General features: G+C 64.6%; 46 protein-coding genes (2 of these 46 cut by a window edge). 19 read left to right on the top strand and 27 right to left on the bottom strand.

The window, feature by feature from the left end; genetic code table 11:
• The 5 genes in view from bioD to bioB are tightly spaced (at most 2 nt apart) and all read right to left on the bottom strand, a layout consistent with a single transcriptional unit that may run on beyond the window.
• Positions 1-53 carry the 5' portion of a dethiobiotin synthase gene (gene bioD / locus ACXHGZ_RS00555; RefSeq protein ID WP_480461912.1) on the bottom strand. It extends 628 nt beyond the left edge of the window, so the window shows 53 of its 681 coding nt (coding positions 1-53); it begins with the start codon at positions 51-53; its stop codon lies beyond the left edge, outside the window.
• Between the two features lies 1 nt (position 54).
• A complete protein-coding gene (gene bioC, locus ACXHGZ_RS00550; protein WP_480461910.1) occupies positions 55-879 on the bottom strand; it encodes a malonyl-ACP O-methyltransferase BioC in 825 nt (274 codons plus the stop codon).
• A complete protein-coding gene (locus ACXHGZ_RS00545) occupies positions 872-1,603 on the bottom strand; it encodes an alpha/beta fold hydrolase (RefSeq protein ID WP_084856252.1) in 732 nt (243 codons plus the stop codon). Before ACXHGZ_RS00545 ends, bioC begins: the two co-directional genes overlap by 8 nt.
• Entirely contained in the window at positions 1,596-2,768 is a 1,173-nt protein-coding gene (bioF, locus tag ACXHGZ_RS00540; RefSeq protein WP_480461908.1) for an 8-amino-7-oxononanoate synthase, read from the bottom strand. Before bioF ends, ACXHGZ_RS00545 begins: the two co-directional genes overlap by 8 nt.
• A gap of 2 nt (positions 2,769-2,770) precedes the next feature.
• Positions 2,771-3,829: a biotin synthase BioB gene (gene bioB, locus ACXHGZ_RS00535; protein ID WP_224457690.1), complete on the bottom strand. Its 1,059-nt coding sequence runs from the start codon at positions 3,827-3,829 to the stop codon at positions 2,771-2,773.
• A gap of 89 nt (positions 3,830-3,918) precedes the next feature.
• On the opposite strand from bioB, the gene ACXHGZ_RS00530 reads away from it, so the two are divergent.
• The 4 genes from ACXHGZ_RS00530 (at position 3,919) to rarD (ending at position 7,550) form a co-directional block, all read left to right on the top strand.
• A complete protein-coding gene (locus ACXHGZ_RS00530) occupies positions 3,919-4,656 on the top strand; it encodes a ComFC family protein (RefSeq protein ID WP_480461906.1) in 738 nt (245 codons plus the stop codon).
• 123 nt (positions 4,657-4,779) lie between these two features.
• Positions 4,780-5,544 (top strand): TOBE domain-containing protein, encoded by a 765-nt coding sequence (locus ACXHGZ_RS00525; RefSeq protein ID WP_480461904.1) that lies wholly within the window; start codon positions 4,780-4,782, stop codon positions 5,542-5,544.
• 80 nt (positions 5,545-5,624) lie between these two features.
• On the top strand, positions 5,625-6,599 hold the full coding sequence (locus ACXHGZ_RS00520) for a serine/threonine protein kinase (RefSeq protein ID WP_480461902.1): 975 nt from the start codon (positions 5,625-5,627) through the stop codon (positions 6,597-6,599).
• A gap of 63 nt (positions 6,600-6,662) precedes the next feature.
• On the top strand, positions 6,663-7,550 hold the full coding sequence (gene rarD / locus ACXHGZ_RS00515; protein WP_480461901.1) for an EamA family transporter RarD: 888 nt from the start codon (positions 6,663-6,665) through the stop codon (positions 7,548-7,550).
• Between the two features lie 247 nt (positions 7,551-7,797).
• Here rarD and ACXHGZ_RS00510 read toward each other — a convergent pair whose 3' ends face one another.
• A complete protein-coding gene (locus tag ACXHGZ_RS00510) occupies positions 7,798-8,316 on the bottom strand; it encodes a glycine cleavage system transcriptional repressor (protein WP_084856265.1) in 519 nt (172 codons plus the stop codon).
• 463 nt (positions 8,317-8,779) lie between these two features.
• Here ACXHGZ_RS00510 and ACXHGZ_RS00505 point away from each other — a divergent pair, with 463 nt between their 5' ends.
• Complete coding sequence (locus tag ACXHGZ_RS00505; protein WP_224457686.1) at positions 8,780-10,957, top strand: malate synthase G; 2,178 nt, start codon at positions 8,780-8,782, stop codon at positions 10,955-10,957.
• Positions 10,958-11,161: 204 nt separating this feature from the next.
• Here ACXHGZ_RS00505 and ACXHGZ_RS00500 read toward each other — a convergent pair whose 3' ends face one another.
• The gene (locus ACXHGZ_RS00500; protein ID WP_253249327.1) at positions 11,162-11,614 is read right to left on the bottom strand and encodes a response regulator; all 453 of its coding nucleotides are present in this window, start codon (positions 11,612-11,614) and stop codon (positions 11,162-11,164) included.
• Positions 11,615-11,824: 210 nt separating this feature from the next.
• On the opposite strand from ACXHGZ_RS00500, the gene ACXHGZ_RS00495 reads away from it, so the two are divergent.
• From ACXHGZ_RS00495 to ACXHGZ_RS00470, 6 genes are all read left to right on the top strand, one after another.
• Positions 11,825-13,762: a DUF294 nucleotidyltransferase-like domain-containing protein gene (locus tag ACXHGZ_RS00495; RefSeq protein ID WP_480461900.1), complete on the top strand. Its 1,938-nt coding sequence runs from the start codon at positions 11,825-11,827 to the stop codon at positions 13,760-13,762.
• Positions 13,759-14,469 carry a 3'-5' exonuclease gene (locus ACXHGZ_RS00490; protein ID WP_480461899.1) on the top strand — a complete coding sequence of 237 codons (711 nt, stop codon included), beginning with the start codon at positions 13,759-13,761 and terminating at the stop codon, positions 14,467-14,469. The genes ACXHGZ_RS00495 and ACXHGZ_RS00490 overlap by 4 nt, the downstream gene beginning before the upstream one ends.
• A 118-nt stretch (positions 14,470-14,587) precedes the next feature.
• Positions 14,588-15,106 carry an RNA polymerase sigma factor gene (locus tag ACXHGZ_RS00485; RefSeq protein WP_480461898.1) on the top strand — a complete coding sequence of 173 codons (519 nt, stop codon included), beginning with the start codon at positions 14,588-14,590 and terminating at the stop codon, positions 15,104-15,106.
• Positions 15,103-16,059 carry a FecR domain-containing protein gene (locus tag ACXHGZ_RS00480; protein WP_480461896.1) on the top strand — a complete coding sequence of 319 codons (957 nt, stop codon included), beginning with the start codon at positions 15,103-15,105 and terminating at the stop codon, positions 16,057-16,059. Before ACXHGZ_RS00485 ends, ACXHGZ_RS00480 begins: the two co-directional genes overlap by 4 nt.
• Before the next feature lie 207 nt (positions 16,060-16,266).
• Positions 16,267-18,696 (top strand): TonB-dependent siderophore receptor, encoded by a 2,430-nt coding sequence (locus ACXHGZ_RS00475; RefSeq protein WP_480461894.1) that lies wholly within the window; start codon positions 16,267-16,269, stop codon positions 18,694-18,696.
• Between the two features lie 117 nt (positions 18,697-18,813).
• Positions 18,814-19,926: a PepSY-associated TM helix domain-containing protein gene (locus ACXHGZ_RS00470; RefSeq protein WP_480461893.1), complete on the top strand. Its 1,113-nt coding sequence runs from the start codon at positions 18,814-18,816 to the stop codon at positions 19,924-19,926.
• Positions 19,927-20,328: 402 nt separating this feature from the next.
• Here the strand turns inward: ACXHGZ_RS00470 and ACXHGZ_RS00465 are convergent, their stop codons facing one another.
• The 8 genes from ACXHGZ_RS00465 to glnE form a co-directional block, all read right to left on the bottom strand.
• Positions 20,329-21,771, bottom strand: coding sequence for a lipopolysaccharide kinase InaA family protein (locus ACXHGZ_RS00465; RefSeq protein ID WP_480461892.1), 1,443 nt, complete (start codon positions 21,769-21,771; stop codon positions 20,329-20,331).
• The gene (locus tag ACXHGZ_RS00460) at positions 21,771-22,523 is read right to left on the bottom strand and encodes a lipopolysaccharide kinase InaA family protein (RefSeq protein ID WP_480461890.1); all 753 of its coding nucleotides are present in this window, start codon (positions 22,521-22,523) and stop codon (positions 21,771-21,773) included. Before ACXHGZ_RS00460 ends, ACXHGZ_RS00465 begins: the two co-directional genes overlap by 1 nt.
• On the bottom strand, positions 22,520-23,263 hold the full coding sequence (locus tag ACXHGZ_RS00455) for a lipopolysaccharide kinase InaA family protein (protein WP_084856288.1): 744 nt from the start codon (positions 23,261-23,263) through the stop codon (positions 22,520-22,522). Before ACXHGZ_RS00455 ends, ACXHGZ_RS00460 begins: the two co-directional genes overlap by 4 nt.
• On the bottom strand, positions 23,263-24,069 hold the full coding sequence (gene rfaP, locus ACXHGZ_RS00450; RefSeq protein WP_480461889.1) for a lipopolysaccharide core heptose(I) kinase RfaP: 807 nt from the start codon (positions 24,067-24,069) through the stop codon (positions 23,263-23,265). The genes ACXHGZ_RS00455 and rfaP overlap by 1 nt, the downstream gene beginning before the upstream one ends.
• Positions 24,066-25,190 (bottom strand): glycosyltransferase family 4 protein, encoded by a 1,125-nt coding sequence (locus ACXHGZ_RS00445; RefSeq protein ID WP_084856292.1) that lies wholly within the window; start codon positions 25,188-25,190, stop codon positions 24,066-24,068. The genes rfaP and ACXHGZ_RS00445 overlap by 4 nt, the downstream gene beginning before the upstream one ends.
• Positions 25,190-26,248, bottom strand: coding sequence for a lipopolysaccharide heptosyltransferase I (waaC, locus tag ACXHGZ_RS00440; RefSeq protein WP_196154458.1), 1,059 nt, complete (start codon positions 26,246-26,248; stop codon positions 25,190-25,192). The genes ACXHGZ_RS00445 and waaC overlap by 1 nt, the downstream gene beginning before the upstream one ends.
• A complete protein-coding gene (waaF, locus tag ACXHGZ_RS00435) occupies positions 26,249-27,298 on the bottom strand; it encodes a lipopolysaccharide heptosyltransferase II (RefSeq protein ID WP_084856296.1) in 1,050 nt (349 codons plus the stop codon).
• Between the two features lie 194 nt (positions 27,299-27,492).
• Positions 27,493-30,426: a bifunctional [glutamate--ammonia ligase]-adenylyl-L-tyrosine phosphorylase/[glutamate--ammonia-ligase] adenylyltransferase gene (gene glnE / locus ACXHGZ_RS00430; protein ID WP_480461886.1), complete on the bottom strand. Its 2,934-nt coding sequence runs from the start codon at positions 30,424-30,426 to the stop codon at positions 27,493-27,495.
• A gap of 384 nt (positions 30,427-30,810) precedes the next feature.
• On the opposite strand from glnE, the gene aceE reads away from it, so the two are divergent.
• The 5 genes from aceE to ACXHGZ_RS00405 all read left to right on the top strand — a co-directional run bounded on the left by aceE (position 30,811) and on the right by ACXHGZ_RS00405 (position 39,523).
• Positions 30,811-33,456, top strand: a complete 2,646-nt coding sequence (gene aceE, locus ACXHGZ_RS00425) for a pyruvate dehydrogenase (acetyl-transferring), homodimeric type (protein WP_480461884.1) — start codon at positions 30,811-30,813, stop codon at positions 33,454-33,456.
• Positions 33,457-33,469: 13 nt separating this feature from the next.
• The gene (gene aceF / locus ACXHGZ_RS00420; protein WP_324816674.1) at positions 33,470-35,110 is read left to right on the top strand and encodes a dihydrolipoyllysine-residue acetyltransferase; all 1,641 of its coding nucleotides are present in this window, start codon (positions 33,470-33,472) and stop codon (positions 35,108-35,110) included.
• A 273-nt stretch (positions 35,111-35,383) separates the two neighbouring features.
• A complete protein-coding gene (locus tag ACXHGZ_RS00415; RefSeq protein WP_480461881.1) occupies positions 35,384-38,077 on the top strand; it encodes a putative bifunctional diguanylate cyclase/phosphodiesterase in 2,694 nt (897 codons plus the stop codon).
• 146 nt (positions 38,078-38,223) lie between these two features.
• Positions 38,224-38,889, top strand: a complete 666-nt coding sequence (gene msrA, locus ACXHGZ_RS00410; protein ID WP_084856306.1) for a peptide-methionine (S)-S-oxide reductase MsrA — start codon at positions 38,224-38,226, stop codon at positions 38,887-38,889.
• 10 nt (positions 38,890-38,899) lie between these two features.
• On the top strand, positions 38,900-39,523 hold the full coding sequence (locus ACXHGZ_RS00405; RefSeq protein ID WP_084856308.1) for a glutathione S-transferase: 624 nt from the start codon (positions 38,900-38,902) through the stop codon (positions 39,521-39,523).
• A 173-nt stretch (positions 39,524-39,696) separates the two neighbouring features.
• On the opposite strand, the gene creD is transcribed toward ACXHGZ_RS00405, so the two are convergent.
• From creD to creB, 3 genes are all read right to left on the bottom strand, one after another.
• Complete coding sequence (creD, locus tag ACXHGZ_RS00400) at positions 39,697-41,025, bottom strand: cell envelope integrity protein CreD (protein ID WP_480461878.1); 1,329 nt, start codon at positions 41,023-41,025, stop codon at positions 39,697-39,699.
• Positions 41,026-41,172: 147 nt separating this feature from the next.
• Complete coding sequence (gene creC / locus ACXHGZ_RS00395; protein ID WP_368829034.1) at positions 41,173-42,606, bottom strand: two-component system sensor histidine kinase CreC; 1,434 nt, start codon at positions 42,604-42,606, stop codon at positions 41,173-41,175.
• Positions 42,606-43,286 carry a two-component system response regulator CreB gene (creB, locus tag ACXHGZ_RS00390; protein WP_480461876.1) on the bottom strand — a complete coding sequence of 227 codons (681 nt, stop codon included), beginning with the start codon at positions 43,284-43,286 and terminating at the stop codon, positions 42,606-42,608. The genes creC and creB overlap by 1 nt, the downstream gene beginning before the upstream one ends.
• Before the next feature lie 418 nt (positions 43,287-43,704).
• Between creB and ACXHGZ_RS00385 the strand changes: the two genes are divergently transcribed.
• The gene (locus ACXHGZ_RS00385; RefSeq protein WP_480460242.1) at positions 43,705-44,676 is read left to right on the top strand and encodes an IS110 family RNA-guided transposase; all 972 of its coding nucleotides are present in this window, start codon (positions 43,705-43,707) and stop codon (positions 44,674-44,676) included.
• Between the two features lie 41 nt (positions 44,677-44,717).
• Here the strand turns inward: ACXHGZ_RS00385 and rloA2 are convergent, their stop codons facing one another.
• Entirely contained in the window at positions 44,718-45,218 is a 501-nt protein-coding gene (gene rloA2, locus ACXHGZ_RS00380) for a retropepsin-like aspartic peptidase RloA2 (protein WP_196154466.1), read from the bottom strand.
• Between the two features lie 182 nt (positions 45,219-45,400).
• On the opposite strand from rloA2, the gene yihG reads away from it, so the two are divergent.
• Together yihG and ACXHGZ_RS00370 are read left to right on the top strand one after the other, a co-directional pair.
• Entirely contained in the window at positions 45,401-46,288 is an 888-nt protein-coding gene (yihG, locus tag ACXHGZ_RS00375) for a 1-acylglycerol-3-phosphate O-acyltransferase, YihG family (RefSeq protein ID WP_480461873.1), read from the top strand.
• A gap of 216 nt (positions 46,289-46,504) precedes the next feature.
• On the top strand, positions 46,505-47,866 hold the full coding sequence (locus ACXHGZ_RS00370) for an APC family permease (protein WP_480461871.1): 1,362 nt from the start codon (positions 46,505-46,507) through the stop codon (positions 47,864-47,866).
• Between the two features lie 34 nt (positions 47,867-47,900).
• Here ACXHGZ_RS00370 and ACXHGZ_RS00365 read toward each other — a convergent pair whose 3' ends face one another.
• The 8 genes from ACXHGZ_RS00365 to ACXHGZ_RS00330 form a co-directional block, all read right to left on the bottom strand.
• Positions 47,901-48,479 (bottom strand): DUF2780 domain-containing protein, encoded by a 579-nt coding sequence (locus ACXHGZ_RS00365; protein ID WP_480461869.1) that lies wholly within the window; start codon positions 48,477-48,479, stop codon positions 47,901-47,903.
• A gap of 149 nt (positions 48,480-48,628) precedes the next feature.
• Positions 48,629-49,828, bottom strand: a complete 1,200-nt coding sequence (gene fdhA, locus ACXHGZ_RS00360) for a formaldehyde dehydrogenase, glutathione-independent (RefSeq protein WP_196143957.1) — start codon at positions 49,826-49,828, stop codon at positions 48,629-48,631.
• Positions 49,829-50,098: 270 nt separating this feature from the next.
• A complete protein-coding gene (gene purU, locus ACXHGZ_RS00355) occupies positions 50,099-50,956 on the bottom strand; it encodes a formyltetrahydrofolate deformylase (protein WP_084856331.1) in 858 nt (285 codons plus the stop codon).
• Positions 50,957-50,967: 11 nt separating this feature from the next.
• Positions 50,968-51,600 carry a sarcosine oxidase subunit gamma gene (locus ACXHGZ_RS00350; protein WP_084856332.1) on the bottom strand — a complete coding sequence of 211 codons (633 nt, stop codon included), beginning with the start codon at positions 51,598-51,600 and terminating at the stop codon, positions 50,968-50,970.
• A 192-nt stretch (positions 51,601-51,792) separates the two neighbouring features.
• Positions 51,793-54,810: a sarcosine oxidase subunit alpha gene (locus ACXHGZ_RS00345; RefSeq protein ID WP_480461866.1), complete on the bottom strand. Its 3,018-nt coding sequence runs from the start codon at positions 54,808-54,810 to the stop codon at positions 51,793-51,795.
• Positions 54,807-55,139: a sarcosine oxidase subunit delta gene (locus ACXHGZ_RS00340; protein ID WP_438307540.1), complete on the bottom strand. Its 333-nt coding sequence runs from the start codon at positions 55,137-55,139 to the stop codon at positions 54,807-54,809. The genes ACXHGZ_RS00345 and ACXHGZ_RS00340 overlap by 4 nt, the downstream gene beginning before the upstream one ends.
• A gap of 16 nt (positions 55,140-55,155) precedes the next feature.
• Positions 55,156-56,406 (bottom strand): sarcosine oxidase subunit beta family protein, encoded by a 1,251-nt coding sequence (locus ACXHGZ_RS00335; protein WP_043211104.1) that lies wholly within the window; start codon positions 56,404-56,406, stop codon positions 55,156-55,158.
• Positions 56,407-56,421: 15 nt separating this feature from the next.
• On the bottom strand, positions 56,422-57,671 hold the 3' portion of the coding sequence (locus tag ACXHGZ_RS00330; RefSeq protein WP_224457662.1) for a serine hydroxymethyltransferase. The gene runs 4 nt beyond the window's last position; the window shows 1,250 of its 1,254 coding nt (coding positions 5-1,254); its start codon lies beyond the right edge, outside the window; it ends in the stop codon at positions 56,422-56,424.

Genomic DNA, 57,671 nt, shown 5'->3' with positions numbered 1-57,671 from the left:
GTGGTCTTGCCGACGTCGGTGTCGGTACCGGCAATGAAATAGGCCTGGCCCATGTCACACCTCGCCTGCGAGCGGTTTGCGCAATACCCCATACACCACCTGATAGGTGGCCGGCAGGCCCTGCGGCTGGCGGAAGCTTTCATAGGCCTGCAACAAACCTTGCATGCGCGCCCGCCCGGTCAGCCCGGATGGCCGCCCCGGGTTGAGGTTGTGCGCGCCCAGGGCCTTGAGCTCATGGGTCAGGCTGCGTACATCGGGGTAATACAGCACATGGGGGCGCCGCTGCAGGCCAAGCACCTGCAAGCCGCTCTCGCCGCACAGTCGCTGGTAGTCGTCGAAGCGCCGGAAGCGGTTGACGTGCACCAGCCCGTCCACGGCCTGCCAACTGGCGCGCAGCTCATCGAGCGTGCCGACGCACAGGCTGCTGAACGCCAGCACACCGCCTGGCCGTAGCACACGCCAGGCCTCGCCCAGCACGCTGGCGAACTGGCTGCACCACTGCACCGCGAGGCTGGAGAACACCAGGTCGACACTTTCATCGCGCAGCGGCAACCGTTCAGCATCGCCGGCCACATGATGCTGGGCGCCACCCTGCTCACGGGCATGGCGCAACATGCCTTCGGCGATGTCCACCGCCACGCCGGCGCTCCCCTGGAAACGCTCGGCCAATGCTCGGCTGAAATGCCCTGTGCCGCTACCCAGGTCAAGCCAGCACGCAGGTTGCAGGCCTGCCGGCAACTGCTCGAGCAGGGACATACCTACCGCACGCTGCAAGGCCGCCACGCTGTCATAGCTGGCCGCTGCGCGGGAGAACGAGGCCGCGACCTGGCGCTTGTCCGGCAACGTGCCGGGCAGGGTCGGACGGGAAAGGTCAGTCATCGCCACTCTCATGCAGGAAACTCTTGATGCCCGCTGCCAGTTCCTGTGGGTATTCCAGCAGGAAGGCGTGGGAACTGTCTTCGACCAGGCCGACTTCCACGTCCGGCAACAGTTCGCTAAGGGCCTTGGCCGCTTCTGCCGGTACCAGCGCGTCGCTGCCGGCGAACAAATGCAGCTGAGGCCCGCCGTATTGCTCCAGGGCATTGCGGGTATCGAGCTTGGCCAGGACTTCGAGGCCTGTGGCCAGGTACAACGGGTCGGTGTCGGGCACGCCTATGCCCAATTGCCGCAACAAGGTGCGCGGCATCTGCGCGCCTTCGCTGCACAGGGTACGAAAGCGCTTGAGGGTCACCTGGGGGTGGCTGCGACAACCATCGAGGAAGGTGCCGAAGGTGTCCACCGCCATGCCATGGGCCCAATCCGGACGCTGGACGAAACTGGGGTTGCTGGCCAGTGTCAGCAGGCCGCAGCAATGGTCGCCGCGCTTGTGCGCCAGCGCGCTGGCGAGCATGCCGCCGAACGACCAGCCACCCAACCAGCTGTCGGTGGGCAGCGTGCGGTCGAGGCGCTCGACCCAGGCCTGGACATCGCCATCGGCGAGCTCCGGCAATGGCCGCAGTTCGACCTGCAAGCGCGGGTCCTGCGCGCGCAGGCTCGCGGCCAACGGTTCCAGCGAAGCAGTGCCCAGGCCCCAGCCCGGCAGAAGGATCAATCGGTTACGCATCGGCGGACTCCAGCAAGGGGTAACACTCGGCCAATGCATTCAACAATAGCTGGACCTGGGCCTCGCTGTGCGCTGCGCTCAGGGTCACGCGCAAACGCGCGCTGCCGGCAGGTACGGTCGGCGGGCGGATGGCGGTGACCAGCAGGCCCCGCTCGCGCAGCATGCGTGACAACTGCAGGGCGCGCGCGCTGTCACCGATCAGGATCGGCTGAATCGCGGTCGGGCTGTCCATCAGGTCCAGGCCAATCTGTTCAGCGCCCCGGCGGAACTGGCGGATCAGCGCCTCGAGGTGCTCGCGACGCCAGCGCTCGCGGCGCAGCAGCTCCAGGCTCTTGAGCGTGGCGCAGGCCAGCGCCGGCGGCTGGCTGGTGGTATAGATGTAGGGCCGGGCGAACTGCACCAACGCCTCGATCAGTTCTTCGCTACCGGCCACGAAGGCACCTGCGGTGCCGCAGGCCTTGCCAAGGGTGCCGATCAATACCGGTACGTCTTCCACGCCCAGGCCGAAGTGCTCGACGATACCGCCGCCATTGGCACCGAGCGTGCCCAGGCCATGGGCATCATCGACCATCAGCCAGGCATCGCGTGCGCGCGCGGCTCGTGCCAACGCCGGCAGGTTGGCCAGGTCGCCATCCATGCTGAACACGCCATCGGTGACCACCAGGGTATTGCCGGCGGCCTTGGCCAGGCGGCTGGCCAGGCTGGCCGCGTCGTTGTGCAGGTAGCGACTGAAGCGCGCACCGCTGAGCAGGCCACCATCGAGCAGCGAGGCATGGTTGAGACGGTCCTGCAGCACGGTATCGCCCTGCCCGACCAACGCCGTGATGGCGCCGAGGTTGGCCATGTAGCCCGTGGAGAACAGCAGCGCACGCGGGCGCCCGGTCAATTCGGCGAGGGCTTCTTCCACCTCATGGTGCGGGGTGCTGTGGCCGATCACCAAATGGGAGGCGCCGCCACCGACGCCCCAGCGTTCGGCGCCAGCCCGCCAGGCCGCGACCACCTCGGGGTGGTTGGCCAGCCCCAGGTAGTCGTTGCTGCAGAAGGCCAGCAGCGCCTGGCCGTCGACCACCACCTCTGGCCCCTGGGGGGTTTCCAGTAGCGGCCGCTGCCGATACAGGTCCGCAGTGCGCCGTTCGGCCAGGCGGGCCGCCAGGTCGAAGGCCATGGTCAGGCCGAAGCTGCGTCGTAGAACAGCTCGCTGCTGCGTTGCTCGACCAACGCCTGTTCGATGGCCGCCTGGTGCACTTCGTCGGCGTGCTCTTCACGGGCTTCTGGCTGGATACCAAGGCGGGCGAACAGCTGCATGTCCTTGTCGGCCTGGGGGTTGGCCGTGGTCAGCAGTTTCTCGCCATAGAAGATCGAGTTGGCACCGGCCATGAAGGCCAGGGCCTGCATCTGTTCGTTCATCTGTTCGCGGCCGGCGGAGAGGCGCACATGGGACTTGGGCATCAGGATGCGTGCCACCGCCAGCATGCGGATGAAATCGAACGGGTCGACATCCTCCTCGTCGGCCAACGGCGTACCGGCGACCTTGACCAGCATGTTGATCGGCACCGACTCCGGATGCTCCGGCAGGTTGGCCAACTGGATCAACAGGCCTGCGCGGTCATCGAGCGACTCGCCCATGCCGAGGATGCCGCCGGAGCAGATCTTCATCCCGGCGTCGCGCACGTAGGCCAGGGTCTGCAGGCGTTCGCCGTAGGTGCGGGTGGTGATGATGCTGCCGTAGAACTCCGGCGAGGTATCAAGGTTGTGGTTGTAGTAGTCCAAACCGGCCTCTGCCAGGGCCTTGGTCTGCTCCTGGTCGAGCTTGCCGAGGGTCATGCAGGTTTCCAGGCCCATGGCCTTGACCCCTTTGACCATCTCCAGCACGTAGGGCATGTCCTTGGCCGACGGGTGTTTCCAGGCAGCGCCCATGCAGAAGCGGGTAGAGCCGATGGCCTTGGCGCGGGCGGCTTCTTCCAGGACCTTCTGCACTTCCATCAGCTTCTGCTTTTCCAGCCCGGTGTTGTAGTGGCCGGACTGCGGACAATATTTGCAATCTTCCGGGCAGGCGCCGGTCTTGATCGACAGCAAGGTGGAAACCTGCACGCGGTTAGGGTCGAAATGCGCGCGGTGCACCGTCTGCGCCTGGAACAGCAGGTCGTTGAACGGCTGTTGGAACAGAGCCTTGACCTCGGCGAGGGTCCAGTCGTGACGTGTTGTTGCAGTTGTGCTGGCGCTCATCGGCGTTTCCTTGTTTAGGCTTTGACTGGCGCCGGGACAGGAAAGCCCACCAGCGCATCACGGATACGCCGCATACTCAGGGAAGGACCATGGACTGTCAACCGCTCATAAAACGCTTGGTTTACAAGTGTTCAAATATTGATCACAGCTGTTTGCTCTGCGATGAAACCAGCGCACAGCCTTACCCATTGTGCATGCACTGCGAACAGGCCCTGCCCTGGCTGGACGAGCACTGCACCCGTTGCGCCCTGCCCCTGCCGATGAGCGGCTTGACCTGCGCCCAGTGCAGCCGCGTATCACCGGCCTTCGAGCAGGTCGTGGCGCCGTGGCACTTCGGCTTTCCGGTCGATGCGTTGGTCAGCCGCTTCAAGCACCGCAGCCAGTGGCCGCTGGGCCGGCTGATGGCCTTGCTGCTGGGGCAGGCCCTGCTGCATCGCTACGGGGAGGGCATGGCAAAACCTGACCAGTTGTTGCCCGTGCCCCTGACACGGCGTCGACTGCGCCAGCGGGGCTTCAACCAGGCGGCTATGCTTGCCCGGTGGTTGTCCAGGCAGTTGGCGGTCCCGTGCAATGAAACGCTGCTGCAGCGCACTCGCGATACACCGGCCCAGCAAACCCTCGGTGCCCGGGCACGAAAGCGTAACCTGCGAATGGCCTTCGGCCTGGCGCCCGGGGCGCGGCTCGATGGGCTGCACCTGGCCATTGTCGATGACGTGCTGACCACCGGTGCAACTGCCCAGGCCATCGCGATGTTGCTGCGCAAGGCCGGGGCGCGGCGGGTCGATGTGTATTGCCTGGCGCGTACGCCCAGGCCGGGGCAGGGTTGAGCCTTTGGGGCTCAATTCCAGGGGATATGTGGCCTGTGAGATCGAGGCTGCCAAGGCTGACCTTGACTTGCCTGCAGGCGAGCGGCACCGTCACTGCATCCTCACCACGACCGATACGCCACCATGTCCCTACCCGCCCTGCTCACCCAGCACATCGCCCGTCGCCCGCAGCGCATCGCCTTGCTGCAGCACGTCGCCGAACAGGGCTCGATCACACGCGCCGCGAAGGCTGCCGGCATCAGCTACAAGGCCGCCTGGGATGCCATCGATGAGCTCAACAACCTGGCCAGCCGCCCCCTGGTGGAGCGCAGCACCGGAGGGCGGGGCGGCGGCGGGGCGCGGTTGTCCGCCGAGGGCGAACGAGTCCTGCGTCTGTACCAGCGGTTGCAGGCGCTGCAAGCACAGGTCTTCGAGGCGGCGGAAGAAAGCAGCGACTTCGACCTGCTCGGCCGCTTGATGCTGCGTACCAGTGCGCGCAACCAACTGCATGGACAGGTCAGCGGGCTGCGCCGTGAAGGGCGGCATGACCGTGTCAGCCTGGACCTGGGCGGCGGCCTGGAAATCGAAGCGTTGATCACCCGCGACAGCACCGAGCGTCTGGAGCTGGCGCTGGGCACGCCTGTGGTGGCCTTGCTGAAGGCAGGCTGGGTGCAGGTGCTCGGCGAGGCTGACTCGGCCACCGAGGGCAGCAACTGCCTGCAGGCCACGGTCGAGGACATGCTGGCCGATGACAACGGGCCCAGCGAGGTGCGATTGGTGCTGGGCAACGGGCAGACGCTCTGTGCGTTCGCCGAGGCGCGCTGGCTGGAACAGACCAAGGTCATCCCAGGCAGCCGGGTGCGGGCGCAGTTCCACCCGTCTTACGTACTGCTGGGCGTGCCGTTGTAGCCCGACCGTTTGCCGCCCACCCAACCCGCTCCAAACCTGCGTTACCATGGCGCCCATCGCACCTCGTGCCCGGAGCCGCCATGTCGCACCCCTTCGATACCCTCACCCCCGACCTGGTCCTGGATGCCGTGGAAAGCCTGGGCTTTCTCAGCGACGCCCGGGTGCTGGCGCTCAACAGCTACGAGAACCGCGTCTACCAGGTGGGCATCGAAGGGGCGCAACCGCTGATCGCCAAGTTCTACCGCCCCGGCCGCTGGAGCGACGATGCCATCCTCGAGGAACACCGCTTCAGCGCCGAACTTGCCGAGTGCGAGGTACCGGTCGTCGCCCCGCTGCAGCACGACGGCCGCAGCCTGTTCGAACACCAAGGCTTTCGCTTCACCCTGTTCCCACGGCGCGGCGGCCACGCGCCGGAGCCCGGCAACCTGGACCAGCTCTACCGCCTTGGCCAACTGCTCGGCCGCCTGCACGCGGTCGGCGCGGCGCGGCCCTTCGAGCACCGTGAAACACTGGCGGTGGATAACTTCGGCCACGCCTCGCTGGAAACCCTGCTCGCCGGCGATTTCGTTCCCCGCGAGCTGCTGCCGGCCTTCGAGTCCGTCGCCCGCGATGTGCTCCAGCGGGTCGAGGCCATCTATGCACGCACCCCGCACCAGGTGATCCGCCTGCACGGCGATTGCCACCCCGGCAACCTGATGTACCGTGACGAGACGTTCCATATCGTCGACCTGGACGACTGCCGCATGGGCCCGGCCGTCCAGGACCTATGGATGATGCTCGCCGGCAGCCGCGAAGAACGCATGGGCCAATTGGCCGAACTGATCGACGGCTACAACGAGTTCCATGACTTCGACCCACGCCAGCTGGCGCTGATCGAACCCCTGCGCGCCCTGCGCCAGTTGCACTACAGTGCCTGGCTGGCCCGACGCTGGGACGACCCGGCGTTCCCGCCCAGCTTCCCCTGGTTCGGCCAGCCACGTTACTGGGGCGACCAGATCCTCGCCCTGCGCGAACAGATCGCCGCATTGGACGAAGAACCGCTGAAATTGTTTTAGGAGCGCCGGGCGCTCTGTCTACAATAGGCGTGCTGTATTTAGTTACCTAAGCAAGGAATCTGCATGCACGCCGCAAACCCGCGTCGCGGGTATATCCTGGGCCTGAGCGCCTATATCATCTGGGGCCTGTTCCCCTTGTACTTCAAAGCCATCCAGAGCGTTCCGGCGGTCGAGATCATCGTCCACCGCGTACTCTGGTCGGCGCTGTTCGGCTCGCTCCTGCTGCTGGTCTGGAAGCACCCAGGCTGGTGGCGCGAACTGCGCGACAACCCGCGCCGCCTGGCCATCCTGGCCCTGAGCGGGGCACTGATCGCTGGCAACTGGCTGACCTATGTGTGGTCGGTGAACAACGGGCGCATGCTCGAGGCGAGCCTGGGCTACTACATCAACCCGCTGGTCAACGTGCTGCTGGGCATGCTGCTGCTCGGCGAGCGCCTGCGCCGCCTGCAGTGGCTGGCGGTGGGGCTGGCGGCGGTGGGTGTGGCTCAGCAGGTCTGGCAGGTCGGCAGCCTGCCCTGGGTTTCGCTGGTGCTGGCGCTGTCGTTCGGCTTCTATGGCCTGATCCGCAAGCAGGCGCCGGTGGCAGCCCTGCCAGGGCTGGTGGTGGAAACCTGGATGCTGGTACCCCTGGCCCTTGGCTGGCTGTTGTTGCATCCAACGGCGACCAGCACCCAGGCCGAGTTCTACACCAGCAGCGAAGCGCTCTGGCTGATGGCCGCAGGGCCGGTCACCCTGGTGCCGCTGGTGTGCTTCAACGCCGCCGCACGCCACTTGCCCTACACCACGCTGGGCTTCCTGCAGTACCTGGCGCCGACCCTGGTGTTGCTGCAGGCGGTGTTGCTGTTCGGTGAGCAACTGTCCTCCAGCACCCTGATGGCGTTCATGTTCATCTGGGCGGGCCTGGCCATCTATAGCGTCGATGCCTGGTTGAGTTTGCGCAAGCGAAGCTGATCAAAAAACGATCAAATCTCTGCAGGCCTCGTATTACGGGGTGTGCAGAGACATCTCCAAAGGTTATCCACACCCTCGTCCCCGTGCTTTGTGCACAAGCCCCTGATATCTGGACGTTTTTTGCTCAAAGCTCTGGAGCCCGCGAATTTCTTGGGCTGGGGAGGAGCGCCCCCAGGTTATCCACAGCACCGCCCCCATGATCTTGGGATAACCTCTTTCGCGGGTTTACCCGCGAAACACTCGGCGCTCAGTCTTCCGGCCGCAGCTTGAGCTCCACCATCAGGTCGTCGGCCAGGCTCTCCAGCCTGTGCTGCAGATCATCCAGCGATAGGGTCAGGGGCAGCGCCAGCAACGCATCGGCATGGAACAGCGGCTCGCTGCTCATAGGCGCCGGCCTTACCTCGGTGGTGAAGCGCTCCAGGTTCACGCCTTGCTCGGCCAGCAAGCGGGTGATGTCCCGCACGATACCCGGCCGGTCGTTGCCCACCAGCTCCATGGCGATCGGCTTCCAGGTGCAGGACGGCTCGATGCCGCTCTCGGCGATCAGCACGCGAATGTCATGGCTGGACAGCTTGTGCAGGGCCTCGACCAGGTCATCGTAGGATTCAGCCGGCACCGCGACCCGCAGGATCCCGGCGAATTGCCCGGCCATCCGCGACATGCGACTCTCCAGCCAGTTACCGTTATGCTCGGCAATGCATTGGGCGATGCGTTCGACCTGCCCGGCCTTGTCGGGGGCGATCACTGTCAGTACGAGATGGTCCACGGGGCCGCTCCTCAGCTCTGCTAGTCAGGTGGCCGGCGCCGCTGCGCACGGCGAAATACGGGGGCATCGCAACAGTATAGGCAAGGCGCGGCAACCTGCCGCAGGGCGGTCCGCACAACGAATCGTGTACTGTTTCAAGATTTATCTGGAACAATCCACCTGTTTTTTGCGAACATAACGTCTCCCAGCGTGACCCTATGCGATCTGTTGGTCGCACAACGACGCTTTTAGTCTGATTCCACCTCGTCTGCTGCTTCATGTAGTATGCCGCGGCGCGGACTACAAAACGTCGTTTGGATGTCTGCCAAGGCGCCTGTGAAAATACGCAACCCGCCCGCCGGCCCGTCTGGCGAGCCGCACCCAGCCGCGCTCATACACGAGGGCAAGTACTGGTGCCGTGTTTAGAGAAGCGCTACAGGCTTAATACAGAAGAGCGAAATAGCTGAGCAGAGTGAGGCAAGCAATGACTGGATACGTTCAAGTCGGTGGCCTTCAGGTCGCCAAGGTCCTGTACGACTTCGTCAACGACGAAGCCATTCCAGGGACCGGCATCGTCGCCGAGCAGTTCTGGGCGGGTGCGGAAAAGATCATCAACGACCTCGCTCCAAAGAACAAAGCCCTGCTCGCCAAGCGCGACGAACTGCAAGCCAAGATCGACGCCTGGCACCAGGCGCGCAAAGGCCAGGCCCATGACGCCGTAGCCTACAAGAGCTTCCTCCAGGAAATCGGCTACCTGCTGCCACAAGCCGACGATTTCCAGGCCACCACCCAGAACGTGGACGAAGAAATCGCCCACATGGCCGGCCCGCAGCTGGTGGTGCCGGTGATGAACGCCCGCTTCGCCCTGAACGCCGCCAACGCCCGCTGGGGCTCGCTGTATGACGCGCTGTACGGCACCGATGCCATCAGCGACGAAGGCGGCGCCGAGAAAGGCCAGGGCTACAACAAGGTCCGTGGCGACAAAGTCATCGCCTTCGGCCGCGCCTTCCTCGACGAAGCCGCACCCCTGGCCGCCGGCTCCCATGTCGACTCCACCGGCTACCGCATCGAAGGCGGCAAGCTGGTCGTCGCCCTCAAAGGTGGCAGCAACAGCGGCCTGCGCGACGATGCCCAGCTGATCGGCTACCGTGGCGACGCCGCCGCGCCGACCGCGGTCCTGCTCAAGCACAACGGCCTGCACTTCGAGATCCAGGTCGACGCCAGCACCCCGGTCGGCAGCACCGACGCCGCCGGCGTGAAGGACATCCTGATGGAATCGGCGCTGACCACCATCATGGACTGCGAAGACTCCGTCGCCGCCGTCGATGCCGACGACAAGGTCGTGGTCTACCGCAACTGGCTGGGCCTGATGAAAGGCGACCTGTCCGAGAACGTGACCAAGGGCGGCAAGACCTTCACCCGCACCATGAACCCTGACCGCGAATACACCGCGCCCGCTGGCGGCACCGTCACCCTGCACGGCCGTTCGCTGCTGTTCGTGCGCAACGTCGGCCACCTGATGACCAACCCGGCGATCCTCGACGGCCAGGGCAACGAGATCCCGGAAGGTATCCAGGACGGCTTGTTCACCAACCTGATCGCCCTGCATAACCTCAAGGGCAACACCACCCGCAAGAACACCCGCACCGGCAGCGTGTACATCGTCAAGCCGAAGATGCACGGCCCTGAGGAAGTGGCATTCGCCGCCGAGATCTTCAGCCGCGTCGAAGACCTGCTGGGCATGGCGCGCAATACCGTCAAGGTCGGCATCATGGACGAGGAGCGCCGTACCACGGTCAACCTCAAGTCCTGCATCAAGGCTGCCGCCGAGCGCGTGGTGTTCATCAACACCGGCTTCCTCGACCGTACCGGTGACGAAATCCACACCTCCATGGAAGCCGGCGCCGTGGTGCGTAAGGGCGCCATGAAGAACGAGAAGTGGATCGGCGCCTACGAGAACAACAACGTCGATATCGGCCTGGCCACCGGCCTGCAAGGCCGCGCCCAGATCGGCAAGGGCATGTGGGCCATGCCTGACCTGATGGCCGCGATGCTCGAGCAGAAGATCGCCCACCCGCTGGCCGGCGCCAACACCGCTTGGGTACCATCGCCGACCGCCGCCACCCTGCACGCCCTGCACTACCACAAGGTCAACGTGCAGGAGCGCCAGCGCGAGCTGGCCAAGCGCGCACCGGCCTCGGTGGACGACATCCTGACCATCCCGCTGGCGGCCGACACCAACTGGTCGGCTGACGAGATCCGCAACGAGCTGGACAACAATGCCCAGGGCATCCTCGGCTATGTAGTCCGCTGGATCGACCAGGGTGTGGGTTGTTCCAAGGTGCCGGACATCAACGACGTCGGCCTGATGGAAGACCGCGCCACCCTGCGCATCTCGGCCCAGTTGCTGGCCAACTGGCTGCGCCACGGCATCGTCACCCAGGAGCAGGTGCTTGAAAGCCTCAAGCGCATGGCCGCGGTGGTGGACAAGCAGAACGCCGGCGACGCCCAGTACCGCCCGATGGCCCCGAACTTCGATGACAACATCGCGTTCCAGGCCGCCATCGAACTGGTGATCGAAGGCGCCAAGCAGCCGAACGGCTACACCGAGCCAGTGCTGCACCGCCGTCGTCGCGAGTTCAAGGCACGTAACGGGCTGTGATACCCCAGGGGCGAATGCCCGTCAGTTAAGGCCCCATCGCCGGCAAGCCGGCTCCCACCTGTCCTGCGCTGCTATTGTAGACACCGCGGAACCTGTGGGAGCCGGCTTGCCGGCGATGGGCTGCGAAGCAGCCCCAAATGCAGCCGATAAGGCTTAACTGACTGGCGTTACCCCGCTCATCAGGGGCTTGTCCCGTGATTGCTTTTACGGGTCGAACCGCAACTCCTTCCTCACCAGCGCCACCAACTTCCCCAGGTCCACCGGCTTGAGCAGGAAGTCCACCACCCCCAGGTGCATCACATCCACCGCCTCCTTCACGTCGGTGTCGCCCGACACCACGATGATCGACAATTCCGCCCGCTCCGATTCGCGCACCAGCCGGATCAACCCCAGACCATCCTCTGGCGCCATACGCAAATCGGTGATCATCAGGCCAATATGCCGGTTACGCCTGAGCTGCTCCAACGCTGCCTGTGCGCCGTCGGCAGACACGCACTCAAAGCCCTTCGCCTTCAGGTAGAGGCAAAGGGCCTCGCGGGTCGCAGCATCGTCATCCACCACCAGCACCACCTGCGGCGGAGCAGAGGGCGCGCTCACCTTGGCCAAGGCTTCGCGCTCGGCGTCACTCAGGATCTCGTCATGCTCGGCCATGGTCATCTCGTCAAAAAAATTCCGTTGCTGAAAGTTGAGACCGCAAAGCACCGCTATGCAAGCTGCCTTTCGTCGTCTATTTGACACCCAAGCGCCTCCGGGCAGCGCGCGCCGCAGCTTATAGACTTACGTCCAATGGGCACCGCAAGGCCACCGGCCGACCATGGAGCCTTAGAACAACAGGGCCTGCAACGGTCCCCCCAAGCGGTCAGTTCCATGAGCAAGAAGGACGCCTACAGCCAGGCCGGCAGAACGGCGGTTCTGCAGAACATCCAAGGCACCCTGCAGTTCCTGCAGCGCTTTCCGCCGTTCAACCAGATGGAGCACAGCCACCTGGCCTACCTGGTGGAGCAGTGCCAGCTGCGTTTCTACGCCAGCGGCGAAAGTATCATCAAGCCGGCCGACGGCCCGGTGGAGCATTTCTATATCGTCAAGCAGGGCCGGGTGGTCGGCGAGCGCCAGCATGTGACCAAGCCGGGCGTGGAGACCACGTTCGAGATCGCCAGCGGCGAATGCTTTCCGCTCGCCGCGCTGCTCGGGGAACGGGCCACCCGCACCGAGCACCTGGCAGGTGAAGACACGTTCTGCCTGCAACTGAACAAGGGCGCGTTCATCCGCGTGTTCTCCCTCTCGGAGCCCTTCCGCGACTTCGCCCTGCGCGGCGTCAGCAGCCTGCTCGACCAGGTCAACCAGCAGGTACGCCAGCGTGCAGTGGAAACACTGGGCACACAGTATTCGCTCAATACCCCGCTGGGTGAACTGGCCATGCGCCACCCGGTGGTCTGTGCGCCACAGATGCCCCTGCGCGAAGCCGTGGGGCTGATGCATGAGCAGCAGGTCGGCAGCATCGTGATTGTCGACCCGCAGCGCTTTCCCATCGGTATCTTCACCCTGCGCGACCTGCGCCACGTGGTGGCCGATGCCAGCGCCGAACTGACCGCGCCGATCGAGCGCTACATGACCGCGCAGCCGTTCTACCTCAGCCCCCAGGCCAGCGCCTTCGACGCGGCCATGGCCATGACCGAACGGCATATCGCCCATGTCTGCCTGGTGGACAACCAGCGCCTGTGCGGCGTGGTCTCCGAACGTGACCTGTTCTCCCTGCAGCGGGTCGACCTGGTGCACCTGGCCCGCACCATCCGCCACGCCCCGCGCCTGGAGAACCTGGTGTCGCTGCGCGGCGAGATCGGCCAATTGGTCGAACGCATGCTCGCCCATGGCGCCTCCTCCACCCAGATCACCCAGATCATTACCCTGCTCAACGACCACACCGTGTGCCGGGTGATCGAGCTGGCCCTGGCCGAACGCGGCGACCCGGGCGTGCCGTTCAGTTGGTTGTGCTTCGGCAGCGAAGGCCGGCGCGAGCAGACCCTGCACACCGACCAGGACAACGGGATTCTCTTCGAGGCCGCCGATGCTGCCGAGGCCGAAGCGATCCGCGCCCGCCTGCTGCCACTGGCGCAGTACATCAACCAGTGCCTGGCCCAGTGCGGCTTCACCCTCTGCAAGGGCAACGTTATGGCCGGCAACCCAGAACTGTGCCTGTCTCGCAGCGAATGGGCGCGACGCTTCAGCGGCTTCATTCGCGAAGCGAGCCCGGAGAACCTGCTCGGCTCGAGCATCTACTTCGACCTGCGCGTGGTCTGGGGCGATGAAAGCGGTTGCGAACAGCTGCGCCGCACCCTGCTCGAACAAGTGGCCGACAACCGCATCTTCCAGCGCATGATGGCCGACAACGCCTTGCGTCAGCGCCCGCCGGTAGGGCGCCTGCGCGAATTCGTGCTGACCCGCCAGGGCAATGACAAGGCCGCCACCCTCGACCTCAAGGTCCAGGGCCTGACCCCCTTCGTCGATGGCGCCCGGCTGTTGGCACTGGCCCATGGCATCAAGGCCTGCAACACCCTCGAACGCCTGCGCCACCTGGTGGCCCGCGGCATCATCGACCCGTTGGACGGCGCCGCGTACGAAGAGGCCTATCATTTCATCCAGCAGACCCGCATGCAGCAGCACCAGCGCCAGAGCCGCGACAACCTGCCCTACTCCAACCGGCTGGACCCAGACAGCCTCAACCACCTGGACCGGCGCATCCTGCGCGAGTCCCTGCGCCAGGCCCAGCGCCTGCAAAGCAGCCTGGCCCTGCGGTACCAGCTATGAACCTGCTCACCTGGCTGCGCCCGGCCCTGCCGGAGCTCGACAACACCCTGCGCCAGCGCCTCGCGCGCTTGCCCAAGGCGCCGACCTTGGGCGTTTCGTCCCTGCGCGAGCAACGCTGGGTGGTGCTGGACCTGGAGACCAGCGGCCTGAACGTCAACCGCGACCAGGTATTGTCGATCGGTGCCGTGGCCATCGAGGACGGTGCCATCGACCTGGGCCAGCAATTCGAACGTACCTTGCACCGGCCGGCCCAGAAGACCAATGCCAGCGTGCTGATCCACGGCCTGGGCCCAAGCGCCCTGGCCGCCGGCTGCGACCCTGCGCACGCGCTGGTCGATCTGCTGGAGTTCATTGGGGACAGCCCGGTGCTGGCCTTCCACGCGCCGTTCGACCAGCGCATGCTGGCCCGGGCGCTCAAGGACAGCCTCGGTTACCGACTGCAGCACCCATTCTTCGACATGGCTGAACTGGCCCCCATGCTCAATCCCGACACGGTGCTGCGCGAGGCCAGCCTGGACGACTGGATCGCCCGCTTCGGCCTGCAGGTAGAAGAGCGCCACCACGCCAGCGCCGATGCCCAGGTCACCGCCGAATTGGCTTTGATCCTGTTCAGTCAGGCCCGGCGCCAGCAGCTGGACAGCCCCCTGCAGTTGAACCTGCGCCTGCAGCAGTGGCGCCGGCGCAAGGCACACCAGTACAGCCTGTAGGAGCCGGGCGAATCACCAGGCATCTATCCGATAAGCGTCAATTGCACCCCGCACCCCGGCTCTGTCACAATCGCGAATAATTATCGTTAGTTAACGCATTCATTCCGGGGGACGCCTCTTGTCGTCTGCGCAGAGCCCACACGCCGAGCTGGTCGGTACCCTGTACCGCGACCACCGCGCCTGGCTGCTGGCCTGGCTGCAACGCAGCACGGCCTGCCGCCAGCGCGCCGAAGACCTGAGCCAGGACACCTTCGTGCGCCTGCTCGGTCGCGAGCAGCTGGTCACCCCCCGCGAACCCCGCGCTTTTCTCGTTGCCGTGGCCAAGGGCCTGCTGTTCGACCACTTCCGCCGCGCCGCCCTGGAGCAGGCCTACCTGGCGGAGCTGACACGCCTGCCGGAGGCAGAACACCCCTCCCCTGAGCTGCAGCACCTGATTCTCGAAGACCTCAAGGCCATCGACCGCCTGCTCGGCAAACTGTCGAGCAAAGCCCGCGCGGCCTTTCTGCATAACCGCCTGGACGGCATGGGTCATGCCGAGATCGCCGAACGCCTGGGGGTGTCGGTGTCACGCGTGCGCCAGTACATCGCCCAAGGCATGCGCCAGTGCTATGTGGCTCTTTATGGGGCGCCGCTGTGAACAACGCGCCGGTGTCGGCCAAGGTCCTGGATGCCGCCATCGCCTGGAAGCTGAGCCTGGACGAAGACCGCTGCACTCCAGACGAACGCAGTGATTTCCTGCGCTGGCATGCCGCCAGCGAGGAACACGCCCGTGCCTGGCACCAGCTGGGCATGCTCGACCAACGCGTGAGCGCTGCCGCCGGCCCCGCCCGCCAGGCCCTGCTGCAATCGCGGGCAGGCCTGCGCAGGCGCCTGGGCGGGTTCAGCGGCGGCTTGGCCGGGGTGCTGTTGTTGGGTGCGCTGCTGCTCGGCATCGCCTCGCCATCGCTGTCGCCGGGCTATTGGCTGGCTGACCAGCGCACCGGCACCGGTGAGCTGCGTACACTGCGCCTGGAAGATGGCACCCTGCTGAGCCTGAACACCAATACCGCGGTGGATATCGACTATGCAGGCGGGCAACGCTTGATCGTCCTGCACCAGGGCGAGATCTCCGTGGAAACCGGCCATGAAGACACCCGGCCGTTGCTGGTGCGCACCGACGATGGACGCCTGCGTCCCCTGGGTACGCGTTTCTTGGTTAAGCGCGAGAGCCAGGGGACGCGCCTGGAAGTGCTGCAGTCGGCGGTAGCCGCCAGGCCATCCAACAGCAGTGACGAGCAAGTCCTGCGCGAAGGCCAGCAAGTACTGATGACCGTCGATGGCCTTGGCCGGGTCGATCCGGTGGCCATGGGTGCCGATGCCTGGACCCGCGGCATGCTGGTGGTCGACAACGTGCGCCTGGCCGACTTGATCGCAACGCTGGGCCGTTACCGCAACGGCCACCTGGGCGTTGCCGACGAAGTGGCCGACCTGCGCGTGACCGGCAGCTTCCCGCTGACCGACACCGACCTGGCCCTGGCATCGCTCATGCCAGTGCTGCCGGTGAAGATCGAGCGGCATACGCCCTGGTGGGTAACCATCAGCGCCAAGTAACAGCCCTTGGGGGCTGCTTTGCAGCCCAATCGCCGGCAAGCCGGCTCCCACAGGCCTTGCACCGCCTTTGTGGGCGGCCTTGTGCCGCAATTGGGCCGCATAGCGGCCCCTTGGAAGCCGCCATCATTTTTTTCGAAAGCCTCTGTCACTTTTCCATTCTCGCTCGGCAAGGAAGCAACTAGCACTTATCCGTCGAGGAGCCGCTGCATGTCCCGTGCCGTTGATTCTTTCCTGCGCCCAAGCCTGGTGGCCCTGGCCATCGCCCTCGCTGCCCCGCTGGCCAGCCCCGCCCTGCAAGCCGCCGAGCAGTCGGCCCTGCGCGCCTATGACCTGCCCAGCGCCCCGTTGGCGAGCACCTTGACCCGGATCGCCAGCCAAGCCGGCATCGCCCTGGCGCTGGACCCAGCCTTGGTAGACGGTCGCAGCTCAGCCCCGGTCAGCGGCCAGTACGATGCCCTCGGCGCCCTGCAAGCCGCCCTACGCGGCACCGGCCTGCAGTTGCAGCAGAGCAGCGTAGGCAGCTACAGCCTGGTGGCCGCGCCCGACGGCACCCTGGCGCTGCCGGAGACGGCGATCAATGCCAGTAGCTACTACGAAACGGCATGGGGGCCGGTGGAAGGCTATACCGCGACCCGCACCGCCTCCGCCACCAAGACCGATACCGCGCTGGTCGAAGTCCCCCGCTCCATTTCCGTCGCCACCCGCCAGCAGATGGACGACCGCAGCGTGAACAGCCTCGATGATGCCGTGCGCTACATGCCGGGAATCGTTTCGGCCAGTTTTGGCAGCGACAAGCGCTATGACTGGATGCGCGTGCGCGGTTTCGAGCCGACCCAGTTCCTCGATGGCCTGCCGCTGCCCCGTGGCGTGTACGCCAACCCCAAGGCCGAAACCTGGAACCTTGACCGCCTCGCGCTGCTGCGCGGCCCAGCGTCGTCGATCTACGGCCAGACACCCCCAGGCGGCTTGCTGGACATGGTCAGCCGCCGGCCGCAGGCCGAAAGCCACCAGGAGATCCAGCTCCAGTACGGCAGCGACAACCACCGCCAGATCAACTTCGCCAGTACCGGCAAGCTCGACGACCAGGGCCAGTTCCTCTACAGCCTCAGCGGCGTGCTTCGCGACGGCGGCACGCAGATCGACCATGTCGACGACAAACGCTACAACCTCGCGCCCAGCCTGACCTGGAACATCGACGAGGATACCTCGCTGACCTTCCTGACCCAGTTCACCCGCGACGATACCGGCGTCACCAGCCAGTTCCGCCCGATCCAGGGCACCAAGATCGACATGCCGTTCGGCAAGATCTCCCACCACAAGAACCTGGGCGACCCGAACTACGAGTTCTACGACCGCACCTATTACGCGCTGGGCTACGCCTTCGAGCACCGCATCAATGACGTCTGGCAGTTCCGCCAGAACCTGCGCTACACCAAGTCGGACCTGGCGTTCCAGACGATCACGGTCAACGCCTACAACACATCCGCCCCACCGGTGGACGACCTGGGCAACGTCAAACGGATGTCCACCAATGTCGATGAAGACATCAGCCAGTTCGCCGTCGACAACAACTTCCAGGCCGACTTCAGCACAGGTGATATCAGCCATACCCTGCTGATCGGCCTGGACCACCAGCGCACCAATACCAACTACCTGGCGATCTATGGCGCTGTCCCGGACAGCAACGTCAACGACCCGGTATATGGCCTGCCGATCACCCGACCACCCCGGTCCTCGGCCTTCTACGACTACAACCAGAAGACCCGTCAGACTGGCGTCTACGTCCAGGACCAGATGGCCCTCGGCAATTGGCGCCTGACCCTGGGCGGGCGTGAGGACTGGGTGCATACCGGCACCACCTTCTTCAACAAGGGCGATGCCACCAACACCGAGCGCGACAGCAATTTCAGCGGCAACGCGGCCATCAGTTACGTGTTCGACTCGGGCTTCGTGCCCTACCTGTCCTATGCCGAGTCGTTCCAACCGACCAGCAATGCCTCTGCCGACCCGGTGAATTCATTCAAGCCCACCGAAGGCCAGCAGTGGGAGCTGGGCATCAAATACCAGCCGCCAGGCTCCAATACCTTGTTGTCTGCGGCCGTCTACGACCTGACCCAGAAAAACGTCTCGGTCACCAACAACGTGGGCGGCGTCACCGTCACCAGCCAGAGCGGCGAAGTGAAGGTCCGCGGCCTTGAGCTCGAAGCCGTCTCCGACGTGACCGAGAACCTGAAGGTGGTCGCGGCCTATACCCTGGCCAAGTCCGAAGTGCAGGACGGCCTGTACAAGGGCAACCGCCTGCAGTTGATGCCCAACCAGCAAGCCTCGTTGTGGGCCGACTACACCTGGCACACCGGTGTACTGGACGGCTTCGGGATCGGTCTCGGTGCGCGCTATACCGGCAACACCTATGGCGACCAGGGCAATACCTGGCTGGGCAAGGCCGATGCGTACACGGTGTTCGATGCCGCCGTGCACTACGACCTCGGACGCCTGGACAACAGCCTCAAGGGGGCCTCGGTGGCGCTCAATGCCACCAACCTGCTGGACAAGGACTATATCTCCACCTGTGACGCGTACTACTGCTATTACGGGGACCAGCGCAGCGTCGTGGCCAGCGCCACCTACAAGTTCTGAGTAACGGGGGGCCGCTGCGCGGCCCTTTCGCGGCGCAAGGCCGCTCCTACAGGGGATGCAGTTTGTGGGAGCGGGCTTGCCCCGCGATTGCGTCGCTAGCACCTTTCGGAAATCGCGATGAAAAGCCAAACCATCCGCCGCTGGTCGGCGATCCATACCTGGAGCAGCCTGGTCTGCACCCTGTTCCTGCTGTTGCTGGCCCTGACCGGCCTGCCGCTGATCTTCCACCACGAATTGGAGCACCTGCTGGGCGACGCCCCCGAGCTGCGCGAAATGCCCGCCGATACCCCGCACCTGGACCTGCAGCAACTGGTGCTCAAGGCCCAGGCCCATCGCCCCGGCGAAGTGGTGCAATATTTCGGTTACGACGAAGACGACCGCAACGGCGTGATCGCCATCACGGCAGCCACGGCCGGTACCGAGCCGAATTCGTCGCATACCTTCATGCTCGACGCCCGCACGGGCGAAGCCGTCGCCATGCCTGCAGCCAACGGCGGCTTCATGATGACCATGCTGCGCCTGCATGTAGATATGTTCGCCGGCCTGCCGGGCAAGCTGGTGCTGGCGTTCATGGGGGTGCTGTTCGTGCTGGCGATCGTCTCTGGTACCGTGCTCTACGCGCCGTTCATGCGCCGCCTGAAGTTCGCCACGGTGCGCAACGACCGCTCACGCCGGCTGCGCTGGCTCGACCTGCACAACCTGATCGGCGTCGTCACCCTCACCTGGGCGTTGGTGGTCGGCGTCACCGGTGTGATCAGCGCCCTCTCCGACCTGGTCATCGCCGCCTGGCGCAACGACAGCCTGGCGGCGATGGTCGCCCCCTACCACGATGCCCCGCCGCTCACCGAACGCGCGCCGGCCAGCCGCCTGCTGGACATCGCCACCCAGGCCGCACCGGGCATGCAGCCAGATTTCATCGCCTTCCCGGGCACGCGCTTTTCCAGCGAGCACCACTATGCAGTGTTCATGAAAGGCGCCACGCACTTGACGTCGCACCTGCTGACACCGGTGCTGATCGATGCCCGCACGCTGGCGGTCACGGCCGTCGGTGAAAGGCCCTGGTACATGGACACCATGCTCCTGTCGCAACCGCTGCACTTTGGCGACTACGGCGGCCGGCCGATGCAGATCCTCTGGGCGGTGCTCGACGTGCTGACCATCATCGTGCTCGGCAGTGGGGTTTACCTGTGGTGGGGTAAACAGCGTAAGGCACGGGAGGTGACGGCATGAGCCACAGGTCGCAGTCGACGCGGCGGATCTTTGCCTGGCCCATGGTGATTGCCGTGCTCGGTGCTGGAGGGCTGTTCGCTGCGCTGTTGGGGGACGGCGCGTGGGATGTGCTGGCGTGGGCGGGGCTGGGGATACCGGCGGTGCTGGGACTTCGGGGGCTGTGTTGGAAGTGAGGCCCTCGAGCTAATGCCTGTCAGCTAAGCCTCATCCGGCTGCTCTTGAGGCTGCTACGCAGCCCATCGCCGACAAGCCGGCTCCCATAGAACAGCGCATAACTGTTTGATCTTGTAGACCCTGTGGGAGCGGGCTTGTCCCGCGATTAGGCCGGCCCCAGTATCACGGTCGCCTGGCAAGGGCTTCGCCCTTGATCGCGGGGCAAGCCCGCTCCCACAGAGGGCGACGCTAGGCACTCATCCGCGGCAACAGCTCATCCAACCGTCGATGCAGCGCACTGTCACTGGGCCAGTTGCGCAACATCCGCGCCCGGTCCCGGGCATACGCCGGGGCGAAGCTCAGCTGGGTGGCGTGCTGGCACATGGCATCCAGGTCGATCAGCGACCACTGGCCATCCTTCCAGAACAGGTTGTGGCCCTTGAAGTCGCCATGGCTGATGCGCTCGTGAATCAGCTGCTGCATCAGGTGCACCAAGGCCTGCACCTGCTCCTGTGGCGCATCGCCGCTTTCCACGTAGGGCCCGAAGCACTCGATCAGGTCCGGCCCGTCGACATATTCGGTCACCAGATATGCGCGGCTGCGCAGGCCCATCACCCGCTGCTCCAGCACCGCCAATGGCCGTGGCGTGGCGATGTCGAGGAACTCCAGGCGATGACCTTCGATCCACGAGTGCCAGGCACGGCTCGGGCGCCAGAAGCGCTTGAACCAGTGGGCGGTGTTCTTGATGTTGTAGCGCTTGAGCACCAGGGTGCGACCACCCACCTCGATACGCGCCACGCTGGCCGCACCACCGGTTTTGTACAGGTGGCCTTCGTCGATCAACGCATCGGCCTGCTCCAGTACCGGCAACAGCGCCTCACGCTCAGGCCGGCGAACCGCCCGCAACCCGGACAGGCTGCGCTCGACGCTGAACAGCGTGCACTCGCGCCCGGCCTTTTCCAGGTAGTCCTTCAGGCGCCAGTTGCGCACCTTGTCGATCTGCTTCTGTAGCGCCTCCAGCGGCAAGGCATGTTCGGCGTTGGCCAGCAGGTAGTGCACCAGCAACTCTTCGATGAACGGCTCCAGACGCTTGGGCAACTGGGCGAACAGTACGCCCAGGTTCTCCAGCACCTTCTGGCGCGACAGTTGCTGGCCCGCGACTTCGGCCTTGATGCCCGCGCCGTCGATCAGGTACAGCTTGCCGCCATGGCGCAGCAGGTTGTCCAGGTGCAGGTCTTCCTGCCACAGGCCCTTGGCATGCATCTGCGCCACGGTCGCAAGGGCTTCGCCCAATACCAGCTGTTGCTCGTCGGCCAGCACCGGCAGGTGTTCGACATTGGCCCAGGCGTCGGCAAGGCTCTGTGCACCCTCGAGGAATTCGAACAGCAACCAGCCGCCCTCACCTTCCTTGAGGCCGTCTGCCAGCAGTTGCGGGGTCGTGAGACCCTGCCCGGCCAGCAGCTTCACACCCTCCAGCTCACGCTGGAAATGGCGGGCGGCATTGCTGCCCACCAGCAGCTTGGCCAGTACCGGGGTGCCACGCCAGATGCCGGCGCCGACATAGCGCTGGCCCGGCAGCACGCGCAGCAGGCTGAGCAGCTGCAGGTCGGCACTGCCGGCGGCGTCGGCCAACGTCACGGTCAAGGGCAGCGATGGGCTGCGCCCGGCGTTCTTCAATTCGGACAGTTGCATCAGCGCGCCTCCTTTTCACGGCGGCGGCGCACCAGGCGCTGCAGCCAGGTATCGACCAGCGTACTGTCTGCCGGCTGTTCAAGATAGGCCGCCAGCAGGTTGCGCACGTCCGCCTCGCTCCAGACGCCCGCGCGGCGCAGCAAGGGTTCGAGGTCCTTGAGCCGGTCGCGCATGCCGAACAGCAGCGGGCGGGTCTTTTCCAGGTCGATCAGTTGAGCCTGCCAGCCTTCGCGACGTTCACGCAGGAAGATGTGCTTGGGATAGAAACAGCCATGCACCTGGCCTGCAGCGTGCAGGGTACGGGCCAGCTGGCCACACGCCTGCAGAATGCCCAAGCGGCTGGCGGCATCGAACTGCGGCCACTGGGCCAGCAGGCTGTCCAGGTCACGCCAATCGTCCAGGGCACGGGTCATGAGGATGGCCCGATGCTGGCCGTTACCCTTGCGTTCACCATAGAACACCGCCTGCAAGGCGGGGATCTTCAACTTCTGGTAACGGCTAATGTTGCGAAACTCTCGGGCGAAGGTCGGCTCGCCGAACGGGCGGTGCAGGGTGCGGGTGAGGTAGTCGCTCTGGCGCTTGAGGTAGAACCCCTTACCCTCGAGCTCAAGACGAAAGACGCTGCTCCAGCCGCCACGGCCGGTGTTGGGTTCGTCCACGGCGTCCAGTTGCAGCGCCCACAGCGCCTCGAAGTCGTTCAAGCCATGACGTTGCAGCAGCGCCTGGTCGGCGCTGGCCAGGTAGTCGGTCATTCCCTTCCCTCGAAAAAGCTCACCACCTGGCGAATGCACTGCTTGTCCTTGGCCGTGAGCCGTTTCTGCTCACGGTATTGCAGGTAGAAACGCAGGCGTTGGGTCGATGACAGGTGGTATTTGGCGACCTTGTCCAGGCATGCCAGGTCCTTGATCAGGCGGTGGCGCAGCATGCAGGCGCGGCAACCGCGCCAGAAATCGCCGGTGGGGCAATCGATGAAGAACACCGTGGCGTTGTCGTCCACCAGCAGGTTGCGCCACTTCAGGTCGTTGTGGGCGAAACGGTGCGCGTGCATCACCCGGGTGTGGCGCGCCAACTGGCGGCTGACGTGGTCGACCCAGGCGCGGTCGGCCAGCCGTGGGTCGTTACGCTCGGCCAGGGCCGAGAGGTCCTCGGTGCGCGGCAGCTCGCGGGTGATCATGGCACCGCGGCCGAAGGCCAGGCCGTTGCGCTCGAGGCCGTAGGCCACCACTTCGGCGGTGGGGATATCCCATTTGGCGAACTGCTTGAGGTTCTGCCATTCGGCCTTGATCCGCGGGCGGCCCACATAGCGGCGCAAGGCCTTGCCGGCGCCGGTGTAGCGCTTGACGTAGTAGTTGACCCCGTCGCGCTCGATGCGCACCACTTCGCTGAGCGGGTCGCGGGTCAGGCGTTCGCCCTGAAGGGCGAACACCGCATCCAGACTGCCGAAATCCGCCGCCAGACCTTCGTAGCCTGGTGCCAGTGTCCAACCCGCCATCAGAGCGCATCCCCATAGCGTTGCTTGCGATCGTAGAGTTTCTGCGCCTTGCGTTCGAGCCAGGCGAGCAGCGCGGCCTCGTCGGCCAGCACCTGGCACAACGGGCGCTGGAAGTAGCCACGCAGAAAGCGCAGCTTGTCGCGGCGGGTCAGGCCGATGTCCAGGGCCGAGAAATACAGGGCGGCCAAATCTTTGTCACGCCAGCGGCGGGTGATGCTGGCACGGGTCTGGGCGCGATGCAGGTCGATCACCGACAGCTTCAGGTCGTCGGGCGTCACCGGCCGGTCGGTGTGCAGCAGGAAATGGCAGATATAGCAGTCGCGGTGGTTGACCCCGGCACGGTGCATGCCACCGGTCATCTTCGCCACCTCGGCGATCAGTGCCCACTTCAGGCGTGGTTGCGGCGGCTGCCTGACCCAGTCGAGGCTGAAGTCTTCCAAGCTGATGGTCGGCGCCAGCTCTTCGGTGACGATGAACGAATGCTGCGTGGCCGGGTTGCTGCCGCGCTCGCCATAGGCCACCGCGGTCATGGTCGGCACGCCGACTTCATGCAAGCGCTGGATCGCCCGCCACTCCTGGCCGGCACCGAGCACCGGCAGCTTGGCGCTGAACAGGTTCTTGAAGATCTCGCCCCAGCCGATGCCACGGTGGATCTTGACGAAGTAGCCTTCGCCGTCCACCTCGGTGCGCAAGGTGCGCCGGCCTTCGAGCTCACGGAACACCTCGCCCTGCAAGCCTTCCACGGCCTCGAAGGGATCGCGCCCGGCCCACAGGCGCTTGAAGGGTTCGGCCAGTATCAGCTTCATGCGGCCTCCTGCCCGAGGATCACGTCGGCAGCATGCTGCGGCATGCTGTACAAGTCGGCGGTGTCGGCGAAGGCCAGCCCGTTGCGCGACCAGTCGGCGCGAGCCTGGGCATCTTCGAGCATGCGCTGCAGGTAGCGGTTGAGCTGGTCCTGCTCGAACGGCTCGTCCAGTACCAGGCCGCTGTCGGCCTCGGCGATGTAGTGGGCGTAGCCGCACACCTGGGACACCAGCACCGGCAGGCCGGCGACCAGAGCCTCGAGCAACACGGTGCCGGTGTTCTCGTTGTAGGCCGGGTGGATCAGCAGGTCAGCCCCAAGCAGGAAGCGCGGGATGTCGCTGCGCCCCTTGAGGAACTGCACCTGCTCGCCCAGGCCGAGCGTGGCGCTCTGCAACTGGAATACCTTGGGGTCGTCCTGGCCGATCACCATCAGCCGGGTACGCTTGCGCAGGGCCGAAGGCAGCGCGGCGAGGGCCTTGAGGCTGCGGTCGACGCCCTTGGTCTTGAAGCCCGAGCCGATCTGTACCAGCAACAGGTCGTCATCGCCCAGGCCGAATTCCTTACGAAAATCGGCGCGAATCGCATCGGCGTCGGCAGGGCGGCGTCGGTCCTGGGAAATACCCGGTGGCAGAAGGTGGAAACGCTCCACCGGCGTGCCGTAGTGCTTGATGAACAGCGGCTGCTGCACTTCGGAGATCATCAGCACCTCGGTGTGGGCATCCTTGGCGAACACCGCCCGCTCGTATTCGGCGAAGTGGCGGTAGCGGCCCCAGCGACGGTACAGGCCGCCACGCAGGGTCTGGGCCTTGTCTTCGAAGCAGCCGTCGGCGGCGTAGTACACATCCAGGCCGGGCATCTTGTTGAAACCGATCAGGCGGTCGACCGGGCGCTTGGCAAGGTCGGCGGCCATCCAGGCGCTGAGCTTCTCGTTGCGTCGATGGTTGAACAGCGCCTTGACCGGCGCCACCAGCACCTCGAAACCCGGTGGAATGTCACCTTCCCAGATCAACGTGTAGACACGGATCTGGTGCCCCCGCTTCTGGCACTCCAGGGCGATGCGCATGAAGTCACGCTGCAGCCCGCCGAAGGGGAAATATTTGTAGAGCACGAAAGCCAGTTGCATCAACGAACATCCTCAGCCAGCAGCAACGCGCTCAAGCGGCTCGCCACATGCTCGGGATTCAGGCGAGTGAAGCACAACGGCCACTCGCGTTTGAGATCGAACCGGCGCAGGTCTTCGGCGCTCGGTTTATAGGTGCACTTCTTCTGCAGGCAAGGTGCGCACGGCCAATCGCTGGCCTGGTGGACCTGGCTGCGCCCGTAGGCGCCGGTAAGGCCCGGGTTGGTCGGGCCGAACAGCGAAATGGTCGGCACGTCCAGCGCCGCCGCCAGATGGCCAAGGCCGGTATCCACCGCCACACAGGCCTTGGCTGCCGCCAGCACGCGTGCGACCCCCGCCAGGTTCAACTTGGGCAGTACTTCGCAGTTCTTCAAGCCCTGGGCGATGCGCTCGGCGCGTGCCTTCTCCGCAGGGTTGCCCCAAGGCAGGCGCACCTGCAGGTTACGCCGGCCCAGACGCTCGGCCAGCTCGCGCCAGTAGGCCTCGGGCCAATGCTTGGTGGCCCAGGTGGTGCCATGCAGGAATACCACGTAGGGCGCGGCAGGTGGCAGTTGCAGGCGGTCGAGGTCCAGACCGTAGCGGCCAAGGCCTTCGGGCAGGTCGTAGGCCAGGGCCAGGGCGAACAGCTGGCGCACCCGCTCCACCGCGTGCTGGCCGACCGCGACCGACAGGCGCCGGTCATAGAAGCGGCTGGCCCAGCCTTCGCGCGCCGAATAACGGTCCAGCCCGGCCACCGGCGCCTTGACGTAGCGGGTCAGCCAGGCCGACTTGACCAGGCCCTGGGCGTCGATCACCAGGTCGTACTTGCGCTCGCGCAGGCGCTGTTTGAACGCCTTCCACTCGCCGCTCTTGAGCGTCTGCCAGAGGTTCTTGCGCCAGCGGCGAATGGCCACCGGGATGACCTGGTCGACGGCCGGGTGCCAGCTGGGGATCTCCGCGAAGCCTTCTTCCACCACCCAGTCGAAGCGGATGCCGGGAATGGCGTGGGCAGCATCGGTGATAGCCGGCAAGGTGTGGATCACGTCTCCCAGGGAGGACGTCTTGATGATCAGGACCCGCACTTAGTCGACCTCGGCCATGACATCGATCAGGTTCGGCCCGCCCAGGCGCGTGAGCGCGGCGATCACCTGCGCCGGCTCGAGCAGGCGCAGGCAGTTGTAGTGGCCAAAGCGGCAGGTCCGGTCGAAACAGGGGCTGCACTCGATGCCCAGGCGCACGATTTCCACATGCTCGGCCAGCGGCGGCGTGAAGCCCGGCGACGTAGAACCGTAGACCGCCACCAGCGGACGGTTCAACGCGGCTGCCACGTGCATCAGGCCCGAGTCGTTGGACACCACCGCATCGGCGCAGGACAGCAGGTCGATGGCCTCGGCCAGCGAAGTTTCCCCCGCCAGGTTATAGGATTCTTCACGGAACCCTGGGATCAGCCGGTCACGGATCGACTCACCCACCGGATGGTCGTTCTTCGAGCCGAACAGCCATACCTGCCAGCCCTGGCGGATCATCGCGTCGGCCACTTCGGCGTAGTGCTCGGCCGGCCAGCGCTTGGCCTCGCCGAATTCGGCCCCCGGGCACAGCGCCAGCACCGGGCGGTCCAGTGCCAGGCCGAACTTGGCCAGGGCAGCGTCGCGGCTCTGCGCTTCGATCTGCAGGCTCGGTCGCGGGTAGGGCTGCGGCAACTCGGCGCCCGGCGCGTAGGCCAGCGCCATGAAGCGCTCGATCATCAGTGGGTAGCGGGCCTTGTCCAGCTTGCGTACGTCGTTGAGCAGGCCGAAACGCATCTCGCCGCGCCAACCGGTGCGCTTGGGTATACCGGCGAAGAACGGCACCAACGCGGATTTCAACGAGTTGGGCAGGAGGATCGCCTGGTCATACTGGCCCGCCAGCGATTTGCCGATACGCCGGCGCGTGGCCAGCTCCAGCGCGCCATGGCCGAGCGGGAAGCTCAGGGCTTGGCGCACCTCGGGCATGCGTTCGAGGATCGGCCGGCTCCACTCGGGAGCCAGCACATCGATCATGCATTCGGGGTGCTGCTGCTTCAGGCACTGGAACAAGGTCTGCGCCATCACCATGTCGCCGACCCAGCTGGGGCCAATGATCAGTATTCTCATGCTTGGTCCAGAAACGTTCGGGGAGGCCCGGCGCGGGCCTGGCCTCCCCTCTTTATATTCAGGCTATGTGGCGGACAGTGTACCACTGGGGGGAATCCTGCACCCCAATCGCCGGCAAGCCGGCTCCCACAAGCACTCGGCAGGGTCCGGCCCTGCGATCTATCCGTGGGAGCCGGCTTGCCGGCGATTGGGCCTCACGCCAACCCCAGCTCGCCCCAGATCCGGCGCACTTCGCGGCGTTCGTCGGCAAATTGCGCCGCATCGATCACCCCCGCCTGCTTCTGCAGGGCCTGGCGGTGGGAGGCCGAGCGGAACGCCTTGTACACCTCACGCAGCAGCACAGCATCGCGGGCAGGCATCAGGCCGGCCTGCTCGAGCTCTTCCAGGATGCGGATATTGTCGGTCCAGCGCAGCATGGCCGGATGGTCGTGGGACCAGGCCAAAGCGGCGTATTGCACCATAAATTCGATATCCACGATACCGCCGGCATCCTGCTTGATATCGAACGGCACGCCGGCCTCGAAGGCATTGGCGGCAGTGCCTGCGGCGGTGCTCTTGGTGCCGAGGTTGTCGCGCATCTTGGCGCGCATCTCGCTCACTTCCACCCGCAGCTTGGCCAGGTCACGCGGCTGGCCGAGCACCTGCGCCCGCACCTGCTCGAAGGCCGCCCCCACCTGCTTGCAGCCCACCAGCACCCGAGCCCGCACCAGGGCCTGGTGCTCCCAAGTCCAGGCTTCGTTCTGCTGGTAGCGCTCGAAGGCGCCCAGTGAACTCACCAGCAGGCCCGCAGCCCCCGAAGGGCGCAGGCGCATGTCGACGTCGTAGAGCTGCCCGGAGTTGGTCTGGGTGGTCAACATGTGGATGATGCGCTGGCCCAGGCGGGTGAAGAACTGCGCGCCATCGATGGGCTTGGCGCCATCGGTCTCGGCCTGGGGGTCGCCATCATGAATGAATACCAGGTCGAGGTCCGAACCATGGCCCAGCTCGATGCCACCGACCTTGCCATAGCCGACGATGATGAAGCCCGGATCGCACAGGCTGCCGTCGCTGCGCCGGGGCTGGCCATGGCGCGCCACGGTCTGGCGCCAGGCCAGGGCCAGCACCTGGTCGAGAATCGCCTCGGCCAGCCAGGTCAGGTAGTCGCTGACTTTCATCAGCGGCAGGTTGCCGGTGATTTCCGATGCGGCCACCCGCAGGCTGTGGGCCAGCTTGAAGTGACGCAGGGCCTCCATCTGCTGTTCCAGGTCATCCTCGGGGATGCGTGTAAGGCGCTCGCGCAGCTCGGACGCCAGTTCCGGCGCCAACGGCGGGCTGAACAGGCGGCCTTCGTTGAGCAGCTCATCAAGCAACAGCGGGAAGCGGGCGATCTGCTCGGCAATCCATGGGCTGGCCGCACACAGGGTGAGCAGGCGGCGCAAAGCGCCCGGGTTCTCGGTGAGCAACACCAAGTAAGCCGAGCGCCGCGCCACGGCCTCGACCAATGGCAATACCCGCTCCAGCACCAGGTCCGGATCGTCGTGCTCCACGGCCTGGGCCAGCAGGCGCGGAATGAACGCATCCAGGCGCTCGCGACCGATGCGCTGCATCGAGCGCAGCTGCGGGCTTGCCCGCAGGGCGGCCAACCGGCGCAGGGCCTCGGCGCTCTGGCGGAACCCGGCTTCTTCCAGCTGGCGGCAAGCCGCCTCCTCGTCCTGGGCCTGTTCCCACAACGGCGACCACTCGCCACCGACCACCAGCTCGCCCTCGCCTTCTTCATCATCCGGGTCGGCGATCACCTGGCGGAAATGCCAGTCGATGCGCTCACGCCAGTGCATGAGCTGGGCGTGGAAGGCCGGCCAGTCGGCAAAGCCGAGGATATAGGCCACGCGCGCGCGGTCCTTGTCGTCTTCGGGCAGCATCTGCGTCTGGCGGTCGGCGATGGCTTGGATGGCATGCTCGGTGTAGCGCAGGAACTCATACCCCTCGCGCAGCTCGGCGACCACTGCAGGCGGCAGGTAGCCCTGGCCTTCCAGGGTGGCCAGCACCTTGAGCAGCGGCCGTTGCTGCAGGCTCAGGTCGCGCCCGCCGTGGATCAGCTGGAACGCCTGGGCGATGAACTCCACCTCGCGGATACCGCCGGCACCAAGCTTGATGTTCTCGGCCATGCCCTTGCGTCGCACTTCCTGCTGGATCAGTTGCTTCATGGTGCGCAGCGCCTCGATCGCCGAAAAGTCCAGGTAACGGCGATAAACGAACGGGCGCAGCATGTCCTGCAACTGGGCGCCGGCAACCTGGTCGCCAGCCACGACGCGGGCCTTGATCATGGCGTAGCGTTCCCAGTCGCGGCCCTGGTCCTGGTAGTACTGCTCCAGTGCATTGAACGACAGCACCAGGGCACCGGCCGAGCCGTAGGGGCGCAGGCGCATGTCGACGCGGAACACGAAGCCGTCGACGGTCACCGGGTCCAGTGCCTTGATCAGGCGCTGACCCAGGCGAGTGAAGAACTCCTGGTTGTCCAGCGAGCGCTTGACGCCTTCAGTCTCGCCGCCTTCGGGGAAAGCAAAAATCAGGTCGATGTCCGAGGACAGGTTCAACTCCACCGCCCCCAGCTTGCCCATGCCCAGCACCACCATGTGCTGCGGCTGGCCGCTGCGGTTGCCGATGGGTGTACCGAACTGCTGGCAATGGCGTGGATACAACCATTGATAGGCCTGGTCGATGGAAGCGTCGGCCAGGTCGGAAAGGTCGCGGCAGGTCTCGCCCAGCACCGCCTGGCGGGTAATGTCGCGCCAGATGATGCGCACTTGCTGGCGATTGCGCTCACGGCGCAGGTTACGCGCCAGCTCGTCCTCGCTCTGGGCGGCCTGGGCGGCGGCGGCGATGCGCGCGCACAGCTCGCCGGGGGCGAAGGGCCGATCCAGTTCGCCACTGGCTTGCAGGTCGAAGAGCATGGCCGGCTCACGCAGGGCCACTTCCAGGACGAAATCGCTGGCGGCGGCAACCTGATCGAACGCGTGCCGCTGGGCCGGGCTCCACCGGTCCAAGTCCAACCCGTCGAGACCGACGATCGCCTCGCGCAGGGACTGTTGATTACGTGCGACCAGCGGTTGCAGGGCAGCGGGCAGATCGAGCGGCAAAGGCAGGCGCATGGTCTATCCTTGATCGGCGTGAAAGAGAGGGGTAGGTGCGGCCAAGGGGGTGCCGGACCACGGTTGGACTGTCATACAAAAGTTGGAAATAGCTGAAATAAACGAATCATTGGTAAAAAACATCAAGATTCACCCGATCAGAGCCCAGTCCCAACCTACGGGAACGTTTTTCCCCACAAGCCAGAGTGCGACAAAATGCCGCTTTTCTGTAGTTTTACTACTACCCCAGCTCTTCAAAAGCATGAAATGCCGAATCATTTGTAGTAAAACTACACGGCGCCGGATGACTGTCCGGCTAATCCAAGAATTCACGACGTCTGCCCAAAAGGCCAGTCGCAAACTCAGGCCCCCGATTCTGGTGGCCTTTCCGCCCTGGAGCAAGCCATGCAAGACCTCGATCCCGTCGAAACCCAGGAATGGCTGGATGCCTTGGAGTCGGTCCTCGACAAAGAAGGCGAAGACCGCGCTCACTACCTGATGACCCGTATGGGCGAGCTGGCCACCCGTAGTGGCTCCCAGCTGCCGTACGCAATCACCACGCCATACCGCAACACCATCCCCGTTACCCACGAAGCACGCATGCCTGGCGACCTGTTCATGGAACGCCGCATCCGCTCGATGGTACGTTGGAACGCCCTGGCCATGGTCATGCGTACCAACCTGCGGGACTCGGACCTGGGCGGCCACATTTCGAGCTTCGCCTCCAGCGCCACCCTGTACGACATCGGCTTCAACTACTTCTTCCAGGCTCCGACCGAGGAGCATGGCGGCGACCTGATCTTCTTCCAGGGCCACGCCTCCCCAGGCATCTACGCCCGTGCCTTCCTCGAAGGCCGCATCAGCGAAGACCAGATGAACAACTTCCGCCAGGAAGTGGACGGCAAGGGCCTGTCTTCCTACCCGCACCCATGGCTGATGCCTGACTTCTGGCAGTTCCCGACCGTTTCCATGGGTCTGGGCCCGATCCAGGCGATCTACCAGGCGCGCTTCATGAAGTACCTGGAAGCCCGTGGCTTCATCCCGGCCGGCAAGCAGAAGGTCTGGTGCTTCATGGGCGACGGCGAGTGCGACGAGCCGGAATCCCTGGGCGCGATCGCCCTGGCTGGCCGCGAGAAGCTGGACAACCTGATCTTCGTCATCAACTGCAACCTGCAGCGCCTCGACGGCCCGGTTCGCGGCAACGGCAAGATCATCCAGGAACTCGAAGGCGTGTTCCGCGGCGGCGGTTGGAACGTCAACAAGGTCGTCTGGGGCCGCTTCTGGGACCCACTGTTCGCCAAGGACACCAACGGTGCCCTGCAGCGTCGCATGGACGAAGTCATCGACGGCGAATACCAGAACTACAAGGCCAAGGACGGTGCATACGTCCGCGAGCACTTCTTCAACACCCCGGAACTCAAGGCCATGGTCGAAGACCTGTCCGACGACGAGATCTGGAAGCTCAACCGTGGCGGCCACGACCCGTACAAGGTCTATGCGGCCTACCACCAGGCGACCAACCACAAGGGTCAGCCGACCGTCATCCTGGCCAAGACCATCAAGGGTTACGGTACCGGTGCCGGCGAAGCCAAGAACACCGCGCACAACACCAAGAAGGTCGACGTCGACAGCCTGCGTCACTTCCGTGATCGCTTCGACATCCCGGTCAAGGATGCCGACCTGGAAAACCTGCCGTTCTTCCGTCCGGAAGAAGGCAGCGCCGAAGCCAAGTACCTGGCCGAGCGTCGCGCAGCCCTGGGTGGCTTCGTGCCGCAGCGTCGTGCCAAGAGCTTCAGCGTCCCGACTCCGCCGCTGGAAACCCTGAAGGCGATCCTGGACGGCTCGGGCGATCGTGAGATCTCCACCACCATGGCCTTCGTGCGCATCCTGGCGCAGCTGGTCAAGGACAAGGAAATCGGCCAGCGCATCGTCCCGATCATCCCGGACGAAGCTCGTACCTTCGGTATGGAAGGCATGTTCCGCCAGCTGGGCATCTACTCGTCCGTGGGCCAGCTCTACGAGCCGGTCGACAAGGACCAGGTGATGTTCTACCGCGAGGACAAGAAGGGCCAGATCCTCGAGGAAGGCATCAACGAAGCCGGCGCCATGTCGTCGTTCATCGCCGCCGGTACCTCGTACAGCAACCACAACCAGCCGATGCTGCCGTTCTACATCTTCTACTCGATGTTCGGCTTCCAGCGTATCGGTGACCTGGCGTGGGCCGCTGGCGACAGCCGCACCCGTGGCTTCCTGATCGGCGGTACCGCCGGCCGTACCACCCTCAACGGTGAAGGCCTGCAGCACGAAGACGGTCACAGCCACCTGATGGCTGCCACCATCCCGAACTGCCGCACCTATGATCCGACCTACGGCTACGAGCTGGCGGTGATCATCCAGGACGGCATGAAGAAGATGACCGAAGAGCAACAGGACGTCTTCTACTACATCACCGTGATGAACGAAGCCTACACCCAGCCAGCCATCCCGGCCGGCGCCGAGGAAGGCATCATCAAGGGCATGTACCTGCTCGAAGAAGACACCCGCGAAGCCGCGCACCACGTGCAGCTGCTGGGTTCGGGCACTATCCTGCGCGAAGTCCGCGAAGCGGCGAAGATCCTGCGCGAGGAATACAACGTCGGTGCCGACGTGTGGAGCGTCACCAGCTTCAACGAACTGCGTCGCGACGGCCTGGCCGTGGAACGCGCCAACCGCCTCAAGCCTGGCCAGAAGCCGCAGCAGACCTACGTCGAGCAGTGCCTGGCCGGTCGCAAGGGCCCGGTCGTGGCGTCCACCGACTACATGAAGCTCTTCGCCGAACAGATCCGCCAGTGGGTCCCGAGCAAGGAGTACAAGGTCCTGGGTACCGATGGCTTCGGTCGCAGCGACAGCCGCAAGAAGCTGCGTCACTTCTTCGAAGTCGACCGTCACTTCGTCGTGCTGGCTGCCCTGGAAGCCTTGGCTGACCGTGGCGAGATCGAACCGAAGGTGGTGGCAGACGCCATCGTCAAGTTCGGCATCGATCCGGACAAGCGCAACCCACTGGACTGCTGAGGAGTATTTTTAAGTGAGCGAACTCATTCGCGTACCTGACATCGGCAGCGGTGAAGGTGAAATCATCGAGCTGTTCGTCAAGGTCGGTGATCGTATCGAGGCCGACCAGAGCCTGCTGACCCTGGAGTCCGACAAGGCCTCCATGGAGATCCCGGCCCCGAAGGCCGGCGTGATCAAGGAACTGAAGGTCAAGCTGGGCGATCGCCTGAAAGAAGGCGACGAGCTGATGGTCCTGGAAGTCGAGGGCGCCGCCGCGGCGCCCGAGGCTCCGGCCGCGGCTGCCCCGGCAGCGGCACCTGCCGCCGAAGAAAAACCGGCTGCCGCTGCAGCCCCTGCCCCGGCCGCCGCTCCAGCTGCTGCCAGCGTGCAGGACATCCACGTGCCGGACATCGGCTCGTCGGGCAAGGCCAAGATCATCGAAGTCTTGGTCAAGGCCGGCGATACCGTCGAAGCCGACCAGTCGCTGATCACCCTGGAGTCCGACAAGGCCTCCATGGAAATCCCGTCGCCCGCCGCTGGCGTGGTGAAGGAAGTGATCGCCAAGCTGGACGACGAAGTCGGCACCGGTGACCTGATCCTCAAGCTGGAAGTCGCGGGCGCTGCCCCGGCCGCCGCTCCAGCCGCTGCCGCACCGGCACCTGCCAAGGCCGAGGCGGCACCAGCCGCCGCGCCTGCCGCAGCGCCGGCTCCGGCTGCAGCACCCGCTCCGGTCGCCACCGCACCGGCCGCCGGCAGCAACGCCAAGGTCCACGCCGGCCCTGCCGTGCGCTTGCTGGCCCGTGAATTCGGTGTCGACCTGGGCGCGGTCGCCGCGACTGGCCCGCACGGCCGCATCCTGAAGGAAGACGTGCAGGTCTACGTCAAGGCCATGATGCAGAAGGCCAAGGACGCTCCTGCCGCCGGCGCGACCGGTGGTGCTGGCATCCCGCCGATCCCGGCCGTGGACTTCAGCAAGTTCGGTGAAGTGGAAGAAGTCGCGCTGACCCGTCTGATGCAGGTCGGTGCCGCCAACCTGCACCGCAGCTGGCTGAACGTGCCGCACGTCACCCAGTTCGACTCCGCCGACATCACCGAGCTGGAAGCCTTCCGCGTTGCGCAGAAGGCCGTGGCCGAGAAGGCTGGCGTCAAGCTGACCGTGCTGCCGCTGCTGCTCAAGGCCTGCGCCTTCCTGCTCAAGGAACTGCCGGACTTCAACAGCTCGCTGGCCCCCAGTGGCAAGGCGATCATCCGCAAGAAGTACGTGCACATCGGCTTCGCCGTGGACACGCCGGACGGCCTGCTGGTCCCTGTGATCAAGAACGTCGACCAGAAGAGCCTGCTGCAACTGGCGGCCGAAGCCGCGGCGCTGGCCGAGAAGGCCCGCACCAAGAAGCTGTCGTCCGACGAGATGCAGGGCGCCTGCTTCACCATCTCCAGCCTCGGCCACATTGGCGGCACCGGCTTCACGCCGATCGTCAACGCACCTGAGGTGGCGATCCTCGGCGTATCCAAGGCAACCATGCAGCCGGTCTGGGATGGCAAGGCCTTCCAGCCCAAGCTGATGTTGCCTCTGTCGCTGTCCTACGATCACCGTGTGATCAACGGCGCCGCTGCCGCGCGCTTCACCAAGCGCCTGGGCGACGTGCTGGCGGATATCCGCACCATGCTGCTGTAATGCAGCCTCCCTGCCTCACCTCGCAAGGGGTGGGGCAGGCCTGTTTCGAGCTGCCACGCTCGTACCTCAACCCCGTCGTTTGGCGGGGCTTTTTTTGTCTCGAACAAACGATGCCCACCCGCTCCCACAGGCTCGTGGCCTTCAGACTTCTATCCTCCGGCCGACAATCTCTCCACAGGGTCCCCCCAGGCCGCTTGCCAGCCCTCGGGACATCATGCAACCTTGCCCGATACGCCGCGCCCAAGTCGCGCCTCCAGTTCAAGCGAGTCTTCGATGAAAAGCCAACCCGATGCCGCCAGCCGTTCGGCGGCCGAGGTCGTCACGCAGCTTCCCGTGCCTTCGCGGCTCGGCATGCTGCGTTTCGAAAGGCTCAACGAAGCCAGCTGGGCGATGCTGTACCTGGATCCTGCCTGCGAACGCCAGTTCGGCCTGCCCGCCGCCGAGCTCTGCGCCTTGATCGGCGCGCCCTACGCCAGCCTCATGGAGCCGGAAGCGCGTTACACGCTGCACGACGAGATTCAACTGCAATTGGCCCGGCGCAACCACTACCGGGTCCGCTACACCCTGCACACCAGCGGGTCGGCCCTGCGTGTACTGGAGGTCGGTGAAGGCTACCGCCAGCACAATCGCCAGTTGCTGCGCGGCTACCTCACCGTGCTGGACGATCAGCAGGACGACCACCCCGCGCCAGTCACCGACGACCTCGAGTCACGCAACAGCCGCCTGCAGCTGGCCCTGCAATTGAACCAGCGAGCCCAGCAGGAACAGCTCGAGCACCTGGAGCGCGTGCGCGCCCAGCAGGACCTGATCCTGCGCCTGGCCCGCCAGCGCTACAGCGCCGACAATTCACTGCAGGAGGCTGCCGAACTGATCACCCGCAGCGCTTGCGAGATCTACAAGGTCGACTGCGCCAGCCTCTGGTACCTCGACGATCAGCGGCTCGAACCGATCAGTGCCTGGCGTAGCCGTGACCAGCGCCACCACCTGCCGGACGCCATCGACGCCAGCCGCTTCCCCGACTACCTCGACGCCCTGCACGCCAGCCGTGCCATCGACGCCCACAACGCCAGCCAGGATCCGCGCACCCGGGAAATGGCCGAGAGCCTATACCCCTCCGCCAACAACGCCATGCTCGATGCCAGCATCCGTGTCGACGGGCAGGTGGTCGGCGTGCTCTGCCTGGAACAGACCGGCACGGCTCGCGCCTGGCAGTCCGACGAGATCGCCTTTGCCGGCGAGCTGGCCGACCAGGTCGCCCAGGTCATCACCAACCACAACCGACGCACCGCCACCAGCGCCCTGAATCTGTTCCAACGGGCCGTGGAACAGAGCGCCAGCGCCTTTCTGCTGGTCAACCGCGACGGCGTGGTGGAATACGTCAACCCAAGCTTCACCGCCATCACCCAATACAGCACCGATGAAGTGCAGGGCCGCCACCTCGGCGAGTTGCCGGCGCTGGAAAACCTCAGCGAGCTGCTGTTCGACTCGCCCTCCAGCCTGGCCATGGGCAATAGCTGGCAGGGCGAATTCAGGAGCCGACGCAAGAGCCTGGAGCCCTACTGGGGGCAACTGTCGATTTCCAAGGTGTTCGGCGACAACCGCGAGCTGACCCACTACATCGGCATCTACGAAGACATCACCGAGAGCAAGCTGGCCCAGCAGCGTATCGAACGCCTGGCCTACACCGACAACCTGACCAACCTGGGCAATCGCCCATCGTTCATCCGCAGCCTCGACGAGCGTTTCGCCCGTGAAGGCGCGATTCCCATCTGCCTGCTGCTGGTGGACATCGACAACTTCAAGCGGATCAACGACAGCCTCGGCCACCAGACCGGCGACAAGCTGCTGGTCAGCCTGGCCCGGCGCCTGCGTAACAGCCTGGGCGGTGGCGACGTCCTGGCGCGCTTCGCCAGCAACGAGTTCGCCGTGCTGCTCGACGACACTACCCTGGAAGCCGGCCAGCAGGTCGCCCTGCAACTGCTGCGTACCCTCGACAAACCCATGTTCGTCGACAACCAGCTGATCAACGTCACCGCCTCCGTCGGCCTGGCCTGTGCACCGTTGCACGGCAGCGACCCGCAGAGCCTGATGAAGAACGCGGGCCTGGCCCTGCACAAGGCCAAGGCCAACGGCAAGCACCAGGTGCAGGTGTTCACTGAGGTGCTGAACGCCGAGGCCAGCTACAAGCTGTTCGTCGAGAACAACCTGCGCCGGGCGCTGGCCCAGAACGAGCTGGAGGTCTTCTACCAGCCCAAGCTGTGCCTGCGCAGCGGGCGCCTGCTGGGTCTGGAGGCGCTGTTGCGCTGGAACCACCCCGAGCGCGGCATGATCCGCCCGGACCAGTTCATCAGCGTGGCCGAGGAAACCGGCCTGATCATCCCCATCGGCAAATGGGTGGTACGCCAGGCCTGCCGCATGAGCCAGCAACTGCGCAGCGCCGGCGTGGGCAGCCTGCACGTGGCGATCAACCTCTCGCCCAAGCAGTTCTCCGATCCCGACCTGGTGAGCTCGATCGGCACCATCCTGCGCGAAGAAGCGCTGCCCCCACATCTGCTGGAACTGGAACTGACCGAGGGCCTGTTGCTGGAAGCCACCGAAGACACCCACCGCCAGCTCGACGAGCTCAAGGCCCTAGGCCTTATGCTGGCGATGGATGATTTCGGCACCGGCTATTCGTCGCTGAGCTACCTGAAGAAGTTTCCGATCGACATCATCAAGATCGACCGCAGCTTCATCAACGAGATCCCCGACAACCAGGACGACATGGAGATCACCTCGGCGGTGGTGGCCATGGCCCACAACCTCAAGCTCAAGGTGGTCGCCGAGGGCATCGAAACCGCCGAACAGCTGGCCTTCCTGCGCCGGCACCGCTGCGATGTCGGCCAGGGCTACCTGTTCGACCGGCCGATTCCCGGGCGCGAACTGGTCGCCAGGCTGCGGCGCTATCCGCGTGGCCCGGTGGCCTGACAGACGCGCAAGTCTCGGGCACTATAGAACTCATTCGGGCCCTATCGCGGGACAAGCCCGCTCCCACAGGGTCATGCACAATTCCTGTGTGGGCTTGTCCCGCGATAGGGCCATCACTCTCTCTTCAAATCCACAGAGGAACGGCCATGGTCTTGCGTTCGGAAATCCTGGTGAACAAAAACGTCATGCCCACTGCGGAGCAGGCCTTGCCTGGCCGCGAAACGCCAATGGCCCTGCCCGAATTCCACTACGTGTTCAAGGACACCCCACTGCTGGGGCCGTTCTTTCAGAACGTGGACTTCGCGATCTTCGGCCTGGGCTGCTTCTGGGGCGCAGAGCGCCGCTTCTGGCAGCGTGAAGGTGTGGTCAGCACGGTGGTCGGCTATGCAGGCGGCTTCACCCCCAACCCTACCTATGAAGAAGTCTGTTCGGGCCTGACCGGGCACACCGAAGTGGTGCTCGTGGTGTTCGACAAGGACAAGGTCAGCTACCGCGAACTGCTGGCGATGTTCTGGGAGCTGCACAACCCGACCCAGGGCATGCGCCAGGGCAACGACATCGGCACCCAATACCGCTCAGCGATCTACTGCACCAGCCCCGAACAGCTGGAGCAGGCCAAGGCCAGCCGTGACGCCTTCCAGGCAGAGCTGAGCAAGGCCGGCTTCGGTGAGATCACCACCGAGATCGACCAGGCCCCGACCGTGTATTTCGCCGAGGCCTACCACCAGCAGTACCTGGCCAAGAACCCCGACGGCTACTGCGGCATCGCCGGTACCGGCGTATGCCTGCCGCCCAGCCTGCAAGGCAATTGAGGAACGGCCCATGGCGACAATGACCCTGTTCCATTCGCCCCTCTCACCGTTCGTGCGCAAGGTGATGATCGTGCTGCACGAGACCGGCCAGCTCGACCGCGTTGCCCTGCAGGCGGTCAATGTGAGCCCGGTGAGCGGCGACGAGCAGCTCAACCAGGGCAACCCGATCGGCAAGATCCCGGCCCTGCGCCTGGAAGATGGCACCGTGCTGCACGATAGCCGGGTGATCTGCGAGTACCTCGACCTGCAGCACGTCGGCAACCCGCTGATCCCTCGCGAAGGCTCGGCACGCTGGCGTCGCCTGACCCTGGCCTCCCAGGCCGATGCGATCATGGATGCGGCAGTCTCGACCCGTTACGAGACCTTCCTGCGCCCCGAAGACAAACGCTGGGACGGCTGGGTCCAGGCCCAAGGCGAGAAGATCCGCCGCAGCCTGGCCAACCTGGAGCAAGAGCACCTGGCGGAACTGGCATCGACCTTCGACATCGCCGCCATTGGCGTGGCCTGTGCCCTGGGCTACCTGGACCTGCGCCAACCGCAGTTCGGCTGGCGGGAACAGCAGCCCGGGCTGGCGGCCTGGTATGCCGACGTGGCCAAGCGTCCGTCGATGGCCGCTACGCACCCGGTAGCATGACCCCCTCCTGATCGCCGGCAAGCCGGCTCCCACCTGTCCTGCGCTGTTCTCAGAGACACCGCTATACCTGTGGGAGCCGGCTAGCCGGCGATTGAGGTCACGCATTCGCCTTCAGCGGGCAAACAGCAAGGCGATCCTGGACGCCAGCCATCGCCCCTTCTCCCGATCCTCCCTCATGCCCCTTTCCCCACCCGCGCCCAGTCCAGCCGGCGCGTCAGCACCATGAACACACCCAGCAGGCCGAAGCACAGCAGCGAGCCCATCAACAGCGCGTAATCCTCGGCGCTGAGCAGGCCATAGAGCATCCCGTACAGCACCGCCAACCCCGCTGCGAACCCCACGCCCCGCCATAGGCTGCCCAGCACATGGCTCAGGTAGAAGCCAATCAGCAGCACACAGGCCGCAGCCGACAAACCATAGGCCAAGCCAAAGCCCAGGTGCTCGGACAATGACAACAGCAACAGGTAGAAAAAGGCCAACGCAACTCCGACCAGGGCGTATTGCACGGGGTGCACATCGAGATGCCTGCGCACCTCGAACAGGAAGAAACCGGCGAAGGTCAGGGCGATGAACAATAACGCGTACTTGATCGCCCGTTCGCTCTCGAGGTACTGGTCCACCGGGTCGACGAAGCTCACGCCAAAGGCACGCTCGCCAAAACCTGCGCACTGTCCTTGGCTGGCACATTGGCGCACGATGTCTTCGAGATTGGTGGCGAAGAAGCTGGTCTGCCAGTGGGCCTTGAAGCCCTGCCCATCGATCTCCCGGCGGGCGGGCAGGTAGTTGCCGATGAAGCTGGGGTGCGGCCAGTTGGCGCGTATGTCCACACTGCTGCTACGGCCCATCGGCACCACATGCAGTTGGCCGGTGCCCTGCAAGGCAAGGTCGAAGGCATAGCCGAATCTACTCGCCGTGCCTGCGGCGAGCATTGGCAACCGCACATGCACCCCGCCGCCCAGCCAGTCCAGGCCAGTACCGGGCTCGAACGGCAAGCGCTGGTCGTCCAGGTTCAGCTCTGGGGCATTTTCGATGCCGCGGATATCGCTGATGCCCACCACCAGGTATGGCGTGTCGAAACGGTAATCGTCGAAGTCTTTCTCGATGCCCCAGCGTTCGGGAAGCTCGAAACGTCCCGCGAGCCGGCCACGGGCGTGGAACAGGCGGGCCTGGTAGATGCCTCGGGCACGCAGTTCGGTGTCGGCTTCGATAGCGGCGTCGAAGGTGTCCGGCAGAAAATACAACTGGCCGCTGACCGTGTCGGTTTCCTGCATACGTTGGCCGCCCTTTTCGACCCAGCGACGCTCGTACTTGCGGTACGGCACCACCAGCAGGGGGCCGCTGATCTGTTGGCCGAAGCTCGAGCTTGCGGCTATGTCCTGGACCACGCTGTCGCGCAGGGCCTGACGCTCGGCAATCAGGCCGCTGATCATCAGCAAGGGGATCAACAGCAATACCATCAGCAAGGCGATCGTGGCGAGCTTGAAACTCAGGGTTCTGGTCATGGGTGGGCGCTCCGTTTGCGATGGGCGCAGTGTGGAGCGGGTGTGTGGAGGTGGTGTGGAGACTTGGTGGAGATTGGTGTAGTTGGAGCTACTGTGCAGCCCTTTTGCGCGCACAAGGGCGCGCCAACAGGAACATGGCCTTTGAAGTCAGCCGATTCGGCGCGCGGGTAACCATAACCGCACGCGCACCCCGCCCTCGACGTTGTCCACTGCCAGTGACCCGCCATGCAGTTGCATCACCTCGGCCACGAAGTTCAGCCCCAACCCCGTGCTCTTGCGCCCGCTGCCTGGCCTTGGCAACGAATAGAACCGCTCGCTGACGCGCCCGATGGCGTAATCGGGAATCGCCTCCCCCTGGTTGAAGACGCTCAAGGCCACCCGTTCCCCCTCGCGCTCCAGCTCGAACAGCAATGCCCCGCCCTGGGGGGTGAAGTCCAGCGCGTTGTCCAGCAGGTTGGCCAGGGCTTGGCGCATCAAAAAGGGATCGCATAACAACCGCAGGCCCGCCGGCACCCGCTGACGCACTTGCAGACCGGCGGCCTCGATGCGTGCGGTGTGAGCCTGCAACAGTTCATCGACCAATGCGGCCAAGGCCACCTGTTGCTCATCGTCCAGCGCCTGCATCTGCTCGACGCGGGCCAGGTTGAGCAAGCGCTCGATCATCTGTTGCAAGCGCCCGCTCTCACGTTCGATATTGCCGGCGAAACGCGCCCTCTGTTCATCCGGCATATCGCCTTGCAACAGCTCGGACGCCCCGCGGATCGCCGCCAGGGGGCTCTTGAGTTCATGGGTCAGGGTATGCACATAGCGCTCGACATAGGCCTTGCCTTCGAGCTGGGTACGCATGCGCTCCACCGCCGCGGCCAACTGCCCGAGCTCACCGCCTTTGTAGTGCGGCAATGCCGCGCGCTGGCCCTCGCTGACCGCCTGGGCGTAGCGGGTCAAGCGACGTAGCGAGCGGGCCAACCACCAGGACAGCGCAGCGCCTACCAGCAAGCCCAGGCCTATCAGCCCCAGACCCAGGTTCAACAAGCGGCGCTCGGCGCGGTCGATGTAGGGCTGCAATGAACTGTTGGGCTTGGCCACCGTCACCACGCCGATGATCTTGCCGTCATCGAGGATCGGCGCGGCGACGTGCATCACCGAGGTGCTTTCGTCATCCGGGTCGCTGCGGGTGGAACGGGCGCCATACTGGCCACGCAGGGTCAGGTAGACGTCGTTCCAGCGCGAATAGTCCTGGCCCAGGCCCTGGCCGCTTGAATCGAGCAACACGGTACCCTTGGCATCGGTAACGTAGATACGGTGGCTGACCTGGTTCTTCGCCAGCCCCCAGATCTCGGCCCCCGGCCTGCGCTCGCCGTAGGACGCCAGTACCTGTGGCAGGCGCCCCTGGTTCAATGTGCCGGCCTTCACATCGTCGTGCAGTATTTCCGCCAGCAGGTTGGCGGTATCCACCAGGGTTTCCTCAGACGACTGGCGCACCACTGGGCGGATCTGTTCGCGCACGGTATTGAGCAAGAAGTAGCCAGACAACCCGACGAACAGGAAATACACCAGGAAGATGCGGATCCCCAGGCGCATCAGGCGTGGTCCGGGCTGTAGCTGTAGCCCAGCCCCCGGTGGGTCTGGATCGGCTCGGCATCGGCGGCGACCTGGCGCAGCTTGGCGCGCAGGCTCTTGATGTGGCTGTCGATGGTCCGCTCGTAGCCGGCATCGGAGGGAACGCCCACGGCATCGAGCAGTTGCTCGCGGCTGAACACCCGCCGGGGTTGCTCCAGCAGGCAGTGCAATAGGCGAAACTCATGGCGGGTCAGGGCCAGCGGCTGCGCCCGGTAGCTGATCTGCATGCCCAGCGTGTCGACCTGAAATGCCGCCGCCGGGGGAGATGCCTCCACGCGCGGGGCCATGCGCTTGAGGATCGCCCGCACCCGCGCTGCGACTTCCCGGGGGCTGAACGGTTTGACCACATAATCGTCCGCGCCGATCTCCAACCCCACCACCCGGTCGATCTCGGCGTCACGGGCGCTGAGGAACATCACCGGGACCTCGGTGAAACGGCGCAGTTGGCGGCACGTCTCGAAGCCACTGATGTCCGGCAGGCCGATATCGAGAATCACCAGATCCGCCGGGCGCAAGCGCTGTTGCTCGACAGCCGCGCTGCCGAGGGTCACCCATTCGGTGCTATGGCCATCGGCCTGCAGGGCATAGACCAGCGTGTCGGCGATGGCGGATTCGTCTTCGACGATGAGGATGTGGGGCATGGCGTCCGGCCTTGCAAATAGCGAAGCTGGACATATAGGCAAGTTTCACAGACGACGCAATCCCTTGTAGGAGCGGCCTTGTGCCGCGAAAGGGCTATAAAGCAGCCCCAGGGGATCGGTGATGCCCAAAAAAATAGCCGGGGGCCGCTTAGCGGCCCTTTCGCGGCACAAGGCCGCTCCTTGTATCTCGACTTTCGCCTTCCAAGAGGCGAAAGTTCTCGACTGATCATCGAGGGAGGGTCATGAAGCGGAGCCGCTCCAAGGGCATCGAGCCCGTATTGTAGATAACGCTCAGACCCTCCAACCCCACTCGAACAGTTCGAACGGTATCTAGTGCCCGCCCCCGGCGTGAGCACGCATTCACAAGGTTGAACCGAGTGCTGGGTGATCGAACTTTCGTTGTCTGAAGGAGAAGATCATGTCTGTTGTTGTTGGCGTCGATGTAGCCAAGCGATCCTTCGATATTGCGACTCCACTTCCCAATGGGAAGGTTCGCACCAAGGCCAAGCTGTCCAATGATCCGAGTGGTTTTGAGCAGTTCGCAACCTGGCTTGAGAAACATGCCGAACCGCGTGCCTGGGTTGTCATGGAGGCTACTGGCACTTATCACGAGGCGCTTGCCGATTGCCTTCATGCCAAGGGTTACCGGGTGTGCATTCTGAATCCCGCCGTAATTGCCAAGTTTGCCGAGGCCGACCTTCGACGCGTCAAAACCGATAAGGCTGATGCCAAAGTTATTGCTGCTTATGGCCAGCAAAAACAGGATGAGCTCCGTCAGTGGGAGCCTGAGCCGCCAGCTCAGCGGCGTTTGCGGGCCTTAGTACGGCGTCTGGACGACCTGAAAGAAATGCAGCAGATGGAGCAGAACCGTCTGGATGTGGCGCAGACAGCTGTGCAGGAGTCAATCAGAGCTGTAATTGGGCATATCACCGAAGAAATAGAGAAAACCCGCAAGGCGATTGAGCAGACGATCGATGACGATCCGGATCTGCGCCAACGGCGAAAACTGATTACATCGATTGATGGTCTGGGTGATACCACAGCCGCACTGATCCTCGCAGAACTGGGTGATCCGCTGAAATACGAAAGCCCGTCAGCCATTGTTGCGTTTGCAGGTCTGAACCCGATGATCCATCAATCGGGGGAGAAGATTGGCCAATCGACCATTTCTCGCACAGGAGCGCCGAGGCTGCGCGCCGGCTTGTGGATGTCAGGCACGGTCTCGATCAGACACAACCCGGTCGTGAAGGCACTGGCAGAGCGTTTGAACAGCCGGCGTAAAGCCTATAAGCAGATAGTTTGCGCTGCTATGCGCAAGCTTTTGCACCTGGTGTATGGCGTGGTGAAGTCCGGTAAACCGTTTGACCCTCAAATCGCCCTTGCGGGGTGAGGGTCAAGACGGTATCTACAGGAGGGCGGGCCCGCCTTGGATCAGCAGTCTGGCTTGCCCGCGGTGAACTTGCGAGCCGGGTTCACCGCGGCCTTGAATTCGCGCAGGGCCTTGGAGCCGATCAACAGCGGATAGTTGAAGCTGCTGCGGTCGGTCAGGTTGACCTCCACGGTGCGCTTCACATCACCCAGGCACAGCTCCAGGTCGACCACCGGGCGCTTGGTGATCTCCGGCTCCTCGCCTTCATCTTCTTCGTCGGCGCGGTTCTTGATCTTGCTGATGCGCGCCACCTTGTGTTCATAGACCTTGTCGCCGGCATCCTTGGTGGCCAGGCGGAAGCGCACCCAGTCCTCGCCATCGCGGGTGAAACGTTCGATGTCCTTGGCCGACAGCGACGCGGTCAGGGCGCCGGTGTCCATCTTGGCTTTGAACGTCTCACCGATTTCCGGCACGCCAATGTATTCGTAACGGCCATACAAGGTCGGTTCGGCAGCCATCACGGGAAGGCTGAGCAATGACAACAGGGCAAGCATCGATTTCACGGGATACGCTTCCTTGAGGTGGGGCAGTACTTAGACTGCGCAAGCACGATAGGTTCGTTGTCATAGCTTATCCAACACAATGTGAAACATTTGTCCCCAGGTTCGGGCATTGGACATTTGGCGTAGGACCAAGCCCCACTTATCATTGCCAACCGCTTTTATCTGACAACAAGAGTCTTTTTATGCGTCGCCTGCTGACCGGCATACTCACCACCGCCCTGCTGCTGCTCAACACCCTCGTGCTGATCGGCCCGCTGATGGTGTTCGCCCTGCTCAAACTGGTGCTGCCGGGCCGTGGACGCGACTACGCCTCCTGGGCAGTGATGTGGATCGCAGAAACCTGGTCGGAGATCGACAAAGCGATCTTCGCCCTGTGCATCCCGACCCAATGGGACATCCGCGGCATCGAGAAACTGCGCCAGGACACCTCCTACCTCTGCGTGAGCAATCACCAGAGCTGGGTCGATATTCCCGCCTTGATCGAAAGCCTCAACCGCCGCGTGCCGTTCTTCAAGTTCTTCCTGAAGAAGGAGCTGATCTGGGTACCGCTGCTGGGCCTGGCCTGGTGGGCGCTGGACTACCCCTTCATGAAGCGCTACAGCAAAGCCTTCCTGGACAAGCACCCCGAGCTCAAGGGCAAGGACCTGGAAATCACCAAGGCAGCCTGCGAACTGTTCAAGCGCCAGCCGGTCACGGTGGTCAACTACCTGGAAGGCACCCGTTTCAGCGAGGCCAAGCGCCAAGCCCAGCAATCGCCCTACCAGCATCTGCTCAAACCCAAGGCCGGCGGCGTCGCGTTCGTGCTCGCAGCGCTCGGCGAGCAGCTCGATGCCCTGCTGGACGTCACCATTGTCTATCCCGGCGACACGGCCCCAGGGTTCTGGGACTTGCTCAATGGCAGCATCAGCCGCGTGATCATCGATATCCGTGTGCGCGAGCTCGACCCGGCGCTGTGTGCGGGTGACTACGAGAACGACCCTGAGTTTCGCCAGAGGGTGCAGGCCTGGGTGAACCAGTTGTGGCTGGACAAGGACCAGCGGATCGCGCAACTGCGCGCCGAGATGCATTAATTAACCTGCCCAATCGCCGGCAAGCCGGCTCCCCCCGTCCTGCGCTATTTTCAGCTGTGGGAGCCGGCTTGCCGGCGATTGGGCCAGAAACACGGTGGAGCAAACCGATTAAAATCCAGATTTATAATCGACATTAGCAACTCTTTGTTTGTCATCAGCCACCTGGGTGGATAAAAATCGATCAACGCACAACTACAAAAATGCCTGGATCGATCGATGGCCAAACAACCTTGCAACGCTGCCGAGGCAGCTCCTCAACTTCGCCGTGTCCTGGGGCTTCCCGCCCTGGTGTTCTTCGGCCTGGTGTACATGGTCCCGCTGACCATCTTCACCACCTACGGCATCGTCACCGAGATCACCGGTGGCCGTACGGCCGGCGCCTATCTCGTGACCCTGCTGGCGATGCTGTTCACCGCCACGTCCTATAGCTTCATGGTCAAGCGCTTCCCGGTCGCGGGCTCGGCGTACTCCTACACCAACATGGCCTTCGGCCCGAACATCGGCTTCCTCGCCGGCTGGTCGCTGCTGCTCGACTACCTGTTCATCCCGATGATCAACTACCTGCTCATCGGCCTGTTCCTCAACATCGCCTTCCCTGCCATACCGGCCTGGGCCATCATCCTGGCTTCCATCGCCCTGGTGACCGTGCTCAACGTGATCGGTATCCATTCGGTGGCCAAGGCCAGCAACCTGATCGTCGGCGCGCAGATTGTCTTCATCGGCGTGTTCGTGGCGCTGTCCTACCAGTCCCTGGCTGGCCAGCCGGTCGATCTGCTCTCGCCGCTGCTGGGCGATGGCAGCCAGCCGGGCTTCGGTCACCTGATGGCCGGTGCGGCGGTGCTGTGCCTGTCGTTCCTGGGCTTCGACGCGGTCTCCACCCTGGCGGAAGAAACCCGTGATGCGCGCCGCGATGTGCCACGGGCGATCATTCTCACCACGCTGGGCGCGGGCCTGCTGTTCACGCTGCTGGCCTACATCAGCCAACTGGTACTGCCGGGCAGCACGTTCGCCAACGCCGATGCCGCCGCCAACGAAGTGATGCTCAAGGCTGGCGGCCAGTTCCTGGCCAACTTCTTCACCGCCGCCTTCGTTGCCGGAAGCCTGGGCTCGGCCCTGGCCTCCCAGGCGGCGGTATCGCGCATCCTCTACACCATGGGCCGCGACAAAGTGCTGCCACAGCGCACTTTCGGCAAGCTGTCGCCTCGCTTCGGGACCCCGGTGTTCGCCATCGTGCTGGTGTCGGCTTTCTCGTTGCTGGCCTTGGTCATCGATCTCGCCACCCTCGCCTCGCTGATCAGTTTCGGTGCGCTGGTGGCCTTCTCGGCGGTGAACCTGGCAGTGGTGCGTACCCACTTGGTGGGCCAGGGGGCTCACCGTAACCTCAAGGGCCTGCTGTGCTACGGGCTGGTGCCGCTGGTGGGCCTGGGCCTGACCCTGTGGCTGTGGACCAGCCTGTCGGCCCTGACCCTGGTGATCGGCCTGTGCTGGTTCGCCATGGGCCTGGCCTACCTGGCCGTGCTCACTGCCGGCTTCCGCCGGCCCGTGCGCCTGGTGGACTTCTCCGAAAGCCCCCTGTAGGAGCGGCGCAAGGCCGCTCCTACAGGCAGGCGTGTCAGACCGAAGGCACGGCCGCCGGCGCCGGGGTCGCCCACAGGCTGCCCAGGTTCTGCAACAGCGAGCCGGCGATGCCCTGCTGCCCCAGGTACTGGAGGATCAGCGGGGCGAACTGGCCGATCATGCCAGTGTCCATCCCTAGCAGCTTGAAGGCGTTGTCCAGGTCGCTGCGGTTTTCGACGTTGCCCAAGGCATTGCCCAGCGGCGAGGCGCTCTGGCTGTTCTGCCCGAGCAACGCGCCCAGGCCACTCAAACCACCCAGGGCATTGGCACCGGTGAGCAGGTCCAGACCGGGCACCGCCTGGGTCAGCTGGCCATAGTCGGTTTCACTCAGGTTGTTGCGCGCCAGCCCCAGCATCGCACCTGCACCACCGATGGCCTGTTCAGGGGTGATCTTCAGCTCGCTGCCCAAGGTATTGAGCAGGTTGGCCTGGGCGGCCGGGGCCTGCACCTGGCCCTGCTGGCTCGAATTCTGGTTCTGCATCGCCGACACGGCATTGGCCGCGTCGCTCAGGTTGTAGGCGAACACCGGGTTTGCAGCCAGGGTCATCAGGGTTGCCAGGGTAAGCGCTTTCATCGGGGGAGGACCTCGTCGGCCGGGATGGCCTGGGAAACGAGGCATTTGACTGGGCAAAACGGGGAATGTTCCGGCCAGCCATCGAGGTCGCCATAAACCTGTCCATCATGAAAAAGCCCCTCGATTCGAGGGGCTTCTTCATCAGCGGGTTACGCCGCACCCCACATCTTGTGCGGGTCGATCACGAACTTCTTCGGCACACCTGCATCGAACTCGCCGTAGCCTTGCGGCGCCTGGTCCAGGTTGATCACCTGCACGCCAACCACCTCGGCGATGTTGATACGGTCCCACATGATCGCCTGCATCAGCTGGCGGTTGTACTTCATGGTCGGGGTCTGGCCGGTGTGGAAGCTGTGCGATTTCGCCCAGCCCAGGCCGAAGCGGATGCTCAGCGCGCCGATCTTGGCAGCGGCATCCACCGCCCCCGGGTCTTCGGTCACGTACAAGCCCGGGATACCGATGTTGCCGGCAACGCGGGTGACCTGCATCAGCGAGTTCAGCACGGTAGCCGGTGCCTCGTGCTTGGCACCTTCGTGGCCATGGCCGCGGGCTTCGAAGCCGACGGCGTCGATGGCGCAGTCCACTTCCGGTTCGCCGAGGATATCGACGATCTGCTCGTGCAGTGGGGTGTCCTTGGACAGGTCGACCACTTCGAAGCCCTGGGCCTTTGCATGGGCCAGGCGGGCCGGGTTGAGGTCGCCGACGATGACGCAGGCCGCGCCCAGCAGGCGGGCCGAGGCAGCGGCTGCCAGGCCGACCGGGCCGGCACCGGCGACGTAGACGGTGCTGCCTGGGCCTACACCGGCAGTCACGGCACCGTGGTAACCCGTCGGCAGGATGTCGGACAGGCAGGTCAGGTCACGGATCTTCTCCATGGCCTTGTCGCGCTCCGGCAGTTTCAGCAGGTTGAAATCAGCGTATGGCACCAGGACGTATTCGGCCTGGCCGCCGGTCCAGTCGCCCATATCGACGTAGCCGTAGGCCCCGCCGGCGCGAGCCGGGTTGACGGTGAGGCAGACACCGGTGTGCATTTCTTTGCAGGAGCGGCAGCGACCGCAGGCGACGTTGAACGGTACCGACACCAGGTCGCCGATCTGCATGCGCTCGACGTCGCGGCCCTTCTCGACGATTTCACCGGTGATTTCGTGGCCCAGGACCAGGCCGACCTGGGCGGTAGTACGGCCACGGACCATGTGCTGGTCGGAGCCGCAGATATTGGTGGAGACCACCTTGAGGATCACGCCGTGCTCGATCTTCTTGCCGCGTGGGTCTTGCATTTTCGGGTAGTCGATCTTCTGCACCTCGACCTTGCCCGCGCCGAGATACACCACTCCACGATTGCCAGACATGCTCTTACCTCGCTTGATTTTTATTTATGCAGCGGTGGTGGAACGCGCCGCCGTCCATGGGCGGCATGTGTTACTGGAATGCAGGGAATTGTGGGCCTGATACAACTTGTCGCAGTGACTGGAAGCGACAGGGGATTGCCTGTTAACGGCAGGAATGAAATGGGGCCGCTGCACGACCCAATCGCGGGACGAGCCCGCTCCCACAGGGCCAGCAGTAACCCTGTGGGAGCGGGCTCGTCCCGCGATTGGGCTGCACAGCAGCCCCACAATTCAGAGCACGACGGTGCGATTGGCGTTGAGGAACACGCGCCGCTCGATGTGGTAACCCACCGCCCGCGCCAGGGTCAGGCACTCGATGTCGCGGCCCTTGGCAATCAAATCTTCCGGATAGTGGCTGTGGTCCACCACCTCGACGCCCTGGGCGATGATCGGCCCTTCGTCGAGGTCGTTGTTGATGTAGTGCGCCGTGGCGCCGACCATCTTCACGCCCTTGTTGTAGGCCTGGTGGTAGGGCTTGGCACCCTTGAAGCCCGGTAGCAGGGAGTGATGGATATTGATCGCCCAGCCATCCAGGCGACGGCACAGCTCGGGCGACAACACCTGCATGTAGCGGGCGAGGATCACCAGCTCGGCGCCGGTCTCCTCGATCACCTGCAGCACCTTGCGCTCCTGGGCTGGCTTGTCCTTCGGGTCCAGGGGGAAGTGGTAGTACGGAATCTTGTGCCACTGGGCCAGGGGCTCGAGGTCCGGGTGGTTGGATACCACCGCCACCACGTCCATGGCCAGCTGGCCGATGCGCTGGCGATACAGCAGGTCGTTCAGGCAGTGGTCGGCCTTGGACACCATGATCACCACTTTGGGGCGATGGTTCGGTGCGGTCAGCTCGAAGGCCATGCCGAACGCATCGCTGCGCTCGGCGAGGCCGGCACGGAAGCCGGCTTCGTCGAAATCGTCCGGCTGGCGGAACTCGACGCGGATGAAGAACCGCCCCGACAGCCGATCATCGAAGGAGTGATGCTCCGTCACGTAGCAGCGCTGCTCATAGAGGTAACGCGTGACCACATCGACGGTGCCGAGCATGCTCGGGCAGTCGGCGGTGAGAATCCAAGTGTCCGGTGCCCGACTCATGCGTGTTCTCCTTATGCTTCGATGGACAGACCGTATTCAGCCGACGCGTCCTGCAGCCACAGCCACCAGTAGTCGGAGAAGCTGCGACGGATCACCAGCTCCCAGGTGTCCTCGGCGGTGCGACGGATCACCAGTTGCGACTTGGCGAACACGGTGCCGACGGCCTTGCCGACCGGGAAGTTGTTCGGGTGTACATCATAGCTGGTGGATTTCATCAGCACGTCGCGTACGTTCGGGCCGCGCAGTTCGAGCAGGGTCTGCCCGCCGCTGATGTTGACCACCTGGATGTGCTGGCCTTCGAGGGCTGCGCGCAGTTTCTGCTCGATGGCGAACTCCTGGCCGCCTGGAACGATCAGCAGCCATTCATCGGGGCCGACCCACTGCAGCGACATCTCGGCGTTGGCGACGACGGTCAGGGCGACCGGCAGCTCCAGCCCCAGGGCCTTCTTCACGCCAGCGGCGAACGCTGCGTCATGGCCATCGCCACGGAGGGTCAGGTGACCCAGGAACTTGTGTTCACGCAGGGTGACGCCTGCGTTCTTGCGGCCCTTGCCGACCAGGCTGGCCAGGTCGGCATGGTGCAGCGGCGACTCGGCCCGGGCGTTGGAGCCGGGGTTTTGCTGGAAGACGTTGATTACGCTCATTTCTTACCTGCCTTGAATTCTGTTGGTCAGAGCGACACAGCCTCTGGGGAACCTATTGCCTGTGGTGGCCTTGCTGGCCTCATCGCTGGCAAGCCAGCTCCCACAGGGACAGCGTCAGCCTTTAGACCTGCATCGTTCCTGTGGGAGCCGGCTTGCCGGCGATAGGGCCAGCCGGCTCGCCACAGGACGGAGTCAGACGTTCTGCCGCTCACCCTTCGGATCGAAGAACACCGAAGACACGATCTCGGCCTCGATCACGCTGCCGTCAGCCTGTGGCGAGTAGACACGCTCGCCCATGCGCTTGAGGCCGCCCTTGACCACACCCATGGCGAACGAATAGCCCAGGGAGTTGGAGGCATAGCTCGAGGTGACGTGGCCGACCATGTCCATCGGGATCGGCTGGTTCGGGTCGAACACCAGCTGGGCGCCTTCAGGCAGCCACTTGGTCGGGTCGACAGGCTTGAGCCCCACCAGTTGCTTGCGATCTTCACGCAGGCAATCCGAACGGGTCATGCCGCGTGCGCCGATCCAGGAGAACGGCTTGTTACGACCGACACACCAGCCCATGTTGAGGTCGTCCGGGTTCATCGAGCCGTCGGTATCCTGGCCGACGATGATGAAGCCCTTCTCGGCACGCAGCACGTGCATGGTCTCGGTGCCGTACGGGGTCAGGTTGTACTTCTTGCCCGCCTCGACGATCTGTTCCAGCACGCCCATGGCGTAGTTGGCCTGGACGTTGATCTCGTACGACAGCTCACCGGTGAAGGAAATACGGAACACCCGTGCCGGCACACCGCCGACCAGACCTTCCTTCCAGCTCATGAACGGGAAGGCTTCCTTGTCCAGATCGATGTCGGTCAGCTCGGCCAGCAGCTTGCGGCTGTTCGGGCCGGACAGGGTCATGGTGGCCCAGTGGTCGGTCACGGAGGTGAAGTACACCTTCAGGTCCGGCCATTCGGTCTGGTGGTACAGCTCCAGCCACTGCAGTACGCGTGCCGCGCCGCCGGTGGTGGTGGTCATGATGAAGTGGTTGTCGCCGACGCAGGCGGTCACGCCGTCGTCGAAGACCATGCCGTCTTCCTTGCACATCAGGCCGTAACGGGCCTTGCCCACGTCGAGCTTGGTCCAGGCGTTGGTGTACACGCGGTTGAGGAATTCGCGGGCATCCGGGCCCTGGATGTCGATCTTGCCCAGGGTCGAGGCGTCGAGCAGGCCGACGCTGTCGCGCACTGCCTTGCACTCACGCTCCACTGCGGCATGAATGTCTTCACCGGCTTTCGGGAAGTACCAAGGGCGCTTCCATTGGCCGACATCCTCGAACTCGGCGCCGTTCTTCAGGTGCCAGGCGTGCAGCGCGGTGAAGCGCACGGGCTCGAACAGGTGACCACAGTGGCGGCCCGCTACGGCACCGAAGGTGACCGGCGTGTAGTTGGGGCGGAACATGGTGGTACCCATCTGCGGGATGGTGATACCCATCGAACGGGCGGCGATAGCCAGGCCGTTGATGTTGCCCAGCTTGCCCTGGTCGGTACCGAAGCCCAGCGCGGTGTAGCGCTTGACGTGCTCGACCGACTCGAAACCTTCGCGGGTGGCCAACTCGATGGCCGCTGCGGTGACGTCGTTCTGCTGGTCGACGAACTGCTTCGGCGCACGGGCGGTGCCCTTGTCGTGCGGCACCTGGAACAGGGCCAGGGTCGCTTCTTCCTTGCGTGCAACGACTTTCGGCAGGGTGCCGGTAACGGCCTTGAAGCCCGCTTCGGTCGCTGCCTGGACGCCGCCTTCGAAACCGTCGGCAATCGCGTCACCCAGCGGATATACACCGTTCACGCCACCGACGCAGACGCGTTTTTGCGGGGCGTCGCCCGGCACGAAGCCGAGGATGTCGTCACGCCAGATCGGACGACCGCCCAGGTGCGAGGCCAGGTGAACCACCGGGCTGTAGCCACCGGAGCTGCCGATCAGGTCGCACTCGAGCCATTCGCCTGGGCTGGTGACCTTATGCGCCACGGCATCGATCGCAGCGACACGGGCGCCGGTCACATGCTTGGTGCCCTTGGCCTCGATCACGGCGCTGGAGGTCAGGATGCGGATGCCCTTGGCACGCGCTTCCTCGACCAGCGAGCCGCGTGGGTTGTGGCGTGCATCGGCGATGGCCACCACTTGCAGGCCGGCGTCGTGCCAGTCCAGCGCGGTGCGGTAGGCGTGGTCGTTGTTGGTCGACAGCACCAGCTTGCGGCCCGGGGCCACGCCGTAGCGGCGCACGTACACCGAGATGGCGCCGGCGAGCATGTTGCCCGGCACGTCGTTGTTGCCGTACACCAGTGGACGCTCGTGGGTACCGGTGGCCAGCACGACACGCTTGGCACGCACGCGGTGGACGCGATGACGAACCTGGCCGATCGGGGCGCGGTCACCGAGGTGGTCGGTCATGCGCTCGTGGATGGTCAGGAAGTTGTGGTCGTGGTAACCGTTGACCGTGGCGCGAGGCAGCAGGGTCACTTCCGGCAGCGACTGCAGCTCGGCGACGACTGCGGCGACCCAGTCGGCGGCGGGTTTGCCGTCGAGGGTTTCGCGGGTATCGAGCAGGCTGCCGCCGAACTCTTCCTGTTCGTCGGCAACGATCACGCGGGCGCCGCTACGGCCGGCAGCCAGGGCTGCGGCCAGGCCGGCAGGGCCTGCACCGACGATCAGCACGTCGCAGTGCTGGTTCATGTAGTCGTAGCTGTCCGGGTCGTTCTGCAGCGGTGCACGGCCGAGGCCTGCCGCCTTACGGATGTACTTCTCGTAGGTCATCCAGAACGACTTGGGATACATGAAGGTCTTGTAGTAGAACCCGGGCGGCATCATGCTGCCGCCGACCTTGCCCAGGATGCCCATGACGTCGTTGTTGACGTTCGGCCAGCCGTTGGTGCTGGTGGCTACCAGGCCCGAGTACAGGGCCTGCTGGGTGGCACGCACGTTCGGCACCTGGGTGGCTTCGCTCGAACCCAGCTGCAGGATGGCGTTCGGCTCTTCCGGGCCGGCCGCGATGATGCCGCGTGGGCGCGAGTACTTGAAGCTGCGGCCGACGATATCGACGCCGTTGGCCAACAGCGCAGCGGCCAGGCTGTCACCGGCATAACCCTGGTAGGTCTTGCCGTTGAAGGTGAAGTTCAGGACCTTGCTGCGATCGATGCGACCGCCGCTGGCGAGGCGATAGACCTGGCTCATACTTTTTCTCCCTGGCCTTTGACGACCGACTGCGCGGGGTTCAGCTTGTTCGCGGTGACCTGAGGCTTCTCGCCGATCTTGTAGGTTTCCAGGATCTCGTAGGTCTCGGTGTTACGCGTGACGTTGAAGTACTGGCGGCAGCCGGCGACGTGGTCCCACAGTTCGTGGTGGATACCGCGCAGGTTGTCGCGGAAGAACATGTAGGTACCCCATTCCTCGTCGGTGCAGGCGCTAGGGTCCAACGGGCGGGCGATATGAGCCTGGCCGGAGGAGTGGAACTCTTCTTCGGAGCGCAGCTCGCCGCAGTGGGGACAGAAAATATGCAACATGACGAATTGTCTCCGATTAGTGGGCGACGGCCGCAGCGCCGTGTTCGTCGATCAGCGCGCCGGTGTAGAAGCGGTCGATCGAGAAAGGCTTGGCCAGCGGGTGCATCTCGCCTTTGGCGAGGCTCGCGGCGAAGACGTTGCCCGAACCCGGGGTCGCCTTGAAGCCGCCGGTACCCCAGCCGCAGTTGAAGAACAGGTTTTTTACAGGGGTCTTGGAGATGATCGGGCACGCGTCCGGGCAGGTATCGACGATGCCGCCCCACTGACGGTTCATGCGAACGCGCGAGAGGATCGGGAACATCTCGACGATCGCCTGCATGGTGTGCTCGATGATCGGGTACGAACCGCGCTGGCCGTAGCCGACCCAACCGTCGATACCGGCGCCGATGACCAGGTCGCCTTTGTCGGACTGGCTGATATAGCCATGCACGGCGTTGGACATGATCACGCTGTCGATGATCGGCTTGATCGGCTCCGATACCAGGGCCTGCAGCGGGTGCGATTCCAGCGGCAGGCGGAAGCCGGCCAGCTTGGCCATGTGGCCGGAGTTACCGGCGGTGACCACGCCGACGCGCTTGGCGCCGATGAAGCCCTTGTTGGTTTCCACGCCGATCACTGCGCCGTTTTCCTTGCGGAAGCCGATCACTTCGGTCTGCTGGATCAGGTCCACGCCCAGGGCGTCGGCAGCACGAGCATAGCCCCAGGCCACGGCATCGTGACGGGCCACGCCGCCACGGCGCTGGACGGTCGCGCCGAGGATCGGGTAGCGGGTGTTCTTCGAGCAATCCAGGTACGGGATCTCGGCAGCCACCTGCTCGGTGTTCAGCAGTTCGCCGTCCACGCCGTTGAGGCGGTTGGCGTTGACGCGGCGCTCGGAATCACGGATGTCCTGCAGGGTGTGGCACAGGTTGTAGACGCCGCGCTGGGAGAACATCACGTTGTAGTTGATGTCCTGGGACAGGCCTTCCCACAGCTTCATGGCGTGTTCGTACAGTTTGGCCGACTCGTCCCACAGGTAGTTGGAACGCACGATGGTGGTGTTACGGGCGGTGTTGCCACCGCCCAGGTAACCCTTCTCGATCACCGCGACGTTGGTGATGCCGTGCTCCTTGGCCAGGTAGTAGGCCGTGGCCAGGCCGTGGCCGCCACCGCCGACGATGACCACGTCGTACACCTTCTTCGGCGTCGGCGTGCGCCACATGCGCTGCCAGTTCTCGTGGTGGCTGAGGGAGTGTTTGAAAAGGCCGAAGCCTGAATAGCGTTGCATGGTTGGTTACTCCACTCAGCGGTAGACCGGGAAATCGGCGCACAGGGCGGCGACGTTCTTGGCAACGTCGGCTTCGACGTCGGCGTCACCCAGGTTGTCCAGCACATCGCAGATCCAGCCGGCCAGGGCCACGCATTGGGCTTCCTTGAAGCCACGGGTGGTGACGGCCGGGGTGCCGATGCGCAGGCCCGAGGTGACGAACGGCGACTGCGGGTCGTTGGGCACGGCGTTCTTGTTGACGGTGATGTGGGCGCGGCCCAGGGCGGCGTCGGCGTCTTTGCCGGTCAGGCCCTGGCGAATCAGGCTGACCAGGAACAGGTGGTTGTCGGTACCGCCCGACACGACATCGTAGCCGCGATCGATGAACACCTTGGCCATGGCCTGGGCGTTGTCGATGACCTGCTTCTGGTAGGCCTTGAACTCAGGCTCCAGCGCCTCCTTGAAGCACACGGCCTTGGCAGCGATGACGTGCATCAGCGGACCGCCCTGGGCGCCCGGGAACACGGCAGCGTTGAGCTTCTTCTCGATCTCTTCGTTGGATTTAGCCAGGATCAGGCCGCCACGCGGACCGCGCAGGGTCTTGTGGGTGGTGGTGGTGACCACGTCGGCGAACGGAATCGGGTTCGGGTACAGGCCAGCGGCAACCAGGCCAGCCACGTGGGCCATGTCGACGAACAGCAGCGCGCCCACTTTGTCGGCGATGGCGCGGAAGCGTGGGAAGTCCAGGGTCTTGGAGTAGGCCGAGAAGCCGGCGACGATCATCTTCGGCTTGTGCTCGACGGCCAGGCGCTCGACTTCGTCGTAGTCGATCAGGCCGGTGTTGGTGTCGATGCCGTACTGGACAGCGTTGTACAGCTTGCCCGAGGACGATACCTTGGCGCCGTGGGTCAGGTGGCCGCCGTGGGCCAGGCTCATGCCCAGGATGGTGTCGCCCGGCTGCAGCAGGGCCAGGTAGACGGCGCTGTTGGCCGAAGAGCCGGAGTGTGGCTGGACGTTGGCATAGTCGGCGCCGAACAGCTGCTTGGCGCGCTCGATGGCCAGGGCCTCGACCTTGTCGACGTGCTCGCAGCCACCGTAGTAGCGCTTGCCCGGGTAGCCTTCGGCGTACTTGTTGGTCAGGCCGCTGCCCTGGGCCTGCATGACGCGCTTGCTGGTGTAGTTCTCCGAGGCGATCAGCTCGATGTGATCTTCCTGGCGCTTCTCTTCGGCATTCATCGCCGCCAGCAGTGCGTCGTCGTAACCCTGGATCTGGTCTTGCTTGCTGA

It is taken from the genome of Pseudomonas shiyinii (genome assembly GCF_056725765.1).
The sequence above is the reverse complement of the archived record's forward strand: the minus strand, read 5'-3'. Positions and strand labels throughout refer to the sequence as shown.

What these genes read in the sequence shown, in the direction of transcription:
- bioC (WP_480461910.1), bottom strand. Translation starts at nt 879, where the DNA reads ATGACTGACCTTTCCCGTCCGACCCTGCCCGGCACGTTGCCGGACAAG.
- ACXHGZ_RS00545 (WP_084856252.1), bottom strand. Translation starts at nt 1,603, where the DNA reads ATGCGTAACCGATTGATCCTTCTGCCGGGCTGGGGCCTGGGCACTGCT.
- bioF (WP_480461908.1), bottom strand. Translation starts at nt 2,768, where the DNA reads ATGGCCTTCGACCTGGCGGCCCGCCTGGCCGAACGGCGCACTGCGGAC.
- bioB (WP_224457690.1), bottom strand. Translation starts at nt 3,829, where the DNA reads ATGAGCGCCAGCACAACTGCAACAACACGTCACGACTGGACCCTCGCC.
- ACXHGZ_RS00530 (WP_480461906.1), top strand. Translation starts at nt 3,919, where the DNA reads ATGGACTGTCAACCGCTCATAAAACGCTTGGTTTACAAGTGTTCAAAT.
- ACXHGZ_RS00525 (WP_480461904.1), top strand. Translation starts at nt 4,780, where the DNA reads ATGTCCCTACCCGCCCTGCTCACCCAGCACATCGCCCGTCGCCCGCAG.
- ACXHGZ_RS00520 (WP_480461902.1), top strand. Translation starts at nt 5,625, where the DNA reads ATGTCGCACCCCTTCGATACCCTCACCCCCGACCTGGTCCTGGATGCC.
- rarD (WP_480461901.1), top strand. Translation starts at nt 6,663, where the DNA reads ATGCACGCCGCAAACCCGCGTCGCGGGTATATCCTGGGCCTGAGCGCC.
- ACXHGZ_RS00505 (WP_224457686.1), top strand. Translation starts at nt 8,780, where the DNA reads ATGACTGGATACGTTCAAGTCGGTGGCCTTCAGGTCGCCAAGGTCCTG.
- ACXHGZ_RS00500 (WP_253249327.1), bottom strand. Translation starts at nt 11,614, where the DNA reads ATGACCATGGCCGAGCATGACGAGATCCTGAGTGACGCCGAGCGCGAA.
- ACXHGZ_RS00495 (WP_480461900.1), top strand. Translation starts at nt 11,825, where the DNA reads ATGAGCAAGAAGGACGCCTACAGCCAGGCCGGCAGAACGGCGGTTCTG.
- ACXHGZ_RS00490 (WP_480461899.1), top strand. Translation starts at nt 13,759, where the DNA reads ATGAACCTGCTCACCTGGCTGCGCCCGGCCCTGCCGGAGCTCGACAAC.
- ACXHGZ_RS00475 (WP_480461894.1), top strand. Translation starts at nt 16,267, where the DNA reads ATGTCCCGTGCCGTTGATTCTTTCCTGCGCCCAAGCCTGGTGGCCCTG.
- ACXHGZ_RS00470 (WP_480461893.1), top strand. Translation starts at nt 18,814, where the DNA reads ATGAAAAGCCAAACCATCCGCCGCTGGTCGGCGATCCATACCTGGAGC.
- ACXHGZ_RS00465 (WP_480461892.1), bottom strand. Translation starts at nt 21,771, where the DNA reads ATGCAACTGTCCGAATTGAAGAACGCCGGGCGCAGCCCATCGCTGCCC.
- ACXHGZ_RS00460 (WP_480461890.1), bottom strand. Translation starts at nt 22,523, where the DNA reads ATGACCGACTACCTGGCCAGCGCCGACCAGGCGCTGCTGCAACGTCAT.
- ACXHGZ_RS00455 (WP_084856288.1), bottom strand. Translation starts at nt 23,263, where the DNA reads ATGGCGGGTTGGACACTGGCACCAGGCTACGAAGGTCTGGCGGCGGAT.
- rfaP (WP_480461889.1), bottom strand. Translation starts at nt 24,069, where the DNA reads ATGAAGCTGATACTGGCCGAACCCTTCAAGCGCCTGTGGGCCGGGCGC.
- ACXHGZ_RS00445 (WP_084856292.1), bottom strand. Translation starts at nt 25,190, where the DNA reads ATGCAACTGGCTTTCGTGCTCTACAAATATTTCCCCTTCGGCGGGCTG.
- waaF (WP_084856296.1), bottom strand. Translation starts at nt 27,298, where the DNA reads ATGAGAATACTGATCATTGGCCCCAGCTGGGTCGGCGACATGGTGATG.
- glnE (WP_480461886.1), bottom strand. Translation starts at nt 30,426, where the DNA reads ATGCGCCTGCCTTTGCCGCTCGATCTGCCCGCTGCCCTGCAACCGCTG.
- aceE (WP_480461884.1), top strand. Translation starts at nt 30,811, where the DNA reads ATGCAAGACCTCGATCCCGTCGAAACCCAGGAATGGCTGGATGCCTTG.
- ACXHGZ_RS00415 (WP_480461881.1), top strand. Translation starts at nt 35,384, where the DNA reads ATGAAAAGCCAACCCGATGCCGCCAGCCGTTCGGCGGCCGAGGTCGTC.
- msrA (WP_084856306.1), top strand. Translation starts at nt 38,224, where the DNA reads ATGGTCTTGCGTTCGGAAATCCTGGTGAACAAAAACGTCATGCCCACT.
- ACXHGZ_RS00405 (WP_084856308.1), top strand. Translation starts at nt 38,900, where the DNA reads ATGGCGACAATGACCCTGTTCCATTCGCCCCTCTCACCGTTCGTGCGC.
- creD (WP_480461878.1), bottom strand. Translation starts at nt 41,025, where the DNA reads ATGACCAGAACCCTGAGTTTCAAGCTCGCCACGATCGCCTTGCTGATG.
- creC (WP_368829034.1), bottom strand. Translation starts at nt 42,606, where the DNA reads ATGCGCCTGGGGATCCGCATCTTCCTGGTGTATTTCCTGTTCGTCGGG.
- creB (WP_480461876.1), bottom strand. Translation starts at nt 43,286, where the DNA reads ATGCCCCACATCCTCATCGTCGAAGACGAATCCGCCATCGCCGACACG.
- ACXHGZ_RS00385 (WP_480460242.1), top strand. Translation starts at nt 43,705, where the DNA reads ATGTCTGTTGTTGTTGGCGTCGATGTAGCCAAGCGATCCTTCGATATT.
- yihG (WP_480461873.1), top strand. Translation starts at nt 45,401, where the DNA reads ATGCGTCGCCTGCTGACCGGCATACTCACCACCGCCCTGCTGCTGCTC.
- ACXHGZ_RS00370 (WP_480461871.1), top strand. Translation starts at nt 46,505, where the DNA reads ATGGCCAAACAACCTTGCAACGCTGCCGAGGCAGCTCCTCAACTTCGC.
- ACXHGZ_RS00365 (WP_480461869.1), bottom strand. Translation starts at nt 48,479, where the DNA reads ATGAAAGCGCTTACCCTGGCAACCCTGATGACCCTGGCTGCAAACCCG.
- fdhA (WP_196143957.1), bottom strand. Translation starts at nt 49,828, where the DNA reads ATGTCTGGCAATCGTGGAGTGGTGTATCTCGGCGCGGGCAAGGTCGAG.
- purU (WP_084856331.1), bottom strand. Translation starts at nt 50,956, where the DNA reads ATGAGTCGGGCACCGGACACTTGGATTCTCACCGCCGACTGCCCGAGC.
- ACXHGZ_RS00350 (WP_084856332.1), bottom strand. Translation starts at nt 51,600, where the DNA reads ATGAGCGTAATCAACGTCTTCCAGCAAAACCCCGGCTCCAACGCCCGG.
- ACXHGZ_RS00345 (WP_480461866.1), bottom strand. Translation starts at nt 54,810, where the DNA reads ATGAGCCAGGTCTATCGCCTCGCCAGCGGCGGTCGCATCGATCGCAGC.
- ACXHGZ_RS00340 (WP_438307540.1), bottom strand. Translation starts at nt 55,139, where the DNA reads ATGTTGCATATTTTCTGTCCCCACTGCGGCGAGCTGCGCTCCGAAGAA.
- ACXHGZ_RS00335 (WP_043211104.1), bottom strand. Translation starts at nt 56,406, where the DNA reads ATGCAACGCTATTCAGGCTTCGGCCTTTTCAAACACTCCCTCAGCCAC.